Source organism: Arsenicitalea aurantiaca (genome assembly GCF_003994485.1).
Taxonomy (GTDB): Bacteria; Pseudomonadota; Alphaproteobacteria; order Rhizobiales; family Devosiaceae; genus Arsenicitalea; species Arsenicitalea aurantiaca.
The window spans coordinates 559,195-615,098 of sequence record NZ_RZNJ01000001.1; the positions used below are offsets into that span (position 1 = coordinate 559,195).

Here is a 55,904-nt window from a genome sequence, read left to right on the forward strand (position 1 = left end):
GAGGGCGGTGCGGGCGGTTTTGACAAGCGCAACGATATTGCCGCTCGCCGGTTGCACCGGGCTCCTTTCCACTCTCGATCCCGCCGGTCCTGCCGCCGCGTCCATCGCCACCCTCTGGTGGGTGATGTTCTATGGCGCGACGGTGCTCTTTGCCCTCGTCGCGGTGCTGCTCGCCATGAGCTACTGGCGTTCCGGCCTTATCCGCCGCTTAACCCCGCTCCAATGGATCCTCGGGCTCGGCGTGGGCATGCCGGTCGTCGTCCTCACCGCGCTCGTCACCACCGCCTTCGTGCAGGGGGAGGGGCTGCTGCCCCATCGCGATGGCGTGCGGCCCGTCACCATTTCGGTGCTCGCGCGCCAGTGGCGCTGGGAGTTCGCCTATCCCGAAAGCCCCGGCGTCGGGCCCACCATCGGCGTTCTTCACATGCCCGCCGGCGTGCCGGTCGATCTGACGCTCGAAAGCGCCGACGTCATCCACGGCTTCTGGATCCCGCGGCTCGGGGGCAAGCTCGACGCCATCCCCGGCCACGTCAACGTCGTGCGGCTCCTTGCGGACCAGCCCGGCCGCTATCACGGGGTCTGCGCCGAATTCTGCGGAGACGGCCACACACAGATGCGCTTCGAGGTCATCGCCCACGCGCCCGAAGACTACCAGGCAGCGCTGGAGGCGAGCCGATGAGCGAGACGATGGAACAGGGCCCATCGCCCATCGCCCGGCACAAGGCGCTCGAGGGCATCTGGGGCACCGGCCCCGGCCTAGAGCGGCTCGCCGCGGTCAACCACAATATTCTCGGCAAGCGCTTCATGGTGGCGGCGCTCGTCTTCTTTGCGATCGGCGGCATCCTCTCCATGCTGATCCGCGCCCAGCTCGCCACCCCCAACAGCGCTTTCATCGGGCCCGAGATCTATAACCAGATCTTCACCATGCACGGCACGGTGATGATGTTCCTCTTTGCCATCCCGATGTTCGAGGGGCTGGCCATGTATCTCCTGCCCAAGATGATCGGGGCGCGCGATCTCGCCTTCCCGCGCCTCACCGCCTACGGGTTCTGGTGCTACATCTTCGGGGGCACGATCCTCGTCGTGTCGATGCTTTTCGGGGTCGCCCCCGACAGCGGCTGGTTCATGTATACCCCGCTCTCGTCCCAGCCCTATACGCCCGGCATCAATGCCGATGTCTGGCTCCTCGGGGTCACCTTCGTCGAGATCTCGGCCATGGCCGCCGCCGTCGAGATCATCGCGACCATCCTCAAGATGCGCGCGCCGGGCATGTCGCTCGACAGGATGCCCATCTATGGCTGGTACATCCTCGTCACCGCCGGCATGATGCTGATCGGCTTTCCTCCGCTGATCCTGGGGTCCATCCTGCTCGAGATGGAGCGGGCCTTCGACCTGCCCTTCTTCGATCCCACCCGCGGGGGCGATCCGCTCCTCTGGCAGCATCTGTTCTGGCTCTTCGGGCATCCCGAGGTCTACATCATCTTCCTGCCTGCGGCGGGTGCGCTCTCCACCATCATTCCGGTCTTTGCCCGCCATCCGCTGATCGGCTACCGGGCGATCGTCGTGGCGATCATCGCCATGGCCTTCCTCTCCTTCGGGCTCTGGGTGCACCACATGTTCACGGTGGGCATTCCGCATCTGGCGCTGGCGTTCTTCTCGGCGGCGAGCGCGCTCGTTGCCATCCCCACCGCCGTGCAGATCTTCGCCTGGATCGCCACCATCGCCCATGGCCGGCCGCGCTTTTCGGTGCCCATGCTCTACGTCATGGGCTTCTTCTTCGTCTTCGTCATCGGTGGGCTCACCGGGGTGATGCTGGCCATGGTGCCGTTCAACTGGCAGGCGCACGACACCCATTTCGTCGTCGCGCACCTCCATTACGTCTTGGTCGGCGGCTTCGTCTTCCCCATGCTCGCCGCCGGCTATTACTGGCTGCCCCACATCACGGGGCGGCTGCCGCTCGCCCGGCTCTCGGTGCCGGCCTTCTGGCTCATCTTCATCGGGTTCAACGCCACCTTCTTTCTCATGCACATCACCGGGCTCATGGGCATGCCGAGGCGCATCGCGACCTATCCCTCCAATTTCGGCTGGGACTGGCTCAACCTCCTCTCCTCGGTCGGCGGGTTCATCCTCACCATGGGGTTCGCGCTCGTGCTGCTCGACATCATCATGATGTTCAAGTTCGGCAAGGGGTTCAGGCGCGATCCCTGGCAGGCCGGCACGCTCGAATGGGCGACGCCCACCCCGCCGCCTTCCTATAATTTTGCCGCCATTCCGCGGGTGACCGAGCGGGCAGACGGGCTCTCCCCGCGGCTTCTCGGTCCGCAGCTGGCGCGCGGCGAAGGCTATCTCGCCCATACCCGCAATGGCTGGCAGGAGACGCTTGGGGTCGACATGACCACGGGCGAGCCCGACCAGATCATCATCCTGCCCCGGCGCACCTATCTGCCGCTCGTCAGTGGGCTCGTCACGGCCGCGGTTGTCCTCTGCATGCTCTTCAAGCTCTACTGGTTCGCGCTCGGCGCGCTCGGGCTTCTTGTCGTCACCTTCCTCTTCTGGGCCGCCGCCGTCGGCAACAAATCCGATATCGGGCCGCTGCCGGCGGGGCAGGGGATCTCCCTGCCGCTCGATGGCGAGGTCAAGGGTTCCCCCACCTTCTGGGGGGTCGTGCTGCTCCTCGCCGCCGATGCGACGCTCTTCGCCTCGCTGCTCTTCGGCGCCCTCTTTCTCGTCGTCGTCGCGCCGGGCTGGCCGCCTCCGGCCCTGCTCGAGGGCGGGTTCGTCCCGGGCATGGTGGTGGTGCTCGCCGCAGCCGCCGGCGCCGGGCTCGCACGGCTCGGTCGCCGGGCCAATGCCGCCAACGCCTCGCCCATCGCCATGCAGCTGGGCGCAGGGCTTGTGCAAGCCATTGCGCTCGGGGCCATCTTCTGGCTGATCGCGGCGCTTCCCGATCCCACGGCCCACGCCTATTCGGCGACCAGCCTCGCACTCCTCGTCTATCTGCTCGTCCACAACGGCATCGCCTTCATCGTCGCCGTTCACGCCGCCTGGCGCTATCACGCCGGCTTCGTCTCGGCGCGCCGGGCGACCGATCCGCGCCTCGCCGTGCTCTGGGGCGATTATGCGGGCTTTGCCGCGCTCGTGGGCATCCTCATGCTGCTGGGCCTGCCCTTCCTCGCCACGCTCGGGGGCGGGCTATGAGCACGAGCCCGGTTCCCGCCATCCGCTTCTGGCTCCTGCTCCTCGGCTTCATCGCCTGGAGCGGTGCGTTCGTCCTGCTCTACGGTATGCTTTCGGTCGGGTGTGCCGCCGGCTGGCATCTTCAGATGGTCGGCCCCATGAGCCTGCAGCGCCTGATGCTGGTCGGTCTCTTCATCCTCAGCCTCGCCGGCATCGGGCTTCTGACCTTCGTGCAATATCGCGGCTGGAAGGCGCGCCGGCGGGAGCGGCCGGCGCCAAACGACTTCCTCATCGCCGGGGGCTTCTTCGCAAGCCTTGCGGCGCTGGGGGCCACGGCCTTCACCTTCGCCCCGGTCGTCGCGCTCAGCCCCTGCCTCTGAACGAAAAAGGGGGACGGAAGCGCCTCGGCTTCCGTCCCCCTTCAAGGTCTTGCTATCGGGATCAGTGGTTGTCGCGCGGCACGCCGAAGGTCTGGGCGATCTTCTGGTACGCCACGGCCGGCTTCAGCACCGCGCCATTGCCCATCTGGTCGACCAGCCCGCGCTGGATTTCCTGCCACGGGGTCTGGTGGGGCGGGTATTTGTAGCCGCCTTCCGCATCCAGCGCCGCGCGCCGGGTCGCGATTTCCTCGTCCGAGATCAGGATGTTGGCCTCGCCCCTGTTGAGGTCGATGCGCACCCGGTCCCCGGTCTTGAGGATGGCGAGATTGCCGCCGGCCGCCGCTTCGGGCGATGCGTTGAGGATCGAGGGCGAACCCGACGTGCCCGACTGCCGTCCGTCACCGATGCAGGCAAGCGAGGTGATGCCCTTTTTGATGAGGTAGGCGGGGGGCCGCATGTTCACGACTTCAGCCGCGCCCGGATAGCCGATGGGGCCGGCGCCGCGCATGAACAGCAGCGTGTTCTCGTCGATCCCGAGCGCCGGATCGTCGATCCGGTCGTGATAGTCCTCGGGGCCGTCGAACACCACCGCCTTGCCCTCGAAGGCGTTCGGGCTGTCGGGGTTGGAGAGGTAGCGGTCACGGAACTCGGGCGAGATCACGCTCGTCTTCATGATCGCGTTGTCGAAGAGGTTGCCGCGCAGCACCACGAACCCGGCCTCGGCCTTCAGCGGCTGGTCGTAGGGGCGGATCACCCGCTCGTCCTGGATCGGGGTCGTGCGGCAGTTCTCGCCGATGGTCTTGCCGTTCACCGTCAGCGCGTTCTCGCGGATCAGGCCCTGGCCCATCAGTTCGTTGACCACCGCCGGCACGCCGCCGGCATGGTAATAGTCTTCGCCCAGATATTCGCCCGCCGGCTGCAGGTTCACCAGCAGCGGCACGTCGTGGCCCTCGGTCTGCCAGTCGTCGATCGACAGCGGCACGCCCATGTGGCGGGCAATGGCGTTGATGTGGATCGGCGCATTGGTCGAGCCGCCAATGGCCGAATTGACCACGATGGCGTTGTGGAACGCGTCGCGCGTCATGATGTCGGAGGGCTTGAGGTCCTCATGCACCATGTCGACGATCCGCTTGCCCGTGCGCCAGGCCATCTCTTGCCGGTCGCGATAGGGCGCTGGGATGGCCGCCGAGCCGGGCAGTTGCATGCCAAGCGCCTCGGCAAGCGAATTCATCGTCGTCGCCGTGCCCATGGTGTTGCAATAGCCGGTCGAGGGTGCCGAGGAAGCGACGAGCTCGATGAACTGCTCATAGCCGATCTCGCCGGCCGCCATCATCTCGCGGGCCTTCCACACGATGGTGCCCGAGCCGGTGCGCTCGCCCTTGTGCCAGCCATTGAGCATCGGGCCGACCGACATCGCGATCGCCGGGATGTTGACGGTCGCCGCGCCCATAAGCATTGCAGGGGTGGTCTTGTCGCAGCCGATGGTCAGCACCACGCCGTCGAGCGGGTACCCATAGAGCACTTCGACGAGCCCGAGATAGGCGAGGTTGCGGTCGAGCCCGGCCGTCGGGCGCTTGCCCGTCTCCTGGATCGGATGGACCGGAAACTCGAGCACGATGCCGCCCGCCTCGCGAATGCCTTCGCGCACGCGCTGGGCCAGCACCATGTGGTGGCGGTTGCAGGGGGAAAGGTCGGACCCGGTCTGCGCGATGCCGATGATGGGCTTGCCCGACTGCAGCTCTTCGCGCGACACGCCGAAATTCATGTAGCGCTCGAGATAGAGCGCAGTCATGTCCGGGTTGTGGGGATTGTCGAACCAGGCGCGCGAGCGCAGCTTGCGGGTGCCGTTGGCGTCCTGCGCATGTCCGTTGTGGGAATGGCCATTGGGCCGGCCATCATTGTCCGCTGTCATAATGTCTTCCTGAACTGTGCGTGCCGCGTGCAGGCCCGGGGGCCGCGGCGGCGTCTCCTCGTGACGCGCCCGAGGCGCGACTAATCATACTATTTATCGTTCCCTGCGCCATTTGGCGATGGGACAAACGCAGCACGGGCGTCGAAATCTCGCGCAAAGCGGGCGGCCGTGCCCTTGCGGCCCGCGCGCCCGCGGCTATTGTGCGCGCCGAAGAACAAGGAGACTTCCCTCATGCACATTCTGATCATCGGCGCCGCCGGCATGGTCGGGCGTAAGCTGACCAATGCGCTCGTTGCAAGCGGCACGCTGCGCGGCAAGTCGATCGGCGCGCTCACCCTCGCGGATGTGGTCGAGCCTGCGGCGCCCGAATTTTCCGGCGACGTCAAGCGGATCGCGATCGACATGTCCGCCCCCGGCGCGGCCAAAACGCTCGTTGCCGGCCGTCCTGACGTCATCTTCCACCTTGCCGCTATCGTCTCGGGCGAGGCGGAGATGGATTTCGACAAGGGCTACCGCATCAACATGGACGGCACCCGTGCGCTGCTCGAGGCCATCCGGCATGAAGGTCAGCGCGAGCCCTGGACCCCGCGGCTCGTCTTCACCTCCTCGATCGCGGTCTTCGGCGCGCCGTTCCCAGACGCCATTCCGGACGAATTCTTCTCCACCCCGCTCACCAGCTACGGCACCCAGAAGGCGATCTGCGAGCTCCTGCTCAATGATTATTCGCGCCGCGGGTTCGTCGATGGCATCGGCATCCGCCTGCCCACCATTACCATCCGCCCGGGCAAGCCGAACCTCGCCGCTTCGGGCTTCTTCTCCAACATCCTGCGCGAGCCGCTCGCGGGGCAGGAGGCGATCCTGCCCGTCAGCCGCGACGTGCGACACTGGTTCGCCAGCCCCCGTGCTGCGGTCGGCTTCCTGCTGCACGCCGCCGAACTCGATACCGCCCCCATGGGCTGGCGCCGCACGGTCAGCCTGCCGGGTCTCTCGGCCACGGTCGGCGAGGAGATCGAAGCCCTGCGCCGCGTCGCGGGCGAGAAGGCCGTCGCGCTGATCCGCGAAGAGCCCGATCCCGCAATCATCCGGATGGTCGATGGCTGGGCGAAGAATTTCGACACCAAGCGCGCCGAAGCGCTCGGCTTCAAGGCCGAAAAGACCTTCGACGAGATCATCACGGCCCATATCGAGGACGAGCTCGGCGGCCGGGTCGGCTAGGCGCGCGCCTCGATCGCGGCGAGCATGGCGGCATAGGCGCCGTCATGCCGGCCGGCATGATTGTCCATGCCGGGGCGTGTCAGTATGCCCCGGCGTGGCGGAATGAAGCTCGAGATCGTCTCGCGCCGCGCCTCCCGCCAGTTGATGTTGAAGGCGGCGTAGCGGGGAAAGAACTCGAGGTCGTCATAGGGCAGGTGGTCGTGCACCCACCAGGCCATCGCCTCCCAATCCCCCGTCGCCTCGTAATAGGGAATGAACCGCGTCAGCACGATGCAGGCCGTCGCGCCCATATGCCCGTCCGCATCGCGCCGGTCCCAGATGTGGCCGGCGAAATTGGCCGCATTGGCGGCGCAATTGTAGCCCTTCTCATTGCCGAACGCGTTGACTTCCGCGCTCCTGAACGCGGACCGGATGGCGATGCGCCCGAAGCGCGCCTGCAGGGGCTCGAGCAGTTCGGTGCAGAGCCGCGTGCCCGCCGCGATGGCGAGCTCGGGATCGTCAGGCACATTGGCGAGCCCGTGGATCGCCGCGATCTCGGAATAAAGGAAGTCGCGCATGAAGAAATGCTCGGAAAGCCGCACCCGCCCGAGCTCCTCGAGCATCCTGACGCTTCTTGGTCGCCGCATCCCCGTCTCCCTTCCATGGTGCGTCCGATGAACGCCGGCGGCCCCGTCCGGCTCCGGCTCTCCCGGCAGAAAGGGTTCTCCCTTGCCGCGCTCTCGGAGGCGGTCAATGGCCGCGAGGCAGTGATCGTCGCGCGCCCGGGGCGGTGGGGCAACCCGTTCGCGATCGCCGCAATCGCCGCCGAGACCGGCCTCCCGTCAGCCCAGGTACAGGCCGAAGCCGTCTCGCGCTATGGGCGCTGGCTCGCCGGGCAGCTCGATCCCGCTCTCTCCCCCGGCCCGGCGCCGACCGAGGAGAGCGTTCGCGCCGCGCTCAGAGGTCGCAACCTCGCCTGCTGGTGCGCGCCCGGCACCCCGTGCCACGCCGACATCCTGCTCGCGCTTGCCAATCGCGCCCTTTGACTTCCCCGACGCCTGTGGCAATGTCGCGCCCGCAAAAGAGGAGAGCTGCACGTGAGACAGACCTGGCGCTGGTTCGGACCCCATGATTTGGCAAGCGTGGACGACATGGTCCAGGCGGGCGTCGAAGGCGTCGTGAGCGCGCTCCACCACGTGCCCAACGGTGTCGTCTGGACGCCCGAGGAGATCGCCAAACGCCAGAACGAGATCGCGCACTTCAAGAGCGGCGCGCCCTCTGGCATCGCCTGGGAGGTGATCGAAAGCCTGCCGGTCTCCGAGGACATCAAGAAGCAGAAGAACGACTGGCGCGCCCATATCGAGAACTACAAGACCTCGATCCGCAACGTGTCCGCCGCCGGGCTCAAGGTCATCTGCTACAATTTCATGCCCGTGCTCGACTGGACGCGGACCGATCTTCGCTGGCAAGTGCCGAGCGGGGCGACCTGCATGCGCTTCGACATCAATGATTTCGCGGTCTTCGACATCCACATCCTCGCCCGCGAGGGTGCCCGCGCCGATTATGGCGACGCCATCGCCGAGGAGGCCGCGCGGCGCTTTGCCGATATGGACGAGCCGACCCGCGCCGCGCTCGGGCGCACCATCACCACCGCGCTGCCCGGCTCCACCGAAACCATGACGCTCGATCGGGTGCGCGAGCATCTGGCCGAATATGGCGAGATTTCCCCCGACCAGCTCCGGCAGCATTTCATCGATTTCCTTGAAGAGGTCGTGCCCGTCGCCGAAGAAGAGGGCGTCCGGCTCTGCTGCCATCCCGATGATCCCCCGTTCTCGCTCCTCGGCCTGCCGCGCATCATGTCGACGGCCGAGGATTACGCACGGATCCTCGAAGCGGTCGACAGTCCCTCGAACGGCATGACGCTCTGCTCGGGCTCGCTCGGCGCGCGCCCCGACAACGACCTGCCCGCCATCATGAAGCGCTTCGGGCCCAAGGTGCATTTCCTGCATCTGCGCAACGTCACGCGTGACACTGCCGATCCGGTGAGTTCCTTCTTCGAGGACGAGCATCTCGAAGGCGGCACCGACATGGTGGCGCTCATCGCCGAGATCGTCCGCGAGGAGCGCCGGCGCAAGGCCGAGGGCCGTGCCGATCACCAGATCCCGATGCGGCCCGACCACGGGCAGGACATCCTCGATGACCTGCAGCGCCGCTCGCAGCCCGGCTACCCCACCATCGGCCGGCTGAAGGGCCTCGCCGAACTGCGCGGCGTCATGCACGCCCTCGAGCACCCCGCCTACGGCCTCAGGGACTGAGATCAGCGCGGCGGCAGGGCGGCCTCGGCCAGCTCTGCCGCCGCCGCCTATTTCTCGAACTGGCCCGCCGGCACGACGAGCCGGTAGCCGATGCGGCCGGGGGCGACGCGATAATCGGCGTGGCCCCCTACCGAAAGCGGCACGATCCGTTCGAGCACGAGCGTGCCGAAGCGGGGCAGGGGCTGCTCCTCGCGTCCGGGCCGCGTCTCCTCGTCCCATTCCATGATCATCACGGTCTTGCCCTCTTCCTCTCCGAAGAGCGCCCGGACGATCACGCGGCCAGCGCCCTCGCGCGAGAGCGCGCCATGAAGGCTGGCATTGGTCACGAGCTCATGGATGGCGAGCCCCACATGGAGCGCTGCATTGGGCCCGAGCATCGGGTCCTCGCCCTCGATCCGCAGCGCGTCGGCAGGGGGCTGGCCCACCCGCGCAACCTGCGAATGAACGAGTGCCCGGAAGAGCGTGCCGCGCCAGTCGGATTCGGTCACGAGGTCCTGCGTGCTCGAAAGCGCGTGCAGCCGGCCGCGGAATTTGTCGAGGAAGTTCTCGATCGATCCGCTCGAATGGCGCGCCGTCTGCATCGCGACGCTCTGCACGATCGCGAGCAGGTTCTTTGAGCGATGACTCACCTCGCGCATCAGGCTCGTCATCGCCCGCTCGCGCTCACGCCATTCGGTGATGTCCTTGAGGGTGGTCAATATCCCCATCGGCGCGCCGTCGGCATCGGTGTCGGGGCAGATGATGACTTCGAAGAGCCGGCTCGAGAGGCCCTGCCGGATCTCGACCTCGAGCGTGCGCTGGTGGCCATTGGTGAGCACGGCCGCCTGCGCGTCCAGAAGCCCCTGGGCATGCGCCTCGCTCAGTCCGCGTGCAACGCTCTCGCCCAGAAGTGCGCGCGCCGGCCAGTCGTCGGGCAGGTTCTCGACCAGATCGTAGACGAGGTCCCGATCCTGGTGCAGCACGCAGGTATTGCTTTGCCTGAGCCCCGATTCTAGCGCGCGCAGGCGCATCGTATCGTGCTCGGAGAGACCCTCGTGCGGCATCGCGGTGTCCTGAGTTCGTGCCGTTGCCGTCTGCCGCTGGGCGGGCCGGGCGGGCGTTGCTCGAAATCCCGGCAGGGCCGGGGGCGCAGGGTCGAGGGTCGTTCCGGTGCTGGGCGTTCCTCTGGAGTTCGGTCAGGGCCCGTTCGCCTGTCACAACGGGGCGGGCATCTTTATGTTCCTGCGCCAAAATGCAAAAGCCGGGGAAATCCCCGGCTTTCGATCACTCTTTCGTCTTCTGGTTCACGCTGCCGCGCGCGAACCCTCGTCGAAGAACAGCGCCTGGCTGATCAGCGCCTTCACCATGTCCGGATTGAACGGTTTGGTGACGAGGAAAGTCGGCTCGGGCCGCTCGCCGGTCAAGAGCCGCTCGGGGAAGGCGGTGATGAAGATGACCGGGATCGCCTGGCTTGCGAGGATGTCGTTGACCGCGTCGATCCCGGAGCTGCCGTCGGCAAGCTGGATGTCGGCGAGGATCATCTTGGGGCTGGTCTTCTGGAACAGCGCCACCGCTTCCTTGTGGGTGCGGGCGATCGAGACCACCTTGTGACCGAGGCTCTCGACGAGCTGCTCGATGTCCATGGCGATCAGGGGTTCGTCCTCGATGATCATGATCTCGGTCGCCACCTGGCGGGAGATCTCTACCGAGGCTTCCTCGAGAAGCTTGGTGAACTCTTCGTCGCTGACCGACAGCACTTCGGCCGCCTGCGCATTGGTGAAGCCTTCCACCGCAACCAGGAGGAAAGCCTGCCGGGCGCGGGGCGTCAGGTTCGCCAGATTGGTGCGGGCCCGCTGCTCCCAGGGAAAGGTCGAGTTGGGCTCTGGAATTTCGACCGAAGAGGACGAGAAGATCGCCGAAAAGAGCTTGTAGACCGCAATGCGGTCGCTCGAAGCTTCGGGAAAGATCGAGACGTCGGCGATCAGGGCTTCCAGCGTCGCCGCCACATAGGCGTCGCCCGATGTCTGGGAACCGGTGGTCGCGCGCGAAAAGCGCCGCAGATAAGGCAGATGCGGTGCAATCCGCATGGAAAGGCTCATAGAATTACTCCCTGGACGCTTTGGTAGGTGAGTCACCAGCATTCAGAACGGGCGCGTCATAATATCGTTCCCGGGCCCGGAACTTTTTTTGCTGCGGGGCATTTGGCTCCCCAGCAGTCTGCAATCCAGCGTCGTTGCATCTCCCAGGGAAGCTTATGAAAGACAAGCCGACGATGAACGAATTGAGTTCGCTTCGCCCAAGACGGCCCGAGGACGGGCTGGGCCCAAATTCTGATATCGGCGTCAAGCTGCGCGCGCTCTATGGCGCTGTGCAGGATGAAGGCATACCCTCTCATCTTCTCGATCTGCTTGAGAAGCTCGACGAGAGTGAAGCACGCGCCCGCGGCGCGAGCGAAGGCCATTCCGCAAAGGGGCAAAAGTGAGTAGCGAACTCAACGCTGACAGCACCGGCTTCAAGCGCGAGCTTCTGGCGACGCTGCCAAGCCTGCGCGCCTTTGCGGTCTCGCTTTCTGGCAAGCATGACAAGGCCGACGATCTCGTGCAGGACACGATGATGAAGGCCTGGGCCAAGCAGACCAGCTTCGAAATGGGCACCAATATCAAGGCCTGGCTCTTCACCATCCTGCGAAACGAATTCTATAGCCAGATGCGCAAGCGCGGCCGCGAAATCCAGGACAGTGACGGGGCCTTCACCGAGCGGCTTTCGGTCCACCCCTCCCAGTATGGCGTCATGGATCTCGCCGACTTCAAGAAGGCGCTCGACGCGCTGCCGGACGACCAGCGCGAAGCGGTCATCTTGATCGGGGCATCGGGCTTTTCCTATGAAGAAGCCGCCGAGATCTGCGATTGCGCCGTCGGCACCATGAAGAGCCGCGTCAGCCGTGCCCGGACGCGCCTGGCCGACCTCCTGAAGGTGTCGGGCGAGGCTGATTACGGCCCGGATGCGGTTTCGACCCAGGTGACGACGCAGCAGCACCTGACCTGAAGACAGTTCGGGCCGCCCATCCGGCGGCCCTTTTTCACGCCGGCTCGGATGCGCCCTTGAGCGCTCTTGCACAGGCTCCGAGGAGGTCGGCTTCGTTGAACGGCTTCACGACCACCGGAACCTCCGGCGAAAGCCGCCGGCGCAGCGCCAGATCCCCCGTGCTCACGACGACGCCGACCCCGCGGCTGCGCAACGCGTCTGCCATGGCGTGGGCGTCCATATCGTCATGGGGCGTGTCGATGATGGCGATGTCGAAGGCGCTCCACTCGCCTTCGAGGCGCGCCGCCTCCTCGAGCGAGCGCGCGAACACCGTCCGCCCGGTTTCGGCCTGTTCGAGAATGCGCTGGATGTCGAGGGCGATCAGGAATTCCTGCTCGATGATGAGGACGCTTCTGCCGTTGAGCATGAGGTGCTTTGCTTGCCCTTCTCGTTGAAGCGCGCACACTCGCGGAAATCCCTCCTCCATGTCATTTAACTTTGACATGCGGATAAGCGCGCCCAGATCGCCAGCCCGCTGGCGTTTTCCGCGCCCCTCGGCGATAATGGGGCCAATTCGAGCCGAGAGCGTCACCCTGCCGACACCGACCCGCCGTATTCCCTGTGAGCGTTGCCCGCTGCGGCTGCTGCCGCATTTCCGGCCATTCACCAAGACCGAGCTCGACTTCGTCTCGCAGTTCAAGCGGGGCGAGCTCGTGGCCGAGGCCGGCTCGATCATTCTCTCCGAGGGCGCGCACAGCGCGCATCTTTACACCGTGCTCTCGGGCTGGGCGTTCCGCTACAAGACGCTCGAGGACGGGCGCCGTCAGATCCTCAACTACCTGCTTCCGGGCGACCTCATGGGCCTGCAGGGCTCGGTGATCGGGGAGATGCAGCATTCGATCGAGGCGCTGTCGCCGGTCGTGCTCTGCGTCTTCGAACGCGACCGGCTCGACGAACTCTTCGCCTCCCATCCCGGGCTCGGCTTCGACATCACCTGGCTCGCCGCGCGCGAGGAGCGGATGCTCGATGAGAACCTTCTGAGCGTTGGGCGTCGCACCGCCTTCGAGCGCGCAGCCTATCTCGTCGCCTTCATCCACCAGCGCGCTTCGGTGCTGGGGCTCAGCGGCAATTCCCGGCTCGTCATCCCCATCACCCAGCAGCACGTCGCCGACACGCTCGGGCTTTCGATCGTGCACACCAACAAGACCTTGAAGAAACTCTCCGATCGCGGTCTAATCCGTTGGCATGACAGGGCGTGCGAGGTTCTCGACATCGAGGGGCTTCGCGCGGCCGCAGGGTGGACCGAGCCCCCCGAAGGGGTGCGCCCACTCATCTGAGAGGCCAAACTCTTGCCATGGGCGCGGCTTAGAGCCGTGTGAAGGCCCGGTGCGTCAGGGGCGTGCCGGTATTATGAGCGGGGCAAGTATGACACAGGCTGCGACCGAGGCGGCACCGGCTGCGCGAGCGCGCACGCGGGGGCGCCGGAAACTCGCCTTCATCGGCGCGCTGTTGCTGCTCGTCGGCGCGGCCGTCGCCGTCATCGTGCTTGCGCGCGGGATCGATGGCGAGGGCGACGCGGCCGGCCACGCCCATGTCCAGCGCGAGCGCGCCCGTGAAGTGCTGCTCGATCTCGCCTCCGCTGAAGCGGCGCAGCGCGCCTTCCTCCTCCACCGCGATCCCGCTTTCCTCTCCTCCTGGTCGGCATCCGCCGAGCGCGTAGGGGCGAGTTTTGACGCGCTCGTTGCCGGGCTTCCCGGGCAGTCCGAATTCCGTCAGCCGCTCGTTGATCTCGCCGCGCCCGTCGCCGATACGCAGCAGGCGATGTCCGAGACCATCCGGCTCGCCGAAGCGGGGCGCTGGGCCGAAGCCATCGCCCGGGCCGGCAATCAGGGCCTCCGTGCCGAAGCCGACGCGATCCGCGCCGCGCTCTTTTCCTTCATCAACGCCCAGGATGCCGCCTTCGCCGCGCGTGGGGAGGCCGAGACGCGCAACCGCATGCTGCTGCTCGTCGGCATACTCGGCGCCCTCGCGGCGGCAGGGCTGCTCGCCTGGGTCATCTTCGCGCGCAGCCAGCGCCAGCTCGCCGAACTCATCGGCCTGCGCAATCGCCTCCGCAGCGAAAACGAGACGCTCGAGGACCGGGTGCGGCGTCGCACCGCCGAGGCCGAGGAGGCGCGCGCCCATGCCGAGCGCGAGCGGTCGCGGGTCGAGACGCTGCTACAGGACACCAATCACCGCATCGGCAATTCGCTCGCCACCGTATCCTCGCTTCTTGCGCTGCAGGTGGGGCGCAGCCAGTCCGATGACGTCCGCGCCGCGCTCGAAGCCGCCCAGGGCCGCATCCACGCCATCGCCTCGGCCCATCGCCGGCTGCGGCTCAGTGACGACATGGAAACCACGAGCGCGGGCGAGTTCCTCCATGCCGTGGTCGAGGACCTCCACTCCACCCAGTCCAATTCGAGCCGCGTGCGCTTCGTCACCGAATTCGTACCGCTCGTGATCAGCGCCCGCGACGCCACCACCCTCGGCATCCTCGTCGGCGAGCTCGTCACCAACGCGCTCAAGCATGCCTTTGCCGGCCGCGAGGGGGGCACGCTCTGGGTCTGCCTGCGCCGCGACGAGAACGGCATCGAGCTCTGCGTCGATGACGACGGCAATGGCTATACCGGCGATCGTCCGCGCTCGGATACCGGGCTCGGCGCGATGATCGTCAAGCAGCTGGCGCGCCAGTTCGGCGGCGAGCCGCGCTATGCCATCCGCGAGGATGGCGGCACGAGCGTCTGCGTTTCGCTGCCCGAGCTCGGCATCGGTCCCTGATCGGCGGAACCGCCATCATCCCGATGCGTTCTGAGCGCACCGGCCGGGGCTAAGTGCCGGCTCAACCCCCTTCGGGAGACGGCCAGTATGCACTTCATCGGCGTGCTCAACCGCAATGGCGGCACCCTGCGCACCATGGACATCGACGCCTTTTGCGCAGAAGCCACCGACATCTTCTCGCGCCATGGCCACACCCTCGATTGCCGCGCCGTCGAGGGTGACGACCTCATCGAAGCGCTCGAAAAGGCCGCGGCCGAAGAAGGCGCCGACGCGATCCTTGCCGGGGGCGGGGATGGCACCATTTCAGCCGCCGCCGATATCGCCTTTCGCACCGGCACTCCGCTCGCCGTGCTGCCGGCGGGCACGATGAACCTCTTTGCCCGCGCCCTCCACATGCCGCTCGACCTCACCGAAGCCCTCGAGGCCATCGCCGGCGGCGAGCTCTTTTCGGTCGATATCGCGACGGCCAATGACAGGCCCTTCGTGCACCAGTTCTCCGTGGGCATCCACACGCGGCTCGTGCGCATCCGCGAGGGCCTTGTCTACAAGAGCCGCATCGGCAAGATCGCCGCGAGCCTGCGTGCGGTGAGCGCCGCGATCGTCAATCCCCCGCGCTTTTCGGTCGAAATCGTCACCCCGCGCGGCACCGAGCGGCGCGAGGCTTCTGGCATCTCCATCTCCAACAATCTCTTTGCCGAAGGCCATATTCCCCATGCCGACGTGCTCGATCGCGGCGTCCTCGGGGTCTATCTCGCGCGTCCGATGACAACGGGCGAGCTCTTGCGCCTCTGTCTCGGCGTCTTCAGCGGGCGCTGGAAGGACAATCCTTTCGTCACCGAGCGTGAGGTCACCGGCATCACCCTCAATTTTCCCCGCCGCCGCCGCTCCGACCAGGCCGTCGTCGATGGAGAACTCATCCGGCTCGAGCGCACGGTGCGCCTCCAGATCCATCCCGGTGCGCTGCGCGTCGTCGCGCCGAAACCCGAAAGGGAAGAGGCCGCGGCCGCATGAATCGAGGCCCGGGCTGTTGACATCGGAGGGCCGAGCCTGTCCGTTGTCAGCCATGCGTTAGGGGGCATGCCAGCTATGTGGGAACGAACAGGTACGGTGGCCGTTTGGCCTCCAGCGCGCGATCGGCTGTGTCCGAGACGCGTCGGTACATGCGTTTTCCGGACGGTCCAGTGATCTCTAAACCAGCTTCGCTTCCCGACGATGTCTGGGAGGCCGTCATCTCAAGCCAGCGCCTCGACGTGCTAGAAGCCCTCGGCGTGATGGATGCCGACGAGGACGCTGATTTCGATCGGCTGACGCGGCTCGCGGCCGCCATTTTCGGCGCGCCGGTCTCGCTCGTGACCGTTATCGATGCGCGCCGGCAGTGGTTCACTTCCCATCACGGCACGACGCTCACTGAAAACGCCACGGAAAACACCTTCTGCGCCCATGCGCTCACCAGCGACGAGCCGTTCACCGTGCTCGATGCGACGCAGGACCCGCGTTTCGCCAATAACCCGATCGTCACCGGCCCAACCCATGTGCGCTTTTATGCCGGCGTGCCCGTGTCCGTTCACGGGCAGAAAGTGGGGTCGATCTGCGTCATCGGCATGGAGCCGCGTGATGCGGTGAGCGCGGATCAGCTCGCCCAGCTCTCCGATCTCGCAGCGGTCGCGGGCTCGCTCTTTGCATTGAAGGACGAGGCCCGCGTGCGCGCGCGCACCGCCGCCGAACTCATCAAGGAGGAGTGGCGCCACGCCCTCACCCTGGAGGCGGGCAAGGTCGGCAGCTGGGTCTGGGACATCCGCACCGGCGAGATCGTCGCCAACGACATCCTGCGGCGCATGTTCGGCATCGAATCGAGCGCCCCGGTGACGTTTGAGAGCATTATCGCAGCGATCCATCCCGACGATCGCGAACGGGTCAAGACCGCCCTCATCGAGGGCTCTGCGGATGGTCAGGATTATTTCGCCGAGTTCCGCCTCCTCGGCGGTGGCTGGCTCATCGGGCGCGGGCGGGTCTATCAGCGCGATGCCGGCGCCGAGCCGCTCATCATGATGGGCGTCAATATCGACGTCACCGATGCGCGCGAAGCGGCCGAGCAGACCCGTATCCTGCTGCGCGAGCTCAATCACCGGGTCAAGAACACGCTTGCGATGATCCAGTCGCTCGCCCGGCAGACCTTGCGTCGTACGCCTGATCCGCAGCGTTTCATCGATGCGTTCTCAGGGCGGCTGCGTACGCTTTCGGAAGCGCACAGCCTGCTCGCGGACCGTGACTGGACCGGCATCGGCATTCTCGAGCTGATCGAAACCCAGGTCGGCCCCTATCTTTTGTCCTCCACCGACCAGCTGGTGATCGATGGAGACGACCTGCAATTGCCACCCGATCATGCGCTCGGGCTCGGGCTGATCCTCCATGAACTTGCGTCCAATGCGGTAAAGTTCGGCGCGCTGTCGACCCCGCGCGGGCGCATCGCCATCTCCTGGACCGGTCCGGTGGGTGCAGAGCGGCGCGTGGATTTCCAGTGGCGGGAGGAGGGTGGGCCGCAGATCTCCGCTCCGGTCGAGCCGGGCTTCGGCACGCGGCTCATTGAGCGCAGTCTCGACAAGGTCCTCGACAGCAAGGTCACGCTCGACTACGCGCCCGAAGGTGTGCGCGCCGCGCTCAGCTTCCCCATGATCGTGCCGGAGGCGCGCCCGCATTACTGAGCGCGCCTCCCGCAGAAATTCCGGATTTACTCGTCTTCGTAGGGGTCGTAGCCGTCGCGGTGGGCCGAGCCCGAATTCCGCGTCAGCAGCAGATAGGCTGCGATCGCGCCTCCGAGCGGAATGCCGAGCTTGCGCACCATCGGGTTGCGCAGCAGCATCGGCCCCGCCGTGAGCGCGGCTGTGGTGACGAGCGCGGTCGTATCCGCAGACCGCCTGCGCCGGATCTCCCGCCGCTTGCGATTATGGGCGGCGGTCTTGACCGTGCCGTAGATCAGAAGCGCGATGAGAAGCGCGGTTCCGGCTGCCGCGAGCGGGCCCCAGATGGGCCCCAGCCACGCCGTCATCGCGTTGTTGGCGGCAATGATCAGGAAGGTGAGGGCGATCAACGAAAAGATCGCCACCGCCCCGAGGGCGACGGCGTTCTTCTTGATGCGCTCCACCAGGCTCTCGACCTCGACGCCGAGCAGCGAGGCCAGCGGCAGCAGCATCTTCATGCCGGCTACCGCGAGATGAGGGCGAGCAGGTACCCGATGCCGAGGGCGCTGACGACGGCGGTGATCGGCTTGCGGCGGATCGTATCCTTGATCTGGCGCTCGACTTCGCCGAATTCGTCGCCCACTTCCTCGATCACATGCTGGCCCTGGCGGACGAGCGAGCGATATTCCTGCTTGGCGGTACCGCGTGCCTCGCTGACCTTCTCATTGGTCAGCTTGCCCAGCGTCTGCGTGATGGCCTTCAGATCATCCTGCAGCGCCTTGACCTGCGCTTCGAGATCCTCGGTGGTTTCCGAGCCGCGGCCGCGGCGTGCATTGGGGGCTGTGTCGGTCGATGCCATAGAGACGCTCCTTTGGATTTGTCGGGACAACGCAGGCGAGGTCCGACGGGTTCCCTTCCAATAACATGGGATTGTACGGATTTTCGGCGCGAGCCTGCTCAACGCATGGGCCAAAAAGGATCACTCCGGTCCGCGGGGGAAGCGGACCGGAGTGACGGGGTGGGCCGAAAGGGGGGCGACCTTGCGGCCCGGGGAAGCTCGCTTCGTCAGATTCGTCCCATCAGGACGAGTATGATGACGATGACGAGCACGACGCCCAGAATACCGGAGGGGAAGGGACCCCATGCCCGGGAATAACCCCAGGAGGGCAGAGCGCCGATGAGCAAAAGGATGAGAAGGATGATCAGAATAGTGCCGAGAGTCATCTATGAACTCCTGCGATGACGCTGTTGAAGAAATGCCGCCTCAGAAGACGACGAAAAGCAGAAGCGCTGCGACTGCGACGATCGCCAGGGCAGGAAGACCTGCCTTCAGCACGTAGTCGTAACGGGTGCGCCCGTCATACCCTTCCGGCGACCACGCCATCGCAGTGCGGCTGGCGTTTTCCAGAGCGGTCATTTCCATATGGGTCATCGCAACTATCCTTTGAAAACTATTGCCCGGCCGGGGGAAGAACCGGGAGGTTTGTTTGGATGCGTCGCGCTTGATGGGCGCTTGGCCAAATAACGGCGCGCCCGGGACTTTGGTTCCGGGCGTTCGGGCGTCGACTAAAAATTCGGCTATTCGACCCGGATCACGTCCACGGACTGCTTGGCCTTGTGCGCGCCGCTGGTCTTGAGCACGCCCACGATGGGGGAGATGTCGCCATAGTCGCGGCCATAGCCGATGACGATGTGGTCGCTCCCGGCCGGCATGGCGTTGGTGGGGTCGAACTCGCGCCACCCCATGTGCTGCCCGCACCAGACCCTGACCCAGGCATGCATGGCGTCCGCGCCTTCGAGCCGCGGCTTGCCCTCGGGCGCAATGGTGCGCAGGAACCCGCTCACATAGCCCGCCGGAATGCCGAGCCCGCGCAGCCCGGCGATCATCACATGGGCGAAATCCTGGCAGACCCCGCGCCGCAGGGCAAAGGCCTCGGCCGGCCGCGTGTCGACCTTGGTCGCCTTGGGGTCGTAGGTGAAGTCGCGGTGGATCGAAAGGCAGAGCGCGAGCGCGCCCGCAGCCACCGAGCCCGCGCGCTCGAGCGTGCTGCGCGCATAGGCTGTGATGGCGGGGTCGAGCGCGACCCTCGGCGAGGGCCCGAGGAAATGGTGGGGCGAGGCCGCGTCGAGCGACCAGAGGGCGGCGATCTCACCCTCGAGCGCGGCAGGATCGGGCGACAGGTCGGCCGCCGCCTCGGGCTCCTCCACCTGCACGCGCGCGGTCAGCCGCACGTCCAGATGGTCGTGATAGTCCCCATAGGCGATCGAGGTCACCTGGTTGCCGAAGAAGTCGACGAAGCTCGTCTCGCGCTCGGGGCGCGGATCGAAGGAGAGCGCCGAGGCGATCACGCGTTGCGTGCCGGGCAGCGACAGCGGAGCAACCCGCACATGGTGCCGGTCATTGTGGACCATGGCTTCGTATTCATAGTGCAGTTCGAGCCGGACGTCGTAAAGCATGGCCATCAGACGAAATAGGCCGAAGCCACGAGCCCGGCCAGCCGGCCGATCTCGTCCTGCAGCGCGATGAGGCGGTCGGGGGTTATGTCGTCCGGGTCGGCGATGGTCAGCTCGGTCTGCAGTTGCAGCACCGCCCGCGCCGCCGTCGAAAGCTGCCCGTCGAGCACGCCCCCGGGCAGTTTCTCGATCTGCTCGCGCAGATCGTTGATCTGGAACAGCACCGAGCGCGGGTTCAGCGGATCGAGCACCAGCAGGTCGATATAGCTCAGCCGTCCCGCGCTCACCGCATAGCGGCGGCGATGGGTCATCACGCTGTCGGCGATCTCGAGCAGCATGTCGAGCGCGCCGTCGGGCGCGTCGGGCCCGGTGAGCCGCGCGGTGATCCCGCACAGCTGCATGCCGCGCTCGAGCCGCCGCCCGATTTCGAGGAAGCGCCAGCCGGCAAAGCGGTACATGTTCTCGTGCACGAGCCCGGAAAACCCGCCGAGCTTGCGCAGGAGCACCGTCAGCGAGCGGGTGGCGTCGTCGCCCGCCGTTACCTTGTTGGAGAACCGCCGCGCGGTCTTCGAAAGATCGGCGAGCGCCAGCCAGCCATCGGGGGAGAAGCGGTCGCGCACCTGGCCGGCGCTGCGCACCGCACTGTCGATCGCACCCAGCAGGCCCGCGGGCAGCGCCTCGGTGGCATCGACCCCGAGATCCTCGAGATAGTCGCGGGTGTCGGCCAGAAGCGGCAGGTCGGGGCGGGAGGCTTCGGCGAGCCGCGCATTATAGGCCCGCAAAATCCGGATCGTCGCCTCGCAGCGTTCGGCATACCGCCCGAGCCAGAGCAGATTGTCCGCCGCCCGGCTCGGCAGGCTGCCGCCGCGATTGCGCATCAGCGCCTCGCCGGCCTGGGGCAGCAGCGTCACCTTCTCGACCGGCTCGGCGCTCAGCACCCACACATCGGCAGCCTGGCCGCCGCGCTGCATGGCGATCGCGGTGGTGTCGAGCGAAGAGCCCACCCGCGCAAAGCCGCCGGGCATGATCGTCCAGCCCTCGCGCGTGCGCGCCGCATAGACGCGCAGGCTCACCGGGCGCGGCTCGAGCCGGTTGTTGACGTGCACCGGCGCCGTCGACAGCCGCACCGGTTCCTGCCCGACGAAATCGGCGCCGTTCTCGCGCAGTCGCGCAACCAGCCGATCGCGGTCGGCAGCCGCCAGCGTCGCCCCCAGCAGCGTCGTCTGGTCGTCGTCCACGGCGAGCGTCGTGGCGAAGGCCGAGCCCACCATCATCGCCTCGATGTTCTCGATCACATGCCGGCGCTCGGCGGCCTGCCCGCACCACCATGTGGCGATGCTCGGCAGCTTGAGCGGCGCGCCCGTCACCGCCTTGCTCAGCGCCGGCAAAAAGGCCGAGAGCGCGCGCGTCTCGAGGATGCCAGAGCCCAGCGCGTTCACCATCGAGATCGTGCCGCGCCGCAGCGCCTCGGTCATGCCGGGCGTGCCGATGCGGCTGTCATAGCGGAGTTCCAGCGGGTCGACGAAGGCGGCGTCCATGCGCCGCCAGAGCACGTCCACCGGCTTCAGCCCCTCGACCGTGCGCACCATCACGCGCTCGTTCTGCACCACGAGGTCCTCGCCCTCGAGCAGCATGAACCCCAGATAGCGCGCGATATAGGCGTGCTCGAAATAGGTCTCGTTGTGCTGGCCGGGGGTCAATATCCCCACCCGGCCATAGCTCCGTCCGCCATCGGCAAAGAGCGCATCGCGGAAATCACGGAAGAAGCCGGCAAGCCTGTGCACATGCATGCGCCCGTAGATTTCCGAGAGCGCGCGCGTTGTCGCCACCCGGTTCTCGAGGGCGAAGCCGGCGCCCGAAGGCGCCTGCGTGCGGTCCCCGAGCACCCACCATTTGCCGTCCGGCCCGCGCCCGAGCTCGAAGGCGCAGAAATGGAGGAAGTGCCCGCTCGCCGGCTTGATGCCGACCATGGGCCGCAGGAACTCGCCATTGCGCGCGATGAGCTCAGGGGGCAACAGCCCGCGCTCGACCAGGGTATTGGCGCCATAGATGTCCGCAACGATGGCTTCGAGCAGGTCCGCGCGCTGGGTCAGCCCCTCGCTGATCTGCTGCCACTCGTTTTCGGCGATGATGAGCGGCACATGCGCCAGCGGCCAGGCGCGCTCCTTGCCCTCGGCCCCGTCATATTTGCGGTAGAAGACGCCTGCATCACGCAGATACTGGTCGGCGCGTTCGAAGCGGGCGGAAAGCTCCTTGGGCCCGAGCTCGTCAAAGCCCGCCAGCAATTGGGACCAGTGCGGGCGGACGTGGCCGGCAGTATCGAGCATCTCGTCCGGAATGCCCGGAACGCGCTTGTAGCCGCCGATAATGCTCGGGCGCCGTGCCCTCGTGGCCGGCGCCCGCTGATTCCGCTTTTCCATGGCGCTATCAGATGCCCGCCGGCCGCCTCAGGTCAAGCGTCAAGGGGAAGTCCGCAGAGGGCTTTTCGCGCGCCGGCTCGAAGTCGCCCGGCGTGTGCCCCGAACCGATGAAACGGGCGAGCCGGCGGGCCTCCGCCTCGTTGCCGTTGACGGGGAAGCTGTGATAGTTCCGCCCGCCCGGATGGGCCACGTGATAGGTGCACCCCCCGATCGCCCGGCCCGTCCAGTTGTCGTAGATGTCAAAGACGAGCGGCGCGTTGACGGGCAGGCGCGGATGCATGCCCGAGGCCGGCTGCCAGGCCTTGTACCGCACCCCCGCCACCGCCTTGCCGGCCGTCTCGGTGCGCCGCAGGGGCACGAAGCGGCGGTTGCAGCAGACCGAGTAGCGGTCGGGGTCGGCGCCTTCGAGGCTCACCTGCACCCGCTCGACCGAAGAATCGACGAACCGCACCGTGCCCCCGATCGCGCCCTGCTCGCCCATCACGTGCCAGGGCTCGAGTGCCTGGCGGATTTCGAGCCGCATCCCGGCATATTCGACCTCCCCACAGAAGGGGAAGCGGAACTCGAGCTGCGCCTCGAACCATTCGGGCTCGAGCGGGAAGCCGTGCGCCCCCAGATCTGCGAGCACCTCCATGAAGTCCGCCCAGACATAGTGGGGCAGCATGAACCGGTCGTGCAGGCTCGTCCCCCAGCGGGTAAAGCCGCCGCTGAGCGGTGCGTCCCAGAGCCGTGCGATCAGCGCCCGAACCAGCAATTGCTGGGCGAGGTTCATGCGCGGGTCGGGCGGCATCTCGAAGCCGCGGAACTCGACGAGCCCGAGCCTTCCGGTCGGTCCGTCGGGAGAAAAGAGCTTGTCGATGCAGATTTCCGAGCGGTGCGTGTTGCCCGTCACATCGACCAGGAGATTGCGGAACAGCCGGTCGACGAGCCAGGGGGCAGGGGCCTCGCCCGCGCCGGGCAGCGGCACCTGTGAAAGGGCGATCTCGAGCTCGTAGAGGCTGTCGTGCCGGGCCTCGTCGATGCGCGGCGCCTGGCTCGTGGGGCCGATGAAGCGCCCCGAGAAGAGGTAGGAGAGCGAAGGCCGCCGCTGCCATTGCAGCACGAGGCTCTTCAGAAGGTCCGGGCGCCTGAGGAACGGGCTGTCCTCCGGGGTGGCGCCGCCCACCACCACATGGTTGCCGCCGCCGGTGCCGGTATGGCGCCCGTCGATCATGAACTTGTCGGCCCCGAGCCGGCTCTGGCGCGCCTCCTCGTAGATCGCCTCGGTCGTCGCGACGCATTCGGGCCAGCTGCGCGCGGGATGGATGTTGACCTCGATCACCCCGGGGTCGGGGGCGACGCGGATGACGTTGAGGCGCGGATCGTGCGGGGGCGCATAGCCCTCGATATGGACCGGCAGCCCGACCTTGCGCGCAGCGGCCTCGGCGGCTGCAACGAGTTCGAGATAGTCCTCGAGCGCCGCCACGGGCGGGAAGAACACGCAGAGCCGGCCGTCGCGCACCTCGGCGCTGATGGCCGTGCGCACCTCGCCCTCGATCTCGCTGATCTCCTGCTCGGTGCGATCCTGCACCTCGCCAGAAGGGGTGAAGCCCACCGACGCCTGTACATGCGAGGGATCGTTGTCGCGACGATGGGGCAGGGTACCCGGCTCGGGCAGGTCGCCGCGCGGCGCAAAGGGGTCCGCCGGCACCACATGGGGGTATTCTGTCGGCTTGATGTGCTTGAGCGAACTCAGCGGCAGCCGATAGCCGACCGGGGAGTCGCCGGGGGCGAGGAAGAGCTTGCCGCGGCGGGTCTTCCACTTCTCGGTCTGCCAGCGTCCGCCCTTGGCGCTCGCGTTCCAGCGCTGCACCGGCAGCACATAGCCCGAGGGGTTGTTGAGCCCGCGGTCGAACACCCGCGCCATGCGCGCCCGCGCTTCGGGATCGGCGAGTTCGGGATTGGCCGGATCGACGTTCTCGGGCAGCCGGGCTTCCTTGACCAGCCAGTCGCCCGTGTCCTCATAGGCGGCGTCCACCGTCTCGGTGGTGAGCCCCAGATTGAGCGCGATCTCGGACACCAGCGCCTTGGCGTCCTCGGTTCCGGCGCCCGTCTCCTCGCCTTCGGCTGCAATCAATTCGGGGTCCTGCCACAGCGGCTTGCCGTCCACCCGCCAGTAAAGCGAGAACGTCCAGCGCGGCAGCGTCTCGCCGGGATACCATTTGCCCTGGCCGTAATGCAGCAGGCCCCCCGGCGCGAACCGGTCGCGCAGCCGCTTGATCAGCACGTCCGCACGTTCGCGCTTGGTGGGGCCCACCGCATCGGTGTTCCATTCTCCGCTCTCGAAATCATCGATCGAGACGAAGGTCGGCTCGCCGCCCATGGTGAGCCGCACGTCGTTCTTTCCGAGCGCATCGTCCACTTGCCGTCCGAGCGCGTCGAGCCGGTCCCAGCTCGCCTCGGAGAAAGGCTTGGTGATCCGGGGATGCTCGGCGATCCGCGTCACCTTCATGTCGAAGGCGAAATCGACCTCCGCGTAGCTCGCAAACCCGGAAATCGGCGCGGCGTTGCGATAATGGGGCGTTGCGGCCAGCGGCACGTGGCTCTCGCCGGTCAGCAGGCCCGAGGTCGGGTCGAGCCCGATCCAGCCGGCGCCGGGCAGGTAGACTTCGCACCAGGCGTGCAGGTCGGTGAAATCGACGCTCGTGCCCGCGGGGCCGTCGAGCGCCACCAGATCGGGTTTGAGCTGGATGAGGTAGCCCGAGACGAACCGGGCGGCAAAGCCAAGGTGCCGCAGGGTCTGCACCAGAAGCCAGCTCGAATCCCGGCACGACCCGGTTGCGCGTTCCAGCGTTTCCTCGGGCGTCTGCACGCCCGCTTCCATGCGGATCACATAGCCGGTCTGCTGCTGGATGCGCGTGTTGAGCCCGGTGACGAACGTCACCGTGTTGACGCTCTCGCGCGGGATCGAGGCGAGGAATGCGCTCAGATGCGGCCCGGCCGGCTCGGGCGTCATGTAGATCGAGAGGTCTTCGCGCAGATCCTCGGGATAGGCGAAGGGCCAGGTCTCCGCCTCCTCCTCTACGAAGAAATCGAACGGGTTGTAGACGCTCATGTCGGCGACGAGGTCGACTTCGATCTTGAGCTCCATCACCGGCTCGGGAAAGACGAAGCGCGCCAGGTGATTGCCGTAGGGGTCCTGCTGGAAATTGACGAAGTGCTTGTCGGGGGAGACCCGCAGGGAATGGCTCAGCACCTTGGTCTTGGAGTGCGGCGCGGGCTGCAGGCGGATGATCTGCGGTTGCAGTATCACCGGGCGATCGTAGCGATAATGGGTCAGGTGGTAGACGGCGGCTTTGATCGACATGAGGTGGGCGTCGCTCGCTTTGTTGGGGCCGGGTCTTGAAAGGCCAATGTGCCATGCGACCTTAGCGGCTCGCTCGGGCGAGGGCTAGGCTCGCGCCCCTGCGGGCGCGACAGGTAAGCCATGTCCCTCGCGCTACAGGTCCCCGGCCCCGTAGGCGAGGAGCGTTGCCCGCGTGCCGCGGGTCGAAAGGGACCCGAGTGCCTTTGCGAAAGCGTCCGCGAAGGCCGGCACGCCGCCGAGCTCGCCGAAAATGGCGGTCTGCCCGATGAAGGCGCCGGGCTCGGTTTCGGCCTTTCGCGCCGCGACCCTCAGGGTTTCCCCTGCCAGATCATCGAGCGGCAGCGCCGCTCCGCCGTCGCTCGTGCCCGCGCAGTAGCGGCACCAGGCCGCCGAGACCAGCGCCAGCCCCGTCACCCCCGCGCCTGCGGCCAGCCGGTCGCGCGTGCTCGGCAGGATGAATTTTGGCTGCCGGTTCGAACCGTCCTGGCAGAGCCGGGCGACAGTATCGGCCACCTTGGGATTGGCGAAGCGCTCGGCGACGCTTTCGTAATAGTCGTCGAGATTGACCCCCGGCACCTCGGGCACCATTGGGATGATCTCCTCGCGCTCGAGCCTTTCGAGAAACGCAGTGATCGCCGGCTCCGCCATCGCCTCGTGCACATGCACGATGTCCATCAGCGCCGCCGGATAAGCGATCGCGGCGTGCCCGCCATTGAGGATGCGGATCTTCATCAGTTCGTAGGGGGCGACATCGGGCACGAAGGTGACGCCCACCGTCTCGAGCCGCGGCCGCCCGGCGGGGAACCGATCCTCCAGCACCCATTGCCTGAAGGTCTCGCAGAAGACCGGCCAGCCATCCGTGACCCCGAATTCGGCTTCGAGCACCGCGCGCTCCCGGTCGGTCGTCACCGGGGTGATGCGGTCGACCATGGAATTGGGAAACGCCACCTCCGCCGCGATCCAGTCCGCAAGCGCCGGGTCCGAGAGGCGTGCGAGGCCGACGACCGCATTCCGCGCCACCGCGCCATTATGGGGGATGTTGTCGCAGCTCATCACGGTGAAGGGCGGCACGCCCTTGTCCCGCCGTGCGCGGAGCCCGCCGACGATGAGCCCGAAGACCGTCCCCGGCGCCGCCGGCCTTTCGGCGTCCGCGCGGATTTCGGGGTGGTCGGGGTCGAACCGTCCCGTCGCCGGATCGATGAAATATCCGCCCTCGGTGATCGTCATGGAGACGATCCGGATTGCGGGGTCCGCGAGCGCCGCGGTCACCGCCTCGGGGTCGCCGACCGGCAGATGCCCGATCATCGCACCGGTGATCCGGGCCGAGCGCCCGCCCGCATCCTGCGAGACGACGGTCGTCAGCCAGTCCTGCGCGCCCAGCGTCTCGGCCATTTTCCGGTCCGCCGCCCTGACGCCGGCCCCGAGGATCGCCCAGTCCTGATCGCGCCCGCTGGCGAAAAGATCATCGAGATAGACCGCCTGATGCGCCCGATGGAAATTGCCGATCCCGAAATGGACGATCCCGGCGCTGAGCCCCGCGCGCTCATAGCCCGGCACGCCGACGCGCTCGGAAAGCCGGCCGAGATTGGCCTCACAAACCCCGATCCCCATCATCTCCTCCAGAATTTAGGGTGCGCGCAGAATCGCTTGGCGCGATCTCCTGCAGTTGCGAATCCGCTTAAACTCAGCGCTCGACCGGCGCATCCTCGCGCGCGCCCCATTCGGCCCAGGAGCCGTCATAGAGCGTCACGTCGCGCGCGCCCGCCGTTTCGAGCGCGAGCGCGAGCGTTGCCGCCGTCACCCCCGATCCGCAGGTGGTGACGATGGGCTTGTCGAGATCGATCCGGGCCTCGGCAAAGAAGGCCTTGAGCTCCTCGGGGCTCCTGAGCCTTCCCTCGACGCTCAGCACCGAAGCGGGAATGTTGAGGCTGCCCGGAATATGCCCCGCCCGTAGCCCCGGACGCGGCTCGGGCACTTCGCCCCGAAAGCGCGGGCCCGGCCGGGCATCGATGATCGTTATGTCCCCGCTTCCGGCGAGCGCCCGCATCGCCTCGAAATCGCGGACGCGCGAAGGATCGAAATCGGGCTCGAACTGCGCCGGGGCGGGATTGCGAATGCCCGTCTCCAGCGGCCGGCCCTCGGCCCGCCAGGCCGGTCCCCCGCCATCGAGAAGCCGCACGTCCTTTGCCCCCATCACCTTGAACGTCCAGTAGACGCGCGGCGCCGAAAAGAGCCCCGCCTCGTCATAGACGATGATCGTCTGCGCGCTGCCGATCCCGAGCGCGCCCACCGCCTCGGCAAACGCCTCGGGCTGCGCCAGCATGTGGGGCAGCCCCGTCGAGAGGTCCGCGATCGCGTCCAGATCGAAGAATACTGCGCCGGGGATATGTCCTGCTTCATGCTCGGCCCTGGGGTCCCGGTTCTGGTCGGGCAGGTACCAGCTCGCATCGACGATGGCGATGTCGGGCGCGCCGAGCCGTTGTGCGAGCCAGTCTGTGGAAACGAATGGGTCCATGGACGCTTCTCCTCTGGCGCCAGCAAACCATTTGCGCGCCCCGAAGGAAAGTCCGGGCGCCCGCTTTCTGCCAAATCGTCACCCCCGATCCTCACTCCTGCCACAGTGCGGGGCGAGCCCCTTGGGGGCTGCGAACGCCTCTTGCGTTCCGCCTCGGGCCGGTGCAGTGAATCGGTCCAGCAACCACCAGCGGCCGGCAGGAAACCGGGCCGCCAATCCAATGCGGGGAGCCTTCATCGTGACCATCAGGACGCTCGTCTGGGGCGAGAACGTGCATGAACAGACCAGCAAGGTCGTCGCCGATCTCTATCCGGAGGGCATGCACACCCAGATCGCCAGGCTCATTTCGGCCGACCAAAACGTTTCGGTTACGACCACGACCCTCCAGGCGCCCGAGCACGGGCTGACCGAGGCCGTGCTCGCTGAGACCGACGTCCTCGTCTGGTGGGGCCACAAGGCTCATGCCGAGGTGGACGACCGCGTCGTCGAGCGCGTCATGCAGCATGTCTGGCAGGGCATGGGGCTGATCGTGCTCCATTCGGGCCATTACGCCAAGATCTTCAAACGCCTCATGGGCACGCCCTGCGGGCTCACCTGGCGCGAGGCGGGCGAGCGCGAGCGGCTCTGGGTGGTCAATCCGCGCCATCCGATCGCGGCGGGCCTGCCGCAATATTTCGAGCTCGAGAACGAGGAGATGTATGGCGAGCCCTTCGCCGTGCCCGAGCCGCTCGAAACGGTGTTCATCTCCTGGTTCCAGGGCGGGGAAGTGTTCCGCTCGGGCGTCACCTATCGGCGTGGCGCGGGCAACATCTTCTATTTCCGCCCCGGCCACGAGACCTATCCGACCTATCATGACGAGACGGTGGGCAAGGTGCTGCGCAATGCGGTGAACTGGGCGCACAACCCCCAGGGGCGCAATCTCGCCGCCGACGACGCGCCCAACCGCCCGGTGGGCGAGGCGATCGAGCCGATCGAGGAACGCGGCCCGAAGCTCCATCAGGACGGCGAGGCGGGCTACCGCTAAGGGGCCCGGCCGCCACCGCCTTTGCCGGCCCGCCGCCAGTGGCGGGCCGGTCCAGCGTCAAAGGAAAGCGAAGATGCGACTGCTCATTCTGGGCACGGGTGGCATGGCCAACCAGCATGCCCGCCATTTCGGCGCCATCCCCGGCGTCACCCTCGCCGGCGCGGTCGATGTCGATCCGCTGAAGCTCGAGGATTTCTGCAAGACCCATGGCGTGGAGCGCGCCTTCGGCTCGCTCGAGGCGGCGCTGCAATGGGGCGAGTTCGACGCCATCGCCAACGTCACTCCCGATGCCATCCACCATCCGACCACCATGGCCGGGCTCGCGGCGGGCAAGCACGTCTTCTGCGAAAAGCCGCTCGCGACCGATTATGCCCGCGCCCTCGAAATGACCGAGGCCGCCGAGGCCGCCGGGCTCGTGGGCATGGTCAATCTCACCTATCGCAACGTCGCTGAACTCCAGAAGGCCCGCGAGATCGTCACGAGCGGGGAGATCGGGGCGGTCAAGCACGTCGAGGCCTCGTATCTCCAGAGCTGGCTCGTCTCGCGCGCCTGGGGCGACTGGCGCACCGAAAGCAAATGGCTCTGGCGCCTCTCCAAGAAGCACGGCTCGAACGGCACGCTGGGCGATATCGGCATCCACATCGTCGATTTCGCCGTCTACGGCTCCAACAGCGACATCGAGCGGCTCTTCTGCCGGCTCAAGACCTTCGACAAGGCCGAGGGCAACAGGATCGGCGAATACGATCTCGACGCCAATGACAGCTTCACCATGTCGGTCGATTTCGACAATGGCGCGTTGGGCGTCATCCACGCCAGCCGCTGGGCGACCGGCCATTTCAACGAATTGCGCCTGCGCGTCTACGGCGCCAAGGGTGGGGTCGAGGTCCAGCACCGCCATGACGGCTCCCGCCTCCGGGTGTGCCTGGGCGATGACGCCGAAACCGGGGACTGGAAGGAGATGTCCGTCGATCCGGTGCCGACCAATTACCAGCGCTTCGTGGAGGCGGTGCGCTCGGGACAGACGCTCGAGCCCTCGTTCCGGCACGCCACCAATCTGCAGCGCGTGCTCGACCTTGCCACGATCACCGATCTCGAGCGGCACGAGCACGCCGTCTGAGCTGTCGATATCCTTCACCGGACCGATTGCGAAGCGGGCGGTGCTGGGCCACATAATCGCCCCGAAGGGGGAGGCCGGTGCCGCCCCATCGCACCCAGACCAGTCAGGAGCGACGCATGGGTATCATCGGGTCCATCATCATCGGCTTTTTCGCCGGGCTCATCGCCAAGTTTCTCACCCCGGGGGACAACAAGCCTTCGGGCTTCATCCTCACCACCGTGCTCGGCATCATCGGGGCGGTGCTCGCGACCGTGCTGGGCCAGGCCATCGGCTGGTATGGTCCCAATGACGGGGCGGGCTTCATCGGCGCCATTGTCGGGGCCATCATCATCCTGCTGATCTGGCGGCAGCTGGCCGGCAGGCGCTGATCGATCAGGCAGCGCGGCATGAAAAAAGGCCGCCCCTCGGGGCGCCCTTTCGCGTTTGATGCGTGTCCGGCCTCAGGGCGCCGGTGCCGCCTCGGGGGCAGGGGTCATCATGTTGGCCGGGGCCAGTTCGTTGGCCGGCGCTTCTGCCGGTGCCTCTTCGGCCTCGGCCCCGGGCTCTTCAGCCGGTGCGTCCGCCGCAGGGGCTTCGGCAGCAGGGGCTTCGGCAGCCGGTGCGGCTTCTGCCGGTGCCTCGGGCTCGGCGGCAGAATCGGGCTCGGCCGCCGGGGTCAGCACGGTGATGCGCCCATCGGTGTAGGGGGTGTAGGTGCCGCCCTGCGCCGCGATGTACTCGGCCAGAACCTGCTCGAGCGGCGGGCCGAAATCATAGGGATCGATGGCGTCGGTCGCGAAGATCTCGTAGCCGTCGCCGCCATTGCGCATGTAGTTGTTGGTCACGAGGCCATAGGTCGCCTCGGGATCGAGCGGGGTCCAGGTCCCGTCCATGTCCACCTCGACGGCGCTGACCCGCGAGCCGGCCGGCTGGCTGGCATCGAAGCTGTAGCGCAGCCCGGCAACCTGCGGGAAGCGGCCCGCGCCGTTCTCGATGTCCGAGACGCCGTTCTCGAGCGCTTCGAGCACGCCTGCGCCCGAAAGCTGGAAGGTCGCCAGCGTGTTGGAGAAGGGGAACACGGTCAGCGCGTCGCCCATGGTGATCTCGCCCTGGGCGATCGAGGCACGGATGCCGCCGCCGTTCTGGAAGGCGATCTGGATGCCCTGGTCGGCCACGCGGTCGAGCAGTGCGTCCGCGGCGAGATTGCCCAGTTCGCACTCGACGGCGCGGCAGGTTTCGCGGCTGCCGTCGATGTCGGCGGCTGCGGTGCCGATCACTTCGGCCATGATCTCCTCGAGCGGGCCCGAAAGCTCCTCGATCCGCGCGACGATGGTCTCGTCGGGGGTGAAGGAGGCATCGAGCAGGATCGGCTCGCCGACTGCCGAGGTCACATTGCCCTCGTCATCCCAGATGATCTCGATCTCGCCGAGATATTTCGTATAGGCATAGGCCTGCACGATCGGGACCTCGACCCCGTCGGGGTTGGCGACCATGGTCGGATAGGCGCCCTGCGCGTTCTCGGCGGTGTTCGAGAGCAGCGTATGGGAATGCCCGCCCACGATCACGTCGATGCCGGGGACAGCGGCGGCGATCTCCTGGTCGCGGGTGAAGCCGACATGGGTCAGCGCGATGATCTTGTTGATGCCGTTGGCCTCGAGGGCCTCGACGGCGCCCTGCAGGTATTCGATGGCATCGAGGAAGATGACGTTCTCGCCGGGCGAGGCGGTTTCGTCGGTGTCTTCAGCCAGCACCGAAACCACGGCCACCTGCTCGCCGCCGATCTCGAAGATCGCGACGCCGGCCAGCTTGTCGGCCAGGGACGGCTCGGCGCTGACATCGGCATTGCCCAGCAGCACCGGGAATTCGGCGCGGTCGATGAAACCGCTCAGCACTTCCGGGCCATCGTCGAATTCGTGGTTGCCCACCGCCATGGCGTCGAACCCGATCAGGTTCATGAACTCGGAGACCTCTTCACCCTTGTAGGTGGTGTAAAAGAGCGAGCCCTGGAACTGGTCGCCGGCATCCAGCGTCAGCACGTTCTTTTCTTCGCCTGCAAGCGCGTCGCGCCGCTGGTCGATGGCGGTCTTGAGCCGCGCAATGCCGCCAAAGCACTCGCCGGCCGCTTCGGCCTCGTCCGAGCAGATCGAATCGGATCCGGTGATCGACTGGATGCGCGAATGGGCATCGTTGATGTGCAGGATCGTCAGCGCAAAGTCGGCATAGGCCGGCGCGGCGAACCCGGCGCCCAAGGCCAGCGTGCTGACGCCCAGTAGCAGTTTCTTCATGTCCCTGTCCTTTTTCTGGAATCGGAGGTTCCGGCTCCTTTTTGCACCACTCTGCTACGGCTGTGTGACCGTCCCCGCGCGATGCGGTGCAAAGATAAACACGGAAACCCGAGGCGCGCAAAGGGGCAGGGCAGGGGATGTGCCCGGTAAGTGTGCATCAACCATGATTGCATCTGCGGCCGATTTCCCACAGCCGCCTGAACAAATCCGAAAGTCCTGCGGTTTACACTTGAGTTCGTGCGGACCGGGGCGATAGCTCACGCCGCCAGTCCCGAGGCAGATATGCGCGCCCAGACCGAAACCCGATCGAGCCCGATCCGCCTCCTGCTCGCCCGCGAGCAGGTGCTGCGCGAACTTGCGAGCTTCATCGGCATCGGCGGTGCGGCGGCGCTCGGCTTCGTGCTGCTGTCCGCCCAGGCGCTTTCCTGGCCCACCGGCCTGCCGCCCGCCATCGTCAGCGCGCTCTGCTACGGGGTCTTCATCGTCCCGGTCTACATGATGCACCGGCGCTTCTCCTTCCGGTCCGATGCCGCCCATGCCCGCGCCCTGCCGCGCTATCTTGCCGTGCAGGGCACCGGGCTCGTCCTGGCGGCGGGCTTTTCCAGCCTCGCCCATGGCACGCTGGCGCTCGGGCCCACACCCGGTGCGCTGCTGGTCATCGCGTTGACGTCGGGGGTCAATTTTGTGATCCTGAGGCTCTGGGCGTTCGCAGGAGCCCGCTGATGAGCGCGGAGGCAGGATCGCTCGTGCGCATCGATCCCAAGGCGGTCCTCAACCTCTTGCACGACCGGGCCGTGTTCGGCCGCCGCGTCCGCGTCCTTGCCGAACGCCTCGCCGAAGCGCTTCCCACCCGCGGCACCGTGCTCGATCTGGGCTGCGGGGACGGGTCGGTCGCCGCCGCCCTGATGGCGCTCCGCCGCGATCTGCGCATCGAGGGCGTCGATGTCCTCCTGCGCCCGCGCACGCACATTCCGGTCACCCTCTATGACGGCCGCCATCTGCCGCTCGCCGACGCCAGCGTCGATTACGTCACCATCATCGATGTGCTCCACCACACCGAGGATCCGGTCGCGGTCCTGCGCGAGGCGGCCCGCGTCGCCCGGCGCGGCGTCGTGATCAAGGATCACCTCCTCGAAGGTCCCGCCGCCCGCCGCATCCTGAGGTTCATGGACTGGGTGGGCAATCGCGGCCATGGGGTGGTGCTCCCCTATTCCTACCTTACCGAGCGGCAGTGGCAGTGGGTCTATGCCGAAGCGGAGCTCGTCGAGGCCTTCCACACCCACCGGCTGGGGCTCTATCCCTTTCCCTTCTCGCTCGTTTTCGAGCGCCGCCTGCACTTCATCGCCCGGCTCGTCCACGCCCGCTGAGCGGACCGCCCGGGCGGGGCTGGCAAGCGGAGCCCTATCGGGTAAGCTCGCGCGCCGACGAGTCGAGGGAGCAAGGGCATGCAGAGGGCACTCATCGTTCATGGGGGCTGGGAAGGTCACGACCCGGCCGAATGCGCCGCCATCTACCGGCGCTGGCTGCACGAGGCCGGCTTCACCGTCCGCGTCGAAACCGGCACCGAAGTCTTCGCCGATCCGGCCATCCACGAGCTCTCGCTCATTGTGCCGATCATCTCGCACGCCACCATCGGCAAGGAGGAGGCGCTCAATCTCTGCCGCGCCGTCGAGGGGGGCGTGGGCCTAGCGGGCCATCATGGCGGCATGACGGACGCCTTCCGCGATTGCATCGAATACCAGTTCATGACCGGCGGCCAGTTCGTCGCCCATCCGGGCAACATCATCGACTACACCGTCGATATCCTCGCCACCGACGATCCGATCATGGCGGGGCTCAAGTCCTTCGCCTATCGCTCCGAGCAATATTACATGCATGTCGACCCCTCCAACGAGGTGCTGGCGACCACGACCTTCTCGGGCGACCATGGCGCGCCCTGGATCGAGGGCGTCGTCATGCCCGTGGTCTGGAAGCGCCGCCACGGGCTCGGCCGGGTCTTTCACTCCACGCTCGGCCATTCGGTCAAGGAGTTCGAAATCCCCGAAATGGCGACCATCATGCAGCGGGGCCTGCTCTGGGCGGCCCGCGAAGACGTCTGATCCCGGTGCCGGCGTCAGCCCCTGTCGAACTCGTGACTTGAAACTGCACGCAAAAACGTGCCGTTTCTCTTGTGAGGACGCGCCCGCGAGGGCGCCGGGCGGGAGGCAAGGGACATGACGACGACCGATGCGGGCGCTGGCGAAGCCATACCCGAAACCACGCCCGCCCCGGCCGGCAAGGGGCCGCTCGTCTATCGCCAGTCGATCTTCACCCGTCTCACCCATTGGGTCTGGGCGATCAGCCTCTTCTTCCTGCTGCTCACGGGCCTGCAGATCTTCAACGCCCATCCCGCCCTCTATATCGGGCAGGAATCGGGGTTCGAATACGACAATTCCATCCTCAGGATCATGCCCGAGCTGGTCGATGGCCAGCCCCGCGGCATCACGACGATCTTCGGGCACCGGTTCGACACCAGCGGGTTCCTTGGCATGAGCGGCACCGAGGCGCAGCCGCAATACCGCGCCTTCCCCGCCTGGATGACCATCCCCTCCTATCAGGATCTTGCGACCGGGCGGATCGTCCACTTCTTCTTTGGCTGGGTGCTCGTCGCCACCCTCGCCATCTGGCTCGTCTCGAGCCTCCTCAACCGCCATTTCGTGCGCGACATCCTCCCGCGCGGGCAGGATCTGCGCGGGCTGCCCGCCGATATCGGCAAGCATGCGCGCTTCAGCTTCCGGCATGGGCGCAGCTACAGCCCGCTCCAGAAGCTGAGCTATTTCATCGTCCTCGTCATACTCTTCCCGCTCATCATCCTTACCGGCCTCACCATGAGCCCCGGCATCAACGCTTCGGCGCCCTGGATGCTCGACCTCTTCGGGGGCAGGCAGACCGCCCGCACGCTCCACTTCATCGCCATGGTCGGGCTCGTCCTCTTCTTTGTCGTCCACATCCTCATGGTGCTGCTGGCCGGCCCCATCAACGAACTGCGCTCCATGGTCACCGGCTGGTACCGCACCAGCCCGGGCACGCCGCGCGAAAAGGGAGACCGCTGATGTCCGGCCTCAAGCTCGACCGCCGCCGCTTTCTCGGCCTCACCGGGGCCGGTGCCTCCTCGCTCGCGCTTGCCGGCTGCGACGTCTTCGATCCCCTGCTGCGCCCCGGCGCTGAAGTCCGCTCGGTGCTCGAAAAGGCCAATGATCTGACCTACCGCGTGCAGCGCGCCCTCATCGGGGACGAGACGCTGGCGCGCGAATTCTCCGAAAGCGAAATCCGGCAGGGCCAGCGGCCGAACGGCTCCACCGATCCGACCTCGATGGAATACATGTTCCTCAGCCGCAGCGATTTCGTGCTCTACAAGCTCCGGGTCACCGGCCTCGTCGAGCAGCCGCTCGAGCTCTCGCTCGAGGAGCTGCGCAACATGCCCGCGCGCACCCAGATCACCCGGCACGACTGCGTCGAGGGCTGGAGCTGCATCGCCAAATGGACCGGCGTGCCGCTCGCCTTCCTCCTCGATCAGGCCCGCGTGCGCCCCGAGGCGCGCTATGCGGTTTTCCGCTGCTATGACGAGATGCCGGGCGGGCTCGCCGGGCCGCAGCCCTATTATGGCAGCATCGACCTCATCGATGCCCGCCACCCCCAGACCATCCTCGCCTACGGGCTCAACGACCAGACCCTGCCCATTGCCAATGGCGCGCCGCTGCGGCTGCGCGTCGAGCGCCAGCTCGGCTACAAGATGAACAAATACGTCCACACCATCGAGCTCGTGGAGAGCTTCGCCGATATCGGGCGCGGCAAGGGCGGTTATTGGGAAGATCACGGCTATGACTGGTATGCGGGGATCTGAACCGGCCCCGTCCCTTTGCCCGTCGGCACGCCCCGCGCATGGCCCCCATGCATCAAAGCGCTTGCCTTCGGGCGCCAACTCCCCCATATGAAGCCCACGCCACGGGCAATGCCGCGCACGAAACGCGATCGGCGCCTTGAAGATGTGGCGGACTTCTCTTCTTATCGACCAATGCGGTGAGCGGCGAAGTGGCCCGGATGCTTATCCCCGGGCAGAACGCAACCGCGCGATAATCCCTATCGCCGATGCATTTTTGTGATCGCGCCACCTCATCGGGTCGGGCGCCTCGCGCGCTGCTTTGGTTGGCGCGCCCAAACAAGAGACGATTTAGTTTTGACAAACCTGTTTTCCGAACTCGGCCTTCCCGAAACCCTCGTGAAGGGTCTGGAACGTGCCGGCTTCACCACGCCTACCCCCATCCAGCAAAAGGCCATCAAGCCCCAGCTCGAGGGTCGCGACATCCTGGGCATCGCCCAGACCGGCTCGGGCAAGACGGCAGCGTTCTCGCTGCCGATCGTTGCCGGGCTCGCCGCGCTTGGCAATGAGCGGCCCGCGCCGCGCACCGCCCGCGCGCTGATCCTTGCGCCCACCCGCGAACTCGCCGTCCAGATCGAGGAGGCCATCCGGTCCTTCTCGGCGGGCATGCGCGTCTCCACCGTGCTCGTGCTCGGCGGCGTCTCGCGCTACCACCAGGTCCAGAAGATCGCCAAGGGCGTCGATGTCTGCATCGCCACCCCGGGCCGCCTCAAGGATCTGATGGATGACGGCAAGATCCGGCTCGACCAGACCCGCTGGCTCGTCCTCGACGAGGCCGACCGGATGCTCGACATGGGCTTCATCAAGCCTGTGACCGAGATCGCGGCCGCCATTGGCAAGCGTCGCCAGACCGCGCTCTTTTCGGCCACCATGGCCCCCGAGGTCGCCAAGCTCGCAGCCGGGCTCCTCGACAATCCGGTGCGCGTCGAAGCGGCGCCCCCGGCCACGACCGTGGTCGCGATCGAGCAGAGCGTCATCTTCACCCAGATGGCGGCCAAGCGCGCCAAGCTCAACGAGCTCTTGCGTGACGAGGCGCTGGCGAAGGTGATCGTGTTCGCCCGCACCAAGCATGGCGCGGACCGGGTCGCCAAGAATCTCGATCTCGACGGTCATGCCGTCGCGGCCATCCACGGCAACAAGTCGCAGAATGCCCGTCAGGCGGCCCTCAAGGGCTTTGCTTCGGGCAAGGTCCGCGTCCTCGTGGCCACCGATATCGCCGCGCGCGGCATCGACGTTCCGGGCATTACCCACGTCATCAATTTCGAGCTGCCCGATGATGCCGAGAACTACGTCCACCGCATCGGCCGCACCGGCCGGAACGGCGCGACGGGCATCGCCATCACGCTTTGCGATGGCGCCGAGCGCGGCAAGCTCCGTGACGTCGAGCGGCTGATCCGCCGTACTCTGCCGACCATCGGCGAGGCCGGCCCCGAGCCGCGCCAGGCGTCGACCCCGGCACCGCGCCGCAACGAGAACAAGCATTTCTCGGGCAAGCGCAAGGCCGCGATGGGTGAGGGCCGTCCGGCCCGTGGCGGTTCGTCCGCTCCGGCCGCCCGCTCTGCCGCTCCGGGCGACGCCCCAGCCGCATGGTGGGAAAAGCCGGCGGGCAATGCCGCTGCCGGCAAGCCCAAGCAGCGCTGGAACAAATCTCAGAAGGACGCCGGCCGGGCCCGTCGCGCCAAGGCCGACGCCCGTCCCCCCCGCGAAGCCCGCGCCAGCTAAGCTTCGCCCTCCCAAAATACGAAAGGCGGCCCCCAGGGGCCGCCTTTTTTGTTGCGTCGGCGCCTCGCGGAGATGCTGCAAACGACCTCACCCCTGAGGCACGGCAAAGCCGTCTCGAAGGGGGAGGACGCTCTTCAAAACGCTCTTGAAATCAGGGCAAAGGGACTGCGCCGGGCCGACGGTTGGAGGTCCCCGCCGCAAAGCCGCCCGGCGCCTCTTTGATCCTCCAACCCAAGCCGGGCGCAAATGAGGCGAGGGCGGTTGATCGTGCCGATTGGTTAAGCAGGTGCTGACGGTTGCTCGGTCCCTGAGCCCAGATGCAGCACGTCGCGGGCGATCGTAGGCATGCCGCCCTTGCTCGCATTGCGCTGCCGGGCCCGGCCCGCCATCGCGCCCAGGCGGTCAAGGAAGCGCGCGGCCCAGTTGTCGACGCTATGGGTCCGCGCCGCGCGCATCAGCCCTTCCCAGCGCGCCCTGCGCTCCTCGAGCGGCATCGACAGTCCCATCCGCATCGCCTCGGCCGTCTCGTCGGTGTCGAACGGGTTGACCTGCAGCGCATCCTCGAAGATCTCTGCGGCGCCGGCGAAGCGGGAGAGCACGAGCACCCCGGGATCCTCGGGGTTCTGCGAGCCCACATATTCATGGGCGACGAGGTTCATCCCGTCCCGGAGCGGAGTGACGAGCCCGATCCGAGCCATGCGGTAGAGCCCCGCAAGGCTCGGCTGGCCGTAGGCCCGCTTCACATAGGTCAGGGGCTGCCAGTCGGGCTCGGCGAAACGCCCCATCACATGCCCGCACATCGCGTCGAGCTGGTCGGAATGGTGCTGGTATTCCTTGATCGTGTCGCGCGAGGGCGGCGCGATCTGGAGCAGATGCACCCCGCGCCGCAGCTGGGGATTGTTGGCGAGGAGCTTTTCATAGGCTTCGACCCGCTGGGGCAGGCCCTTGGAATAATCGAGCCGGTCGACACCGAGGATCAGCCGCTGCTCGTCCATGGCCCGTTGCATGCGCCGGACCATCTTGTTGGCCGCCGGGCTCACCGCGAGCCGCGCGAAGGCATCGGGATCCGACCCGATCGGGAAGGCCTCGACGATCGTCTTGGAAAAATCCACCGCCTTCAGCGGGTCGCCCGACAGCGAGAGCGGAGCCTGATGGTCGGCAAATTCGTTGAACGCCACGATGTCGCGCTGCGCCTGCATGCCGACGAGATCGTAATGGGACAGGTCCCGCATCAGTTCGAGATGATGGGGAATTGCGAAAAGCGTGTCGGCGACCGGGAAGGGGATATGCAGATAAAACCCGATTCGATTGCGCGCCCCGAGCCGCCGCAGCTCCGCCGCCAGCGGGATCAGGTGATAGTCGTGCACCCAGATGACGTCGTCCGGCTTGAGATGCGGCCGCAGCGCTTCGGCAAACCGCGTGTTGACCCGCCGGTATCCCTCATACCACTGGCCATCGAACGTCGTCAGGTCGAGCCTCAGGTGGAAGGCTGGCCAGAGGATGGAATTGGAGAAGCCGGCGTAATACGCATGGTGGTCCTGCCGGGTCAGGTCGATCTTGCCGACCGTCAGGCCGTCGACCTCTTCGAAGCGCGCTTCACGCGGCGGCTGCTCGGAGAGCTTGCCCGACCAGCCGAACCAGAACCCGTCGCGCTCCGCCAGCGTCTTGCGCAGGGCCACCGCCAGGCCTCCCGCTGCCGGACCGGTGCTGGGGGTGCGATTGGAGACGATGACGAGTCTGCTCATGAGGTTCGAGGGTCCAATTTCTGTAATTTGTGTAATTTGGGTGAAATTTGATGCTCGTTTTGCGTCCTATGCAGCGTCCGCGAGCCCTCTGAGGAGGGCGTGGACGGAGGCGATATCGGCGATCCGCATGCGGGCGCTGGTGTCGCCTTCCCCGAGCTTGATCCCGACCCCGCCCAGTTCCTGAACGGCGCGGAAGCCGTCCTCATCGGTCGTATCATCGCCAAGAAAGACCGGAATCCGGCCGGCGAACGGCTCTTCAAGCATGAACGCCCGCACCGCCGCACCCTTGTCGACACCTGTTGCCCGGGCTTCGAACACCATCTTGCCGGGCACGATGGTAAAGCCCTCGACCGCCGCCACCGCCTCTTCCATGGCGCGCCGGCAATCCTCTGCCAATTGCGGCGCCTGCCGATAATGGAGCGCCACGGCCCCGGCCTTCGGCTCGAGGATCAGGTCCGGGTTTGCCATTGCAAGTGGTTCAAGGAATTGAGCAATTTCGCTTGCGATGCGGATGCCGGCCGCGCCCGCATCCTCGAAACTGCCATCCGCGCGCCGACGCTGTGCGCCATGGCTTCCCGCCACCGGCAGGCGGATCGGGTCGAGATAGCGGTCGATATCCTCCACCGGCCGGCCAGTGACGATGGCGAGCGCGCTTTCGAGCTTCTCGGCCGTGCGCACCAGCTGGTCAGCAAGTTGCCGCGGCATTTCAACGGCATCGGGGGTTTCGGCGAGCTCGACGAGCGTGCCGTCGAAATCGGTGAAAATGGCGAGCCGCACCGCGGGAGCGGACGGGTCGATCATGTCTGGTTCTGGCATGTGCCTGCTTCGATCTTGCATCGGGGCCTGAAAGGCCAACGCCCGGAGCGGCGAATGGTTTCACCGCGCAATGCGCGGCACGCGGATCCGAAGATGAACGCCATCTTAACAGCCCGTTACGCCCGCATTCAACCCCGTGGCGCAATATCGTCAACACCGGGGCGGAAATCATGCTCCCCGTCTAATGATCCGGAGCAAGTTATCGGAGCCGGGTGCCGTGTTGATCCGAGGGTTACGCAAGCCGATGACTGTCGGAGGGATCAGGAAGATTCTATGCTGGAGGAAATGATGGGACAAGCTGTTGTAATACGCTCTTCGCTGATTGGGCTTTTTGCGCTCTGTCTCGTGACGCTCGCTTTCGCAGCGTCGAGCATGCCGATCCCGGCGGCGCCGCAAAGCATTTACATGCCGATCGGCTGACCTAGTCGAGCGGGATGCCAACCGATCCCTTGTTGCGCTGGTAAGCCTCGGAGAGGTCAGCATAAAGCGCGCCGATGTCGTCGAGGCGCGCCACGAGAGCCTCGCGGCTTCCGCGGTCGAGGCTCGCCACCATTCGCGCAATGTCATGGCTCGTCCAATAGGCATTGACGCTCTGGTAGCCGCCGGGCTCGAGCGTGAAGACTTCCTTCAGAATGCGCAGATCGTGCGGGATGTTGAAGGCGTCGCGGCTCTCCTCATGGCTGAAGAGATAGTAGAAATTGTCGTATCCGGCCCAGGTGATTGCCGAAAGGCAGAGCGAGCAGGGCTCGTGGGTCGCGAGGAAGATGCAGTCCGCGGGCGCCGGCACCTGGTCGCGCCCGCGCTCGTAAAGCCTTTTGATCGCGTGCATTTCCCCGTGCCACAGCGGGTTCTCGACCTCATTGTTGGTCTCGGCGATGACGAGCGACAGGTCCGATTTCAGCAGAATCGCAGCCCCGAAGATCTTGTTGCCACGCGCCACGCCGGCGCGGGTCAGCGGCGCGATGTCGTTCTCGATCACATCGAGCAGGCGGTCGATCAGTTGCGGGGTGTGAACCATGGTGCGTCCTAGCGGGCGAGGCGGGTGAACGTCGCGATCTCGGCATTGGCGCCATCGAGAAAGATGAGCGTCGCCCCGTCGCGCCGAAAGCGGCGGGTCTCGGCAAGCACCCCGAAAAATGCCGCTTCCTGCTCGGCAACCGCTCCGGCGCAGGCCATTCGGGTCGCCGCGACCGCGCTGAAGGCGAGCATGTCACCAGCCATCTGGGCCTGCGCGAAATAGCTGTTGCAGCCGCCCCGTCCGCCGGCCCGCAGGTCTCCGGCGATCGAAAGCGTGCTCGCCGGGCTCGTCGGCAATGGCTCGCCGCGAAGGGTCGTCGCGCGCCAGGTGATGTCGGTGATGGGCGTCTCGTCAACCGGCTCTGCCAGACGTGCCGCCGGCGGGGCGGCGAGCGCCACGCGCTGCAGCAGAAAGCCCAGATCCGCCGGAGGGGCGAGCGGGTCGAGCCGGAATGGCTCGGTATTCGTGAAGATCACCCCATCGGGCGTGAAAATCTCCGCAACGAGGCCATAGGCCCTGCCGGGCATGACGATGCGGTCTTCGAAGGCCAGCGAGAAGCGAAGCGGCACCTGGCCGGGGCTGGCGATGGCGCCTTCGGCCTGCACCCGGGTGAGCGGGGTGGCAAGGGAGAGATCGACGAGCTTTACCCTCAGCCGTGCATCGGCCGGCAGCGCGATGCGCTCGCGATAGGTGACTTCGCCGGTGACCGTGACCCGCTCGGCGAGCACGGGTGCGGCTCCAAGCCCGACCAGAAGCAAAAGGCTCGCACAAAGGGCTCGGATAAAGGTCATTTCAGGCTCCCCACATAGGCTCGAGCCCACAGTATGGCCCATTTGCGACGGTGCAGCGACCGGCGCCCGACCACTAGGGTAAAGGCTTTCGTCCTCAGGGGGATATCACGACTTCGAAGGGCGTCGCAAAATCATGTTCTTCAAGGTTCCTGCCGTCGCCGCCGCGGTCGACGACGAGGAATTCCGCAGCGTTATCAAGGGGGGTGAGCACCCCATGCCAGACATTGCGTCCGATGTTCACCCCTTGCCCTGCGCTTGTCAGAAATGCGCGCGGCCGGCCCGGCTCACCACCCTCATCGGGTGCGACGATGACGAGAAACGGATCGGGGCCCAGGGGACAAAAGGCCTGGCTCCCCAGCGGATGGCGCTCCATCATGGTGAGCGTCAGGGGAAGCCTGTAGGGCTGGCCGACGAAGATCGAGATCAGCGGCCGCGGATTTTCCCCGCCCAGTTCTACGGTTGCGAGGTCGTGGTAGCGCTCGGTCATGCCCTTGTTGATGGTGTAGTGATGTGCGCCCGCCTTCTCGATCACCTGCCCGAACGGGGCAAAATCCGTCGCAGTCAGCGTCTCGACGAGGATCTGCCGTTCGCCCGTCACGGCGTCGGCTCCGTAACGGTGTTGGCCGCGTCGCCCCCGCCCATGTAGACGGCGATGAGGCGCATGGGGATATCTCCCGTATTGGTGCCGTTATGCGTCCAGCCGACCGCCTCGAGCACGCTGTCGCCGGCCCGAAAGGTGCGCGTCCCTTTCTCCCCGTAATCGACGGTCAGTTCCCCTTCCAGGATGTGTGCGAAGAGCGGTACCTCATGGCTGTGCCACCCGGTCTCGCCACCGGGCGGAATGGTGACGATTGCGGCGGTCACCTTGGCTTCGCCTTCGGGGTAGGCGAGGGGCGTGCCCAGCACGTCGACGTTTTGCGAAAGGAGCGGCGTCAGCAGGTTGGAGTAGCTCGCCGCCTCTTCGGCAACCGCGCCCACGGGAACGGCGAGCAGTGCCGCCCCGAGCATCCATGCGTTCAGCGTCCTCATGGCCGACCTCCCCGGGGCGTCAGCCCGCCAGCGTTCCGAAAAGCCTCAGGCGCGAAATGCCGCCATCGGGGTGAATGTTGACCCGAACATGGGTAACCGGTCCCGTCGGCTCGGCGAGATCGTAATTGTGGATCGCGTCGGGCCCGAGCTTCTGGGGCGCCAGCACTTCCTGCCAGAACATTGAGGAGGTGACGATGGGCGTGTCGAGGCCATCGAAACCGGCGCCGAGATCGGCGGCCTGGATCGAGACCTGATCGGGGTAATTGCCCTTGTAATGGGCCGTATCCACCTCGATCGCGGAGATCGACCCGCGTGCGCCCAATGCCAGGATGATCCAGTCATTGCCAGGCACGCGCCGCCGGCGGGTTTCCCAGCCATCGCCCATATTCAGCCCCCGGCCCGGTGACAGCATGCGCTGGAAATTGCCGTAATGGGCGTCCGAATAGGCGACGACGCGACCGCCATTGAGCGCGGAAGCCAGATCGAGCCGCTCCCCCGAGCGCGACGCGGCATCGATCTCGGGGCGACCATAGACCCGGAGCCGCGCCACTCCGCCATCGGGGTAGATGTTGAGCCGCACATGGGTCCAGGCGGCCTCCGACGTGCAGGCGAAGAAATGGTGCGCGCTAGCGCCGAGCGCGCTCACGGGCAGAAGCGGCACCCACTCGGTGTCGGAGTCCGGCGCGCCCTCGACGCGACAGGCATCGATCGAGCACGCGGGCGGAAAATTGCCCGTAAACCAGGCCGTATTGACGTCGAAACCGGAAATCACGCCCGGCACGGCGAGTTTGACGACCGCATGATCGTGTCCCGGCCCGCGCTTGCGGATGCTCTCCCATCCATCCATGTACTTGCCGTGATCGTCATAGAGATCGGGGTCGAAGGCCGGCACGGTGTCGGCCAGCATTCTGCTGCCCTCGGCAAAGAAATCGTCGCTGACCGACAGCACTTCGGCGCCGAGGCCGGCTGAAGCGAGGTTCACCCCATTGCGGACGAAGGCAGGAATGGCATCGGAGGGCAGTTCGGGCTGGTGGAGGATCGGCATCGGGCTCGTTTCGGAAGGCGGATGAGGATTTCAGTTAGCCCCAGCCGAGCAGGCCAGACAAGGGCCAATCAGTGTTCTGCAGGCGTCTCGAGGTCGGTCCGGAGCCGCGACAGCATTGCGCTCGCATAGGCGGCATAGGGGCCGATCCAGCGCTCGTGGATGGCATGGATCGGCAAGGCATCGAGATGGTTGTAGCGCTCGCGCCCCCGTCGTTCGGCGACGACAAGCCCCGCATCCTCGAGCACGCGCAGATGCTGCATGACGGTGCAGCGGTCGAGCGCCGGAAACCGTGCGCAGAGCGCGCCCGTCGTCATCGGAGCAGGCTTCAAGGCATCCAGCATGGCGCGGCGAACGCGGTGCGAAAGCGCCTTGAAGATCAGGTCATCGGCGTCGTCACTTGACATGTTATAAATCTATAACATAATTTCCCACCCCACAAGCAGGAGGTTGGGATGGAGCTCAGATTTTCCGTATCCGGGCGCATTGCGCGGCCGGTTTCCGAAGTCTTCGAGGCAGTGGTCGATCCGGCGCAGTTGTCATCCTTTTTCACGACCGGCGGGGCTGAGGGCCGTCTCGAACCGGGCGCGACGGTCACCTGGGATTTCGCGGATTTCCCCGGTGCCTTTCCCGTCGAAGTGGTGAGCGTCGAGAAAGACCGGCAGATCGTGCTGCGCTGGGACGCCGCCGAGGACGGGGAAGGGCCCTACAAAACCCTCGTGACGCTGGATTTCGCGCCGCTCGAAGACGGGCGGACATTGGTGACGATCTCGGAGTCCGGCTGGCGCGAGAACGCAACCGGGCTCCAGAGCTGCATCGGCAATTGCGGGGGATGGATGAATGCCCTCAGTTGCATGAAGGCTTGGCTCGAGCACGGCATCCGCCTGCGCGACGGCTTCTTTGCCTGAACGCTAAATGGCGGTGGCGTCGCATGACCGCCACAAACGCCGTCAAGGTTGCGCCCATCTGCGAACGAAATCGGAAGAGGGGCCGATGCTACGGTTCGTCCTGACCTTGACTGGAGTTTTTTTGATGAGTTTTGCCGCCCTGGCGCAGTCGCCGGCCCCTTCCATCCTGCCCGATTCAGAGATTTCGTCTTTGATCGCAACGCGCATCGACGACGAGAATCGGGGGGTCGGGATCGTCGTCGGCGTCCTCGAGCCCGAGGGCACGCGCATCGTGACCTACGGCAAGCTTTCCAAAGACGATCCGAGCCCCCTGACCGGCGATACACTCTTTGAAATCGGATCGATCTCGAAGGTTTTCACTGCGTTGCTGCTCGCCGATGCTGTCGAGCGCGGCGAAGTGCGGCTCGACCAGCCCGTGGCCGATTTCCTCCCCGAAGGCGTCTCGATGCCCGAGCGGGACGGGGTGAAGATCACTCTGCTGGATCTGGCGACCCATATGTCAGGCCTGCCGCGACTGCCCGACAATTTCAAGCCGCAGAATCCGGCCAACCCTTATCTCGGCTATGACGAGGGCGACCTGCATGCCTTTCTGAACGCTTATGAATTGCCGCGCGGAGTGGGCGAGGCCTTCGAATATTCCAATCTCGGCTATGGGCTTCTCGGCCATGTCCTCGCGACCCGCGCGGGCACCGATTATGCGAGCCTCCTGCGCGAGCGCATTCTCGCGCCGCTCGGGATGAACCGTACGGCGAGCGCGCTCGACCCCGATTTCCGCGAAGGCCTGGCAAGCGGGCACGCCGCTTCGCTCGATCCGGTGCCGAACTGGGATCTCGGGCTCTTTGCCGGTGCGGGCGCCGTGCGTTCGACGGCCAATGACATGCTGCTTTTCCTCGGGGCCGCAACCGGACAGGTGGAGACGCCGCTTGCGCCTGCGTTCGCCCTCATGCTCGAGACGCGGCGCAGCACCGGGGCCGAAGGCACCGACATTGCGCTGGGCTGGTTCGTCGTTGCGCGCGATCCCGGCGAGATCGTCTGGCACAATGGCGCGACGGGTGGCTACACCGCGTCCACCGGCTTCCGCCGCGCGGATGGCGCAGGGGTAGTGGTCTTGACCAATACGGCCCACGAGGCCGGGGGCGAGGACATCGGGCTTCACCTGCTCGACCCCAGCCTGCCGCTTTCGCAGCCTCCGGTCGAACGGACGGCGATCGACCTCGCGCCCGGGGTGCTCGACCGCTATGTCGGGCGCTACCAGCTTTCGCCCGACTTCTTCATCGAGGTCACCCGCGAGGGGGATGGGCTCTTCGCGCAGGCGACGGGCCAGGATCGATTCGAGATCTTCCCAGAGAGCGACACGGCCTTCTTTTATACCGTCGTCGACGCGCAGATCCGCTTCGAGACGGATGCCGAGGGTCGAGGGACGGGGCTCGTCCTCACCCAGCACGGGCAGAACCTGCCCGGTCAGAGGCTCGAATAGGCTTCCCGCCTTCAGTCCGGCAGGACGGCGGCCAGCCTCAGATAGGCGATCCGCTCGACCTGCCGGCATGCGGTCTCGAATTCGGTTTCCCGGTCGTTTCCGAGCCGCTGCCTGAACGCCGCGATGATCGACTGCTTGGTGTTGTCGCGCACGGCGATGATCGGCGGAAAGCCGAATTTCTCCTGATAGGCGGCGTTGAGGCCGGTGAGTTCCGCGTGTTCCTCATCGGTCAGCGCATCTAGGCCCGCCGAGGCCTGTTCGGCAGCCGATGCTGCCGTCAGCCGCTTGGCCTGCGCCAGCTTGCCGGCAAGATCGGGGTGGGCGCGCAGCACGGCAAGGCGTTCCTCCGCGCCAGCGCTGCGGAAGACCGCGACCATCGCGGCGTGTAGGCCCGTCGCCGTATCGTTCGCCGGGCCCAGTTCCCGCTTCCACGTCCGCTCGGCGACCCATTCGGAGTGCTCGAAAATTCCGCCGAAAAGCGCCGTGAAATCGTCATAGGGCAGCTCGGACGGCCGGTTCTGCTGCGGCTCGTATGGGTGGTGGGCGATCCAGTGCCGGGCGATGTCGATCCGCCGGGCGATCCAGACCTTTTCGTGGCTCCGGACATAGTCGACGAAGCGGGCGAGCGCAGAGCTACGACCAGGCCGGCCGACGAGTCGGCAGTGAAGCCCGATGCTCATCATTTTGGGGTGTCCTGCCGCGCCTTCGGCATAGAGCGTGTCGAAGCTGTCTTTCAAATACTGGTAGAACTGCTCGCCCGAATTGAAGCCCTGCGGGGTTGCGAACCGCATGTCGTTGGCATCGAGCGTATAGGGGATGATGAGCTGGGGCGTTCCCAGATGTTCGCGCCAATAGGGCAGGTCGTCGTCATAGGCATCCGAAACGTAGAGGAAGCCGCCTTCTTCGCTCGCCAGGTCGACCGTGTTGATCGAAGTTCGCCCGCAATACCAACCGAGCGGGCGTTCGCCCGTCACCTCGGTATGAATGCGGATCGCATCGTGGAGATGGTTGCGCTCCGTTTCGATCGAAACGTCTCTGTAGTCGATCCATTTGAGCCCGTGGCTGGCGATCTCCCAGCCTGCCTCCTGCATGGCGCGAACCTGCGCCGGCCCGCGCTGCAGGGCGGTTGCGACACCATAGACGGTCACCGGAATTTCGCGCTCTGTGAACAGACGGTGGAGCCGCCAGAAGCCGGCGCGAGCGCCGTATTCATAGATCGACTCCATGTTCCAGTGGCGCTGGCCCGGCCAGGGCTGGGCCCCGACGATCTCGGAGAGGAAGGCTTCCGAAGCGGCATCGCCATGCAGGATATTGTTTTCTCCGCCCTCCTCATAGTTGAGGACGAACTGGACCGCGATATTGGCGCTACCCGGCCACTCGACCTTCGGGGTCCTCGGGCCATAGCCATGCATGTTTCTGGGGTAGCGCATTCCGGCCTCCGTTTGTCACGCTCGCTTTATGGCCTCTGGACCCCCATGCCCACAAGAGCGGCGAAAGTGGACCATCTGGTAAAATTTTCAGCATACCCCCTTTCAAGTGCGACGAAATTTTCAGATAGTCGCGCCAAGGGGCCCATTTGAGCAGGAAAGAACAATGGCGGATTCGGCGCGCCTGACGACGCACGTCCTCGATACCATGCACGGCCGTCCGGCCCGCGGCATGCGGCTCGATCTGGTGCTGGTGCATGGCGACCACACCCACCATCTGCTCGAAAGCTACACCAATGCCGATGGGCGCGTGGATCGCCCGCTGCTCGAAGGCGAGGATCTCCATCTCGCCGCCTACGAAATCCATTTTCACGTCGGCCAGTATTTCGAGCGGCTCGGCGTCGAGCTCGAGACGCCCTTCCTGGACGTCGTGCCCGTGCGCTTCACGCTTTCCGAACGCAGTCACTACCACGTGCCGCTGCTCGTCTCGCCCTTCGCCTATTCGACCTATAGGGGGAGCTGAGCTATGGCATCCACCGCCCTTGGACGTCTTTCGGGGATCCGCTCATGACGGAGATCCGCGGGACGCTGCGCTTCATCCTCAACGACAGCCTCGTTGAACTGACCGACATTTCGGCCACGCGGACGCTCCTCGATTTCCTGAGGCTCGACCGGCATCTGCGGGGCACCAAGGAGGGCTGCGCAGAGGGCGATTGCGGGGCCTGCACCGTGCTGGTCGGCCGGGTTTCGGGCGAGGGGATCGCCTATGAGAGCGTGAACGCCTGCATCGCCTTCGTGGGTGCCTTGGATGGCGCGCATGTGGTGACCATCGAGCATCTCTCGTCTCCCACGGGTCCGCTCCACCCGGTGCAGCAGGCCATGGTCGAGCACCACGGGTCCCAGTGCGGGTTCTGCACGCCTGGCATCGTCATGTCGCTCTATGCCCTCTGGATGAGGATGCCCGAGCCCGGGAGGCAGGATGTCGAGAAGGCGCTGCAGGGCAATCTCTGCCGCTGCACCGGCTATGCCCCGATCATCCGGGCAGCAGAAGCGGCTGCCGGCTTCGGACGGCCCGAGGAAGATCCGCTGGTGCTCGAGCGGTCAGGAATGGTCGCAAAACTGCGTGCACTTCAGGACGGCTCGCGCATCGAAATCGGGGAGGGGCGGGCGCGTCTCATCGTGCCCTCGGATGTCGAGGACCTCGCCCGGGTCTATGCCGCAGAGCCCGAGGCCACGCTCGTCGCCGGTTCCACCGATGTGGGGCTATGGGTCACCAAGTTCATGCGCGATATCGGTCCGTTGATCTTCATCGGCAATCTCGAGCAATTGCAGGGGATCGAGGACACGACAACCGGCGTGACGCTGGGGGCCGGGGTTTCCTATACGCGTGCCGCGCAAGTACTGGCCCGCCGCTTCCCCCAGATGGCCGAACTCTGGCACCGCATCGGTGGCGAGCAGGTGCGCAACATGGGGACGATCGGGGGCAATATCGCCAATGGCTCACCGATCGGGGACACACCGCCTCCGCTCATTGCGCTCGGTGCGAAGGTGACCCTGCGCAAGGGCTCCGAACGGCGGACGCTGAAGCTCGAAGAGTTCTTCATTGCTTATGGCAAGCAGGATCGCGCGCCGGGCGAATTCGTCGAGAGCGTCATGATCCCGGCGCTGCCGGCCGGCGAGCAGTTCGCAGTCTACAAGATCTCCAAGCGCCGGGAGGAAGACATCTCCACGCTCTGCGGCGCATTCCGCATCTTCGTCAACGATGCCGGCACGGTCGGCATGGTCCGGATCGCCTTCGGCGGCATGGCCGCGACGCCCAAGCGGGCGAGGGCGGTCGAAGCGGCGCTGGTTGGTCGGCCCTGGTCCGCCGAGACCATCGAGGCGGCCCTGCCGGCCTTTTCTGAGGATTTCCAGCCCATTTCCGACATGCGGGCCTCGGCAGACTACCGCATGCTGACGGCGCGCAACCTGTTGCGCCGCTTCCATCTCGAGACAACAGGCGCGGGCCAGCGCCTCGAGCGGGGTGCGGCATGAACAGGCAGCAAACCGATATCGCCCTTGCCGGCGGGCGGATGCACCAGAGCCTCGCCCATGACAGTGGCCGCAAGCACGTTTCGGGGCGGGCCGAATATATCGACGATATCGCCGAGCCGGCCGGGACGCTTCACGCCTATCTCGGGCTCTCCGCGATCGCCCATGGCGAGATCGTCTCGGTCGATCTCGATGCGGTCCGCGCGGCGCCGGGCGTGGTTGGCGTCCTGACGGCGGCCGATATTCCGGGCGAGAATGATGTGAGCCCGCCCCATAAGCACGACGATCCGGTCTTCGCCGAGGGTCGGGTGGAGTTTCTGGGTCAGCCCGTCTTTGCGGTGATCGGGGAAACCCGGGACGCCGCCCGTCGCGCCAGCCGGCTTGCGAAGATCACTTATGCCCCGCTGGCGGCCGCGCTCGATGTCGATGCGGCGCGGCGTGCCGGCGGCACGCTCGTCACCGAACCGCTGACGCTTGTCCGCGGCGACGTGGATGCGGGCCTCAGCCGAGCAAAGAACCGTGTCTCGGGTCGGATGACGATCGGCGGACAGGACCATTTCTATCTCGAAGGGCAGATCGCCTTTGCGCTGCCCGGTGAGGACGAGGACGTGATCGTCCATTCCTCGACCCAGCATCCGAGCGAAGTGCAGTTGATGGTCGCCCATGTGCTGGGCATCTCCCAGCACGCGGTGACGGTCAACGTCCGCCGGATGGGTGGCGGCTTTGGCGGCAAGGAAACGCAGGGCAATCTTTTTGCCGCCGTCGCGGCGCTCGCGGCCAAGCGCTTCAACCGCCCGGTCAAGATCCGTCCCGATCGCGACGATGACATGATCGCCACCGGCAAGCGGCACGATTTCGTTGTCGACTACGATGTCGGCTACGATGATGACGGGCGGATCGAGGCGGTCGACGCCGTCTATGCGGCTCGTTGCGGATTTTCAGCCGATCTGTCCGGACCGGTGACCGATCGGGCGCTGTTCCACGCCGACAACGCTTATTTTTACCCGGACGTGAGGGTGAGATCCGAGCCGCTGAAGACCAACACGGTCTCCAATACCGCCTTTCGCGGCTTCGGCGGACCACAGGGCATGCTTGCCGCGGAACGCTGGATCGAAGATATCGCCTATGCGCTGGGGCGCGATCCGCTCGAGATCCGGAAGGCCAATTTCTATGGCCAGGGTGATCGCAACATCACCCCCTACCACCAGACGGTGGAAGACAACATTATCGACCGGCTGGTCGGCGAACTCGAGGCCAGTGCCGACTATCGCGCTCGTCGCGAGGCGATCCTCGCTTTCAACCGGACGAGCCCGGTGCTCCGCAAGGGCATCGCGCTGACGCCGGTCAAGTTCGGCATCTCCTTTACCGCCACCTGGTACAATCAGGCCGGTGCGCTCGTGCACATCTACCGGGATGGCTCGATCCATCTCTCCCATGGCGGCACCGAGATGGGGCAGGGGCTCTATACCAAGGTCGCCCAGGTTCTCGCCGATGCCTTCGGCGTCGGCATCGATCGCATCAAGATCATGGGAACGACCACCGGCAAGGTGCCGAATACGTCGGCCACGGCGGCCTCCTCGGGGTCCGATCTCAACGGCATGGCCGCAGCCGATGCCGCCCGACAGATCAAGGCGCGGCTCGAAGCCCATGCGGCTCGGCTCTACGAAGTGCCGGCGGATGAAATTCTCTGGGTACCCAATGGTATAGAGGCCGGCGGACGGTTCGTTCCCTTCACCGAACTCGTGGCGTCGGCCTATCTCAACCGCGTGCAGCTCTCGGCGGCAGGCTTTTACAAGACCCCCAAGATTCATTGGGATCGTGGCAGCGGGCGCGGACGGCCTTTCCTCTATTACGCCTATGGCGCTTCGGTTTCCGAGGTCACGATCGACACCCTTACGGGGGAATACCAGGTCGATCGGGTGGATATCCTCCACGATGTAGGACGCTCGCTGAACCCGGCGATCGATCTGGGGCAGATCGAGGGCGGGTTCATCCAGGGCATGGGCTGGCTTACGACCGAGGAGCTCTGGTGGGACGAAAAGGGCGAATTGCGCACGCACGCGCCCTCTACCTACAAGATCCCGCTCGCTTCCGACGTACCGCCGATCTTCAACGTCAACCTCTGCGACTGGTCGGCCAATCGCGAGGAGACGATCGGACGCTCAAAAGCGGTGGGCGAGCCGCCGCTGATGCTTGCCATGTCGGTGGTCGAGGCGCTTTCCATGGCCGTTGCGTCGGTCGCAGACTACAAGGTGGCGCCGCGCCTCGATACGCCGGTGACGCCCGAGCGCGTCCTCATGGGGGTCGAGCGCATGCGGGCAGGGGGCTGATGATGGACGAGACGCCCGCCCGGCTCCGGACTTTTCTTGCTGCGGGCGCGCCGGTCATCATCGCCGAACTCATTGCCGTGCGGGGCTCCAGCCCCAGGCGCGCAGGCACCTGGATGTTGATCACCGAAAGTGCGGTGCATGAAACCATCGGCGGCGGTGCCCTCGAATACATGGTGATTGCGCGTGCCCGGCAGGCGCTGCGTGACGGGCTTCCTGCCACGACGCTCGACGTGCCGCTCGGTCCCGAGATCGGCCAGTGCTGCGGGGGGCGTGTGGAGGTATCGCTCAAGGTCCTGTCGTCTGCCCGCGCATCGGCCCTGCTGGTCGAGGCGGAGACCGAACATGCGAACCGGCCACAGGTGCTGGTTTTCGGCGCGGGCCATGTCGGGCGGGCACTCGCGCAGTGCCTCGCGCTCCTCCCGGTCGCCGTGGAGATGGTCGATACGCGGCCGGACGTGCTGCAGGATCTGCCGGCAGGCGTCGTGGCGCGCGCGGTGGCCATGCCCGAAGCGCTGGTGCGTGCCGCGCGACCGGGCGCGGCCCATGTGATCGTCACGCATGACCACGCGCTCGACTTTCTGATCGCCGCCGAGGCGCTGGGCCGCGGCGATGCCGCCTATGTCGGAATGGTGGGTTCGAGAACGAAGCGGGCGCGTTTCGCCAGCTGGTACCTGTCCCAGGGCGGCAGCGAAGAGGCACTTTCGCGGCTGGTTCTGCCCATCGGCGCGCAAGGGCTCGGGGATAAACGTCCCGAGGTGATTGCAGCACTGGCGGCGGCCGAAATAATGGTCCACATTGGCCAGCGGGAAGCACGAGACGAGCGGGCCGTCACCACGAGCAGGGGGCGTGCCGTACATGAAAGCTGATATTGCACCGAGGCTGCAGCTTCGCGGCATAACCAAGCGTTTCCCCGGCGTTCTTGCCAATGACGATGTGAGCTTTGCGGTCCGCCCCGGCGAGATCCACGCGCTTCTGGGTGAGAACGGGGCCGGCAAATCCACCCTCGTCAAGATGATCTACGGGATCATGCAGCCCGATGCGGGGGAGATTTCCTGGAACGGGCACCCCGTCACCATCCCCAATCCCAAGGCCGCCCGGAAACTCGGCATCGGCATGGTCTTCCAGCACTTCTCGCTCTTTGAGGCGATGAGCGTGCTCGAGAACATCGCCCTCGGCATGGACGAAAGGCTTGGCCCGCGCGAGCTGTCGCGCCGGATTGCCGAGGTGATGGAGACCTACGGGCTGAAGCTCGATCCGCAGCGCATCGTTTCCACCCTGTCGGTTGGCGAGCGACAGCGGATCGAGATCGTGCGCGCGCTGCTTCTCGAGCCGCAATTGCTAATCATGGATGAGCCGACCTCGGTGCTGACGCCACAGGAGGTCGAGGGCCTTTTCGCCACGCTGCGCCAGCTGGCAAAGCGGGGCTGCTCCATCCTCTACATTTCCCACAAGCTCCATGAGATCAAGGCGCTCTGCGATACGGCGACCATTCTGCGCGGCGGTCGGCTGGTCGACACCTGTGATCCCAAGGCCGAAACCTCCCGGTCCATGGCCGAAAAGATGATCGGCGGCAGCCTCAAGGACATTCGCAAGGGAGAGGGGCGCAGCTTCGGGGCGCCCCGTTTCGTGCTCCGCGACCTCTCCACCCGCAGCGAAGACGAGTTCGGTGTCGCGATTGACCGTGCGAGCCTGACCGTTCGCGCAGGCGAGATCTTCGGGATCGCCGGGGTTGCCGGCAATGGCCAGAACGCGCTTCTCGATGCGCTTTCGGGCGAGGTGCTGGGCGAACGCGCCGACGCGATCACGCTCGATGGCACGGCCATCGGGCGGCTCTCCCCCAGCGAACGGCGGCGCAAGGGGCTCTGCGCGGTGCCCGAAGAGCGAAACGGGCATGCGGCGGTGGGCGACTTCACCCTTGCCGACAATGCGGTGCTCACCGCGCGAGACAGGCTCGGCATGGTCGGCGCCGGGCTCGTCGACAGGCGCAAGGCCCGCAGCTACACGGACAAGGTGATTGGCGCCTTTTCCGTGAAGGCGCTTGGCGCGCATTCGCTTGCCGGGTCGCTTTCGGGCGGCAATCTCCAGAAATTCATCATGGGGCGCGAAATCCTGCAGCGGCCCTCGGTCCTCGTCGTCAGCCAGCCCACCTGGGGTGTCGATGCGGGTGCGGCGGCTGCCATTCACCAGGCGATCGTCGATCTCGCTGCCGAAGGCTCGGCCGTTGTCGTGATCAGCCAGGATCTCGACGAGTTGCTCTCGCTCTGCGACACGCTCGCCGTGATCAACGAAGGCCGCCTCAGCAGCCCATTGAAGGTCGGGGAAGCCTCCATCGAGGAGATCGGGCTGCTCATGGGCGGGGTTCACGGCACCGAAGCCGAAGTGCATATCAACCCCGGAGGCGGCGTTGCAGTGGAAGCTTGAAAAGCGGCCCGAGCCGAGCCGGACCATGGTCTATGCAGCGCCCGTGCTTGCGGTGCTGCTGACGGCGATCGTCGGGGCGGCCATCTTCACCGCCATTGGTTATAACGGGGTAGGCGCGGTCCGGGAGATCTTCGTCACTCCCATCCTGAACCCGCTCAAATGGCAGGATCTTGGCATCAAGGCTGCGCCGCTGGTGCTGATCGCGGTCGGCCTCGCGATCGGATACCGGGCTAATGTCTGGAACATCGGCGCGGAGGGCCAGTACATTCTCGGCGGGCTGGCGGCGACGGCGGTTGCGCTTTCGACCCGAGACCTAGCAGGGCCCTGGATCCTGCCACTGATGGCGATTGCAGGGGTTGCAGGCGGAATGGCCTGGGCCGTCGTGCCTGCTGCGCTCAAGACACGTCTCAAAGTCAGCGAGATTCTGACGAGCCTGATGCTGACCTATGTGGCGATCCAGCTCCTCAACTATCTGGTGCTCGGCCCGTGGCGCGACCCGATGGGGTTCGGCTTCCCACAGACGCCACTTTTTACCGCCGACCAGGTACTACCCATCGTCGTGCCCCGGACGATCGTTCACCTCGGCGTTCCGATCGCGCTCGTGGTCGCGCT

54 protein-coding genes (1 of these 54 running past the window's edge) are annotated in these 55,904 nt (G+C 66.2%); 30 read left to right on the forward strand and 24 right to left on the reverse strand.

The window, feature by feature from the left end:
- Positions 1-37: 37 nt before the first annotated feature.
- The 3 genes from coxB to EMQ25_RS02710 are packed head-to-tail and all read left to right on the forward strand — an operon-like array spanning position 38 to position 3,557.
- Complete coding sequence (gene coxB, locus EMQ25_RS02700) at positions 38-679, forward strand: cytochrome c oxidase subunit II (RefSeq protein ID WP_244606444.1); 642 nt, start codon at positions 38-40, stop codon at positions 677-679.
- Positions 676-3,198, forward strand: coding sequence for a cytochrome c oxidase subunit I (gene ctaD / locus EMQ25_RS02705; RefSeq protein ID WP_127187004.1), 2,523 nt, complete (start codon positions 676-678; stop codon positions 3,196-3,198). Before coxB ends, ctaD begins: the two co-directional genes overlap by 4 nt.
- Positions 3,195-3,557 carry a hypothetical protein gene (locus EMQ25_RS02710; RefSeq protein WP_127187005.1) on the forward strand — a complete coding sequence of 121 codons (363 nt, stop codon included), beginning with the start codon at positions 3,195-3,197 and terminating at the stop codon, positions 3,555-3,557. The genes ctaD and EMQ25_RS02710 overlap by 4 nt, the downstream gene beginning before the upstream one ends.
- A gap of 61 nt (positions 3,558-3,618) precedes the next feature.
- Here the strand turns inward: EMQ25_RS02710 and EMQ25_RS02715 are convergent, their stop codons facing one another.
- Positions 3,619-5,469, reverse strand: coding sequence for an IlvD/Edd family dehydratase (locus tag EMQ25_RS02715; RefSeq protein ID WP_127187006.1), 1,851 nt, complete (start codon positions 5,467-5,469; stop codon positions 3,619-3,621).
- A 231-nt stretch (positions 5,470-5,700) separates the two neighbouring features.
- Between EMQ25_RS02715 and denD the strand changes: the two genes are divergently transcribed.
- Positions 5,701-6,684 (forward strand): D-erythronate dehydrogenase, encoded by a 984-nt coding sequence (denD, locus tag EMQ25_RS02720; protein WP_127187007.1) that lies wholly within the window; start codon positions 5,701-5,703, stop codon positions 6,682-6,684.
- On the opposite strand, the gene EMQ25_RS02725 is transcribed toward denD, so the two are convergent.
- Positions 6,681-7,310, reverse strand: a complete 630-nt coding sequence (locus EMQ25_RS02725; protein WP_127187008.1) for a hypothetical protein — start codon at positions 7,308-7,310, stop codon at positions 6,681-6,683. The two genes, denD and EMQ25_RS02725, sit on opposite strands and share 4 nt — an antisense overlap.
- A gap of 27 nt (positions 7,311-7,337) precedes the next feature.
- Here EMQ25_RS02725 and EMQ25_RS02730 point away from each other — a divergent pair, with 27 nt between their 5' ends.
- Together EMQ25_RS02730 and uxuA are read left to right on the forward strand one after the other, a co-directional pair.
- Positions 7,338-7,709 carry a DUF4326 domain-containing protein gene (locus tag EMQ25_RS02730; RefSeq protein WP_244606445.1) on the forward strand — a complete coding sequence of 124 codons (372 nt, stop codon included), beginning with the start codon at positions 7,338-7,340 and terminating at the stop codon, positions 7,707-7,709.
- 51 nt (positions 7,710-7,760) lie between these two features.
- Positions 7,761-8,978, forward strand: coding sequence for a mannonate dehydratase (gene uxuA / locus EMQ25_RS02735; protein ID WP_127187010.1), 1,218 nt, complete (start codon positions 7,761-7,763; stop codon positions 8,976-8,978).
- A 47-nt stretch (positions 8,979-9,025) separates the two neighbouring features.
- On the opposite strand, the gene EMQ25_RS02740 is transcribed toward uxuA, so the two are convergent.
- Entirely contained in the window at positions 9,026-10,021 is a 996-nt protein-coding gene (locus EMQ25_RS02740) for a sensor histidine kinase (protein WP_127187011.1), read from the reverse strand.
- A 240-nt stretch (positions 10,022-10,261) separates the two neighbouring features.
- A complete protein-coding gene (locus EMQ25_RS02745; protein ID WP_127187012.1) occupies positions 10,262-11,056 on the reverse strand; it encodes a response regulator in 795 nt (264 codons plus the stop codon).
- Between the two features lie 155 nt (positions 11,057-11,211).
- Between EMQ25_RS02745 and EMQ25_RS02750 the strand changes: the two genes are divergently transcribed.
- Positions 11,212-11,439 carry a NepR family anti-sigma factor gene (locus EMQ25_RS02750; protein ID WP_192895615.1) on the forward strand — a complete coding sequence of 76 codons (228 nt, stop codon included), beginning with the start codon at positions 11,212-11,214 and terminating at the stop codon, positions 11,437-11,439.
- A complete protein-coding gene (locus tag EMQ25_RS02755; RefSeq protein ID WP_127187013.1) occupies positions 11,436-12,002 on the forward strand; it encodes an RNA polymerase sigma factor in 567 nt (188 codons plus the stop codon). The genes EMQ25_RS02750 and EMQ25_RS02755 overlap by 4 nt, the downstream gene beginning before the upstream one ends.
- A 34-nt stretch (positions 12,003-12,036) precedes the next feature.
- Here EMQ25_RS02755 and EMQ25_RS02760 read toward each other — a convergent pair whose 3' ends face one another.
- Entirely contained in the window at positions 12,037-12,408 is a 372-nt protein-coding gene (locus EMQ25_RS02760; RefSeq protein WP_127187014.1) for a response regulator, read from the reverse strand.
- A 136-nt stretch (positions 12,409-12,544) separates the two neighbouring features.
- Between EMQ25_RS02760 and EMQ25_RS02765 the strand changes: the two genes are divergently transcribed.
- From EMQ25_RS02765 to EMQ25_RS02780, 4 genes are all read left to right on the forward strand, one after another.
- Complete coding sequence (locus EMQ25_RS02765; RefSeq protein ID WP_127187015.1) at positions 12,545-13,318, forward strand: Crp/Fnr family transcriptional regulator; 774 nt, start codon at positions 12,545-12,547, stop codon at positions 13,316-13,318.
- 88 nt (positions 13,319-13,406) lie between these two features.
- Positions 13,407-14,798, forward strand: coding sequence for a sensor histidine kinase (locus EMQ25_RS02770; protein WP_158625931.1), 1,392 nt, complete (start codon positions 13,407-13,409; stop codon positions 14,796-14,798).
- 87 nt (positions 14,799-14,885) lie between these two features.
- Positions 14,886-15,809, forward strand: coding sequence for a diacylglycerol/lipid kinase family protein (locus EMQ25_RS02775; RefSeq protein ID WP_127187017.1), 924 nt, complete (start codon positions 14,886-14,888; stop codon positions 15,807-15,809).
- Between the two features lie 170 nt (positions 15,810-15,979).
- Positions 15,980-17,500, forward strand: coding sequence for a sensor histidine kinase (locus EMQ25_RS02780; protein WP_158625932.1), 1,521 nt, complete (start codon positions 15,980-15,982; stop codon positions 17,498-17,500).
- Between the two features lie 26 nt (positions 17,501-17,526).
- Here EMQ25_RS02780 and EMQ25_RS02785 read toward each other — a convergent pair whose 3' ends face one another.
- The 9 genes from EMQ25_RS02785 to sseA all read right to left on the reverse strand — a co-directional run bounded on the left by EMQ25_RS02785 (position 17,527) and on the right by sseA (position 28,211).
- Positions 17,527-17,994 (reverse strand): hypothetical protein, encoded by a 468-nt coding sequence (locus EMQ25_RS02785; RefSeq protein ID WP_127187019.1) that lies wholly within the window; start codon positions 17,992-17,994, stop codon positions 17,527-17,529.
- A gap of 5 nt (positions 17,995-17,999) precedes the next feature.
- Positions 18,000-18,335 carry an ElaB/YgaM/YqjD family protein gene (locus EMQ25_RS02790; protein WP_127187020.1) on the reverse strand — a complete coding sequence of 112 codons (336 nt, stop codon included), beginning with the start codon at positions 18,333-18,335 and terminating at the stop codon, positions 18,000-18,002.
- A gap of 206 nt (positions 18,336-18,541) precedes the next feature.
- Complete coding sequence (locus tag EMQ25_RS02795) at positions 18,542-18,700, reverse strand: DUF3309 family protein (protein WP_127187021.1); 159 nt, start codon at positions 18,698-18,700, stop codon at positions 18,542-18,544.
- 40 nt (positions 18,701-18,740) lie between these two features.
- On the reverse strand, positions 18,741-18,908 hold the full coding sequence (locus EMQ25_RS17955) for a hypothetical protein (protein WP_158625933.1): 168 nt from the start codon (positions 18,906-18,908) through the stop codon (positions 18,741-18,743).
- A 146-nt stretch (positions 18,909-19,054) separates the two neighbouring features.
- Entirely contained in the window at positions 19,055-19,933 is an 879-nt protein-coding gene (locus EMQ25_RS02800; protein WP_127187324.1) for a transglutaminase family protein, read from the reverse strand.
- A gap of 5 nt (positions 19,934-19,938) precedes the next feature.
- A complete protein-coding gene (locus EMQ25_RS02805; RefSeq protein ID WP_127187022.1) occupies positions 19,939-22,350 on the reverse strand; it encodes a circularly permuted type 2 ATP-grasp protein in 2,412 nt (803 codons plus the stop codon).
- Between the two features lie 7 nt (positions 22,351-22,357).
- Positions 22,358-25,696 (reverse strand): transglutaminase family protein, encoded by a 3,339-nt coding sequence (locus EMQ25_RS02810; RefSeq protein WP_127187023.1) that lies wholly within the window; start codon positions 25,694-25,696, stop codon positions 22,358-22,360.
- Between the two features lie 132 nt (positions 25,697-25,828).
- Positions 25,829-27,307, reverse strand: a complete 1,479-nt coding sequence (locus EMQ25_RS02815; protein WP_127187024.1) for a mannitol dehydrogenase family protein — start codon at positions 27,305-27,307, stop codon at positions 25,829-25,831.
- Between the two features lie 73 nt (positions 27,308-27,380).
- The gene (gene sseA, locus EMQ25_RS02820) at positions 27,381-28,211 is read right to left on the reverse strand and encodes a 3-mercaptopyruvate sulfurtransferase (RefSeq protein WP_127187025.1); all 831 of its coding nucleotides are present in this window, start codon (positions 28,209-28,211) and stop codon (positions 27,381-27,383) included.
- 238 nt (positions 28,212-28,449) lie between these two features.
- On the opposite strand from sseA, the gene EMQ25_RS02825 reads away from it, so the two are divergent.
- The 3 genes from EMQ25_RS02825 to EMQ25_RS02835 all read left to right on the forward strand — a co-directional run bounded on the left by EMQ25_RS02825 (position 28,450) and on the right by EMQ25_RS02835 (position 30,720).
- The gene (locus EMQ25_RS02825) at positions 28,450-29,235 is read left to right on the forward strand and encodes a ThuA domain-containing protein (RefSeq protein ID WP_127187026.1); all 786 of its coding nucleotides are present in this window, start codon (positions 28,450-28,452) and stop codon (positions 29,233-29,235) included.
- A 73-nt stretch (positions 29,236-29,308) separates the two neighbouring features.
- On the forward strand, positions 29,309-30,352 hold the full coding sequence (locus tag EMQ25_RS02830) for a Gfo/Idh/MocA family protein (protein ID WP_127187027.1): 1,044 nt from the start codon (positions 29,309-29,311) through the stop codon (positions 30,350-30,352).
- A gap of 116 nt (positions 30,353-30,468) precedes the next feature.
- Positions 30,469-30,720 (forward strand): GlsB/YeaQ/YmgE family stress response membrane protein, encoded by a 252-nt coding sequence (locus EMQ25_RS02835; protein ID WP_127187028.1) that lies wholly within the window; start codon positions 30,469-30,471, stop codon positions 30,718-30,720.
- Positions 30,721-30,792: 72 nt separating this feature from the next.
- Here the strand turns inward: EMQ25_RS02835 and EMQ25_RS02840 are convergent, their stop codons facing one another.
- The gene (locus EMQ25_RS02840) at positions 30,793-32,616 is read right to left on the reverse strand and encodes a bifunctional metallophosphatase/5'-nucleotidase (RefSeq protein WP_127187029.1); all 1,824 of its coding nucleotides are present in this window, start codon (positions 32,614-32,616) and stop codon (positions 30,793-30,795) included.
- 282 nt (positions 32,617-32,898) lie between these two features.
- Here EMQ25_RS02840 and EMQ25_RS02845 point away from each other — a divergent pair, with 282 nt between their 5' ends.
- The 6 genes from EMQ25_RS02845 to EMQ25_RS02870 all read left to right on the forward strand — a co-directional run bounded on the left by EMQ25_RS02845 (position 32,899) and on the right by EMQ25_RS02870 (position 38,257).
- Positions 32,899-33,339: a GtrA family protein gene (locus tag EMQ25_RS02845; RefSeq protein ID WP_127187030.1), complete on the forward strand. Its 441-nt coding sequence runs from the start codon at positions 32,899-32,901 to the stop codon at positions 33,337-33,339.
- Complete coding sequence (locus EMQ25_RS02850; RefSeq protein ID WP_127187031.1) at positions 33,339-33,983, forward strand: class I SAM-dependent methyltransferase; 645 nt, start codon at positions 33,339-33,341, stop codon at positions 33,981-33,983. The genes EMQ25_RS02845 and EMQ25_RS02850 overlap by 1 nt, the downstream gene beginning before the upstream one ends.
- Positions 33,984-34,061: 78 nt before the next feature.
- Positions 34,062-34,715 (forward strand): ThuA domain-containing protein, encoded by a 654-nt coding sequence (locus EMQ25_RS02855; protein WP_127187032.1) that lies wholly within the window; start codon positions 34,062-34,064, stop codon positions 34,713-34,715.
- Between the two features lie 114 nt (positions 34,716-34,829).
- Positions 34,830-35,708, forward strand: a complete 879-nt coding sequence (locus tag EMQ25_RS02860) for a cytochrome b/b6 domain-containing protein (RefSeq protein ID WP_127187033.1) — start codon at positions 34,830-34,832, stop codon at positions 35,706-35,708.
- A complete protein-coding gene (locus EMQ25_RS02865; RefSeq protein WP_127187034.1) occupies positions 35,708-36,499 on the forward strand; it encodes a molybdopterin-binding protein in 792 nt (263 codons plus the stop codon). The genes EMQ25_RS02860 and EMQ25_RS02865 overlap by 1 nt, the downstream gene beginning before the upstream one ends.
- A 333-nt stretch (positions 36,500-36,832) precedes the next feature.
- A complete protein-coding gene (locus tag EMQ25_RS02870) occupies positions 36,833-38,257 on the forward strand; it encodes a DEAD/DEAH box helicase (protein ID WP_127187035.1) in 1,425 nt (474 codons plus the stop codon).
- A gap of 278 nt (positions 38,258-38,535) precedes the next feature.
- Here EMQ25_RS02870 and EMQ25_RS02875 read toward each other — a convergent pair whose 3' ends face one another.
- Positions 38,536-40,002, reverse strand: a complete 1,467-nt coding sequence (locus EMQ25_RS02875; protein WP_127187036.1) for an alpha,alpha-trehalose-phosphate synthase (UDP-forming) — start codon at positions 40,000-40,002, stop codon at positions 38,536-38,538.
- Positions 40,003-40,068: 66 nt separating this feature from the next.
- A complete protein-coding gene (gene otsB, locus EMQ25_RS02880) occupies positions 40,069-40,818 on the reverse strand; it encodes a trehalose-phosphatase (protein ID WP_204569831.1) in 750 nt (249 codons plus the stop codon).
- Positions 40,819-41,091: 273 nt separating this feature from the next.
- On the opposite strand from otsB, the gene EMQ25_RS17960 reads away from it, so the two are divergent.
- A complete protein-coding gene (locus tag EMQ25_RS17960) occupies positions 41,092-41,238 on the forward strand; it encodes a hypothetical protein (protein WP_158625934.1) in 147 nt (48 codons plus the stop codon).
- A gap of 1 nt (position 41,239) precedes the next feature.
- Here the strand turns inward: EMQ25_RS17960 and EMQ25_RS02885 are convergent, their stop codons facing one another.
- The 6 genes from EMQ25_RS02885 to EMQ25_RS02910 form a co-directional block, all read right to left on the reverse strand.
- Positions 41,240-41,836, reverse strand: coding sequence for a nucleoside deaminase (locus tag EMQ25_RS02885; protein ID WP_127187037.1), 597 nt, complete (start codon positions 41,834-41,836; stop codon positions 41,240-41,242).
- Between the two features lie 8 nt (positions 41,837-41,844).
- Positions 41,845-42,627 carry an META domain-containing protein gene (locus tag EMQ25_RS02890; RefSeq protein WP_158625935.1) on the reverse strand — a complete coding sequence of 261 codons (783 nt, stop codon included), beginning with the start codon at positions 42,625-42,627 and terminating at the stop codon, positions 41,845-41,847.
- A gap of 94 nt (positions 42,628-42,721) precedes the next feature.
- Positions 42,722-43,225 carry an ureidoglycolate lyase gene (locus EMQ25_RS02895; RefSeq protein WP_127187039.1) on the reverse strand — a complete coding sequence of 168 codons (504 nt, stop codon included), beginning with the start codon at positions 43,223-43,225 and terminating at the stop codon, positions 42,722-42,724.
- The gene (locus EMQ25_RS02900) at positions 43,222-43,656 is read right to left on the reverse strand and encodes a cupin domain-containing protein (RefSeq protein ID WP_127187040.1); all 435 of its coding nucleotides are present in this window, start codon (positions 43,654-43,656) and stop codon (positions 43,222-43,224) included. The genes EMQ25_RS02895 and EMQ25_RS02900 overlap by 4 nt, the downstream gene beginning before the upstream one ends.
- 19 nt (positions 43,657-43,675) lie before the next feature.
- Positions 43,676-44,701 carry an allantoicase gene (gene alc / locus EMQ25_RS02905; RefSeq protein ID WP_127187041.1) on the reverse strand — a complete coding sequence of 342 codons (1,026 nt, stop codon included), beginning with the start codon at positions 44,699-44,701 and terminating at the stop codon, positions 43,676-43,678.
- Between the two features lie 68 nt (positions 44,702-44,769).
- The gene (locus EMQ25_RS02910) at positions 44,770-45,105 is read right to left on the reverse strand and encodes an ArsR/SmtB family transcription factor (RefSeq protein WP_127187042.1); all 336 of its coding nucleotides are present in this window, start codon (positions 45,103-45,105) and stop codon (positions 44,770-44,772) included.
- A 48-nt stretch (positions 45,106-45,153) separates the two neighbouring features.
- On the opposite strand from EMQ25_RS02910, the gene EMQ25_RS02915 reads away from it, so the two are divergent.
- Positions 45,154-45,606, forward strand: a complete 453-nt coding sequence (locus EMQ25_RS02915) for an SRPBCC family protein (RefSeq protein ID WP_127187043.1) — start codon at positions 45,154-45,156, stop codon at positions 45,604-45,606.
- A 124-nt stretch (positions 45,607-45,730) separates the two neighbouring features.
- Positions 45,731-47,083, forward strand: a complete 1,353-nt coding sequence (locus EMQ25_RS02920) for a serine hydrolase (RefSeq protein WP_127187044.1) — start codon at positions 45,731-45,733, stop codon at positions 47,081-47,083.
- Between the two features lie 11 nt (positions 47,084-47,094).
- On the opposite strand, the gene puuE is transcribed toward EMQ25_RS02920, so the two are convergent.
- Entirely contained in the window at positions 47,095-48,513 is a 1,419-nt protein-coding gene (gene puuE, locus EMQ25_RS02925; protein ID WP_127187045.1) for an allantoinase PuuE, read from the reverse strand.
- A 163-nt stretch (positions 48,514-48,676) separates the two neighbouring features.
- On the opposite strand from puuE, the gene uraH reads away from it, so the two are divergent.
- The 6 genes in view from uraH to EMQ25_RS02955 are tightly spaced (at most 44 nt apart) and all read left to right on the forward strand, a layout consistent with a single transcriptional unit that may run on beyond the window.
- Entirely contained in the window at positions 48,677-49,033 is a 357-nt protein-coding gene (gene uraH, locus EMQ25_RS02930) for a hydroxyisourate hydrolase (protein ID WP_127187046.1), read from the forward strand.
- 44 nt (positions 49,034-49,077) lie between these two features.
- On the forward strand, positions 49,078-50,544 hold the full coding sequence (xdhA, locus tag EMQ25_RS02935; RefSeq protein WP_127187047.1) for a xanthine dehydrogenase small subunit: 1,467 nt from the start codon (positions 49,078-49,080) through the stop codon (positions 50,542-50,544).
- Complete coding sequence (gene xdhB, locus EMQ25_RS02940) at positions 50,541-52,871, forward strand: xanthine dehydrogenase molybdopterin binding subunit (RefSeq protein ID WP_127187048.1); 2,331 nt, start codon at positions 50,541-50,543, stop codon at positions 52,869-52,871. Before xdhA ends, xdhB begins: the two co-directional genes overlap by 4 nt.
- Before the next feature lie 2 nt (positions 52,872-52,873).
- On the forward strand, positions 52,874-53,737 hold the full coding sequence (gene xdhC, locus EMQ25_RS02945) for a xanthine dehydrogenase accessory protein XdhC (RefSeq protein WP_127187049.1): 864 nt from the start codon (positions 52,874-52,876) through the stop codon (positions 53,735-53,737).
- Positions 53,727-55,292, forward strand: coding sequence for an ABC transporter ATP-binding protein (locus EMQ25_RS02950; RefSeq protein ID WP_127187050.1), 1,566 nt, complete (start codon positions 53,727-53,729; stop codon positions 55,290-55,292). Before xdhC ends, EMQ25_RS02950 begins: the two co-directional genes overlap by 11 nt.
- Positions 55,276-55,904: the 5' portion of an ABC transporter permease gene (locus EMQ25_RS02955; RefSeq protein ID WP_204569834.1), read on the forward strand. 454 nt of this gene lie beyond the right edge of the window; only the first 629 of its 1,083 coding nucleotides appear in the window; it begins with the start codon at positions 55,276-55,278; its stop codon lies beyond the right edge, outside the window. Before EMQ25_RS02950 ends, EMQ25_RS02955 begins: the two co-directional genes overlap by 17 nt.

Excerpts from the sequence above, each read along its gene's own strand:
- ctaD (WP_127187004.1), top strand. The coding sequence starts at position 676 with ATGAGCGAGACGATGGAACAGGGCCCATCGCCCATCGCCCGGCACAAG.
- EMQ25_RS02710 (WP_127187005.1), top strand. The coding sequence starts at position 3,195 with ATGAGCACGAGCCCGGTTCCCGCCATCCGCTTCTGGCTCCTGCTCCTC.
- EMQ25_RS02715 (WP_127187006.1), bottom strand. The coding sequence starts at position 5,469 with ATGACAGCGGACAATGATGGCCGGCCCAATGGCCATTCCCACAACGGA.
- denD (WP_127187007.1), top strand. The coding sequence starts at position 5,701 with ATGCACATTCTGATCATCGGCGCCGCCGGCATGGTCGGGCGTAAGCTG.
- EMQ25_RS02725 (WP_127187008.1), bottom strand. The coding sequence starts at position 7,310 with ATGCGGCGACCAAGAAGCGTCAGGATGCTCGAGGAGCTCGGGCGGGTG.
- EMQ25_RS02730 (WP_244606445.1), top strand. The coding sequence starts at position 7,338 with ATGAACGCCGGCGGCCCCGTCCGGCTCCGGCTCTCCCGGCAGAAAGGG.
- EMQ25_RS02740 (WP_127187011.1), bottom strand. The coding sequence starts at position 10,021 with ATGCCGCACGAGGGTCTCTCCGAGCACGATACGATGCGCCTGCGCGCG.
- EMQ25_RS02745 (WP_127187012.1), bottom strand. The coding sequence starts at position 11,056 with ATGAGCCTTTCCATGCGGATTGCACCGCATCTGCCTTATCTGCGGCGC.
- EMQ25_RS02750 (WP_192895615.1), top strand. The coding sequence starts at position 11,212 with ATGAAAGACAAGCCGACGATGAACGAATTGAGTTCGCTTCGCCCAAGA.
- EMQ25_RS02760 (WP_127187014.1), bottom strand. The coding sequence starts at position 12,408 with ATGCTCAACGGCAGAAGCGTCCTCATCATCGAGCAGGAATTCCTGATC.
- EMQ25_RS02765 (WP_127187015.1), top strand. The coding sequence starts at position 12,545 with ATGGGGCCAATTCGAGCCGAGAGCGTCACCCTGCCGACACCGACCCGC.
- EMQ25_RS02770 (WP_158625931.1), top strand. The coding sequence starts at position 13,407 with ATGACACAGGCTGCGACCGAGGCGGCACCGGCTGCGCGAGCGCGCACG.
- EMQ25_RS02775 (WP_127187017.1), top strand. The coding sequence starts at position 14,886 with ATGCACTTCATCGGCGTGCTCAACCGCAATGGCGGCACCCTGCGCACC.
- EMQ25_RS02785 (WP_127187019.1), bottom strand. The coding sequence starts at position 17,994 with ATGAAGATGCTGCTGCCGCTGGCCTCGCTGCTCGGCGTCGAGGTCGAG.
- EMQ25_RS02790 (WP_127187020.1), bottom strand. The coding sequence starts at position 18,335 with ATGGCATCGACCGACACAGCCCCCAATGCACGCCGCGGCCGCGGCTCG.
- EMQ25_RS02795 (WP_127187021.1), bottom strand. The coding sequence starts at position 18,700 with ATGACTCTCGGCACTATTCTGATCATCCTTCTCATCCTTTTGCTCATC.
- EMQ25_RS17955 (WP_158625933.1), bottom strand. The coding sequence starts at position 18,908 with ATGACCCATATGGAAATGACCGCTCTGGAAAACGCCAGCCGCACTGCG.
- EMQ25_RS02800 (WP_127187324.1), bottom strand. The coding sequence starts at position 19,933 with ATGCTTTACGACGTCCGGCTCGAACTGCACTATGAATACGAAGCCATG.
- EMQ25_RS02805 (WP_127187022.1), bottom strand. The coding sequence starts at position 22,350 with ATGGAAAAGCGGAATCAGCGGGCGCCGGCCACGAGGGCACGGCGCCCG.
- EMQ25_RS02810 (WP_127187023.1), bottom strand. The coding sequence starts at position 25,696 with ATGTCGATCAAAGCCGCCGTCTACCACCTGACCCATTATCGCTACGAT.
- EMQ25_RS02815 (WP_127187024.1), bottom strand. The coding sequence starts at position 27,307 with ATGGGGATCGGGGTTTGTGAGGCCAATCTCGGCCGGCTTTCCGAGCGC.
- sseA (WP_127187025.1), bottom strand. The coding sequence starts at position 28,211 with ATGGACCCATTCGTTTCCACAGACTGGCTCGCACAACGGCTCGGCGCG.
- EMQ25_RS02830 (WP_127187027.1), top strand. The coding sequence starts at position 29,309 with ATGCGACTGCTCATTCTGGGCACGGGTGGCATGGCCAACCAGCATGCC.
- EMQ25_RS02835 (WP_127187028.1), top strand. The coding sequence starts at position 30,469 with ATGGGTATCATCGGGTCCATCATCATCGGCTTTTTCGCCGGGCTCATC.
- EMQ25_RS02840 (WP_127187029.1), bottom strand. The coding sequence starts at position 32,616 with ATGAAGAAACTGCTACTGGGCGTCAGCACGCTGGCCTTGGGCGCCGGG.
- EMQ25_RS02845 (WP_127187030.1), top strand. The coding sequence starts at position 32,899 with ATGCGCGCCCAGACCGAAACCCGATCGAGCCCGATCCGCCTCCTGCTC.
- EMQ25_RS02850 (WP_127187031.1), top strand. The coding sequence starts at position 33,339 with ATGAGCGCGGAGGCAGGATCGCTCGTGCGCATCGATCCCAAGGCGGTC.
- EMQ25_RS02855 (WP_127187032.1), top strand. The coding sequence starts at position 34,062 with ATGCAGAGGGCACTCATCGTTCATGGGGGCTGGGAAGGTCACGACCCG.
- EMQ25_RS02860 (WP_127187033.1), top strand. The coding sequence starts at position 34,830 with ATGACGACGACCGATGCGGGCGCTGGCGAAGCCATACCCGAAACCACG.
- EMQ25_RS02865 (WP_127187034.1), top strand. The coding sequence starts at position 35,708 with ATGTCCGGCCTCAAGCTCGACCGCCGCCGCTTTCTCGGCCTCACCGGG.
- EMQ25_RS02875 (WP_127187036.1), bottom strand. The coding sequence starts at position 40,002 with ATGAGCAGACTCGTCATCGTCTCCAATCGCACCCCCAGCACCGGTCCG.
- otsB (WP_204569831.1), bottom strand. The coding sequence starts at position 40,818 with ATGCCAGAACCAGACATGATCGACCCGTCCGCTCCCGCGGTGCGGCTC.
- EMQ25_RS17960 (WP_158625934.1), top strand. The coding sequence starts at position 41,092 with ATGCTGGAGGAAATGATGGGACAAGCTGTTGTAATACGCTCTTCGCTG.
- EMQ25_RS02885 (WP_127187037.1), bottom strand. The coding sequence starts at position 41,836 with ATGGTTCACACCCCGCAACTGATCGACCGCCTGCTCGATGTGATCGAG.
- EMQ25_RS02890 (WP_158625935.1), bottom strand. The coding sequence starts at position 42,627 with ATGACCTTTATCCGAGCCCTTTGTGCGAGCCTTTTGCTTCTGGTCGGG.
- EMQ25_RS02900 (WP_127187040.1), bottom strand. The coding sequence starts at position 43,656 with ATGAGGACGCTGAACGCATGGATGCTCGGGGCGGCACTGCTCGCCGTT.
- alc (WP_127187041.1), bottom strand. The coding sequence starts at position 44,701 with ATGCCGATCCTCCACCAGCCCGAACTGCCCTCCGATGCCATTCCTGCC.
- EMQ25_RS02910 (WP_127187042.1), bottom strand. The coding sequence starts at position 45,105 with ATGTCAAGTGACGACGCCGATGACCTGATCTTCAAGGCGCTTTCGCAC.
- EMQ25_RS02915 (WP_127187043.1), top strand. The coding sequence starts at position 45,154 with ATGGAGCTCAGATTTTCCGTATCCGGGCGCATTGCGCGGCCGGTTTCC.
- EMQ25_RS02920 (WP_127187044.1), top strand. The coding sequence starts at position 45,731 with ATGAGTTTTGCCGCCCTGGCGCAGTCGCCGGCCCCTTCCATCCTGCCC.
- puuE (WP_127187045.1), bottom strand. The coding sequence starts at position 48,513 with ATGCGCTACCCCAGAAACATGCATGGCTATGGCCCGAGGACCCCGAAG.
- uraH (WP_127187046.1), top strand. The coding sequence starts at position 48,677 with ATGGCGGATTCGGCGCGCCTGACGACGCACGTCCTCGATACCATGCAC.
- xdhA (WP_127187047.1), top strand. The coding sequence starts at position 49,078 with ATGACGGAGATCCGCGGGACGCTGCGCTTCATCCTCAACGACAGCCTC.
- xdhB (WP_127187048.1), top strand. The coding sequence starts at position 50,541 with ATGAACAGGCAGCAAACCGATATCGCCCTTGCCGGCGGGCGGATGCAC.
- xdhC (WP_127187049.1), top strand. The coding sequence starts at position 52,874 with ATGGACGAGACGCCCGCCCGGCTCCGGACTTTTCTTGCTGCGGGCGCG.
- EMQ25_RS02950 (WP_127187050.1), top strand. The coding sequence starts at position 53,727 with ATGAAAGCTGATATTGCACCGAGGCTGCAGCTTCGCGGCATAACCAAG.